52 protein-coding genes (1 of these 52 only partly in view) are annotated in these 57,198 nt (G+C 68.9%); 27 read left to right on the forward strand and 25 right to left on the reverse strand.

Annotated features, from left to right (window positions below; translation table 11 throughout):
- Positions 1-81: 81 nt before the first annotated feature.
- Positions 82-906 (reverse strand): IclR family transcriptional regulator, encoded by an 825-nt coding sequence (locus tag BAMB_RS27775; RefSeq protein ID WP_011660481.1) that lies wholly within the window; start codon positions 904-906, stop codon positions 82-84.
- 154 nt (positions 907-1,060) lie between these two features.
- Here BAMB_RS27775 and BAMB_RS27780 point away from each other — a divergent pair, with 154 nt between their 5' ends.
- From BAMB_RS27780 to BAMB_RS27810, 7 genes are all read left to right on the forward strand, one after another.
- Positions 1,061-1,825, forward strand: a complete 765-nt coding sequence (locus BAMB_RS27780; RefSeq protein WP_011660482.1) for an ABC transporter substrate-binding protein — start codon at positions 1,061-1,063, stop codon at positions 1,823-1,825.
- A gap of 29 nt (positions 1,826-1,854) precedes the next feature.
- Positions 1,855-2,511 carry an amino acid ABC transporter permease gene (locus BAMB_RS27785; RefSeq protein WP_011660483.1) on the forward strand — a complete coding sequence of 219 codons (657 nt, stop codon included), beginning with the start codon at positions 1,855-1,857 and terminating at the stop codon, positions 2,509-2,511.
- Positions 2,508-3,254: an amino acid ABC transporter ATP-binding protein gene (locus BAMB_RS27790; protein ID WP_011660484.1), complete on the forward strand. Its 747-nt coding sequence runs from the start codon at positions 2,508-2,510 to the stop codon at positions 3,252-3,254. Before BAMB_RS27785 ends, BAMB_RS27790 begins: the two co-directional genes overlap by 4 nt.
- Positions 3,255-3,262: 8 nt before the next feature.
- Positions 3,263-4,561 (forward strand): NAD(P)/FAD-dependent oxidoreductase, encoded by a 1,299-nt coding sequence (locus tag BAMB_RS27795; RefSeq protein ID WP_011660485.1) that lies wholly within the window; start codon positions 3,263-3,265, stop codon positions 4,559-4,561.
- 533 nt (positions 4,562-5,094) lie between these two features.
- Positions 5,095-6,573 carry a benzaldehyde dehydrogenase gene (locus tag BAMB_RS27800; RefSeq protein ID WP_011660486.1) on the forward strand — a complete coding sequence of 493 codons (1,479 nt, stop codon included), beginning with the start codon at positions 5,095-5,097 and terminating at the stop codon, positions 6,571-6,573.
- A gap of 14 nt (positions 6,574-6,587) precedes the next feature.
- Positions 6,588-7,715, forward strand: a complete 1,128-nt coding sequence (locus BAMB_RS27805) for an NAD(P)-dependent alcohol dehydrogenase (RefSeq protein ID WP_011660487.1) — start codon at positions 6,588-6,590, stop codon at positions 7,713-7,715.
- A gap of 168 nt (positions 7,716-7,883) precedes the next feature.
- Positions 7,884-9,053, forward strand: a complete 1,170-nt coding sequence (locus tag BAMB_RS27810; protein ID WP_011660488.1) for a helix-turn-helix domain-containing protein — start codon at positions 7,884-7,886, stop codon at positions 9,051-9,053.
- Between the two features lie 304 nt (positions 9,054-9,357).
- Here the strand turns inward: BAMB_RS27810 and BAMB_RS27815 are convergent, their stop codons facing one another.
- Positions 9,358-10,542 carry a sugar transporter gene (locus BAMB_RS27815; protein WP_041491741.1) on the reverse strand — a complete coding sequence of 395 codons (1,185 nt, stop codon included), beginning with the start codon at positions 10,540-10,542 and terminating at the stop codon, positions 9,358-9,360.
- 193 nt (positions 10,543-10,735) lie between these two features.
- On the opposite strand from BAMB_RS27815, the gene BAMB_RS27820 reads away from it, so the two are divergent.
- A complete protein-coding gene (locus BAMB_RS27820) occupies positions 10,736-11,410 on the forward strand; it encodes an HAD family hydrolase (protein WP_011660490.1) in 675 nt (224 codons plus the stop codon).
- A gap of 120 nt (positions 11,411-11,530) precedes the next feature.
- On the opposite strand, the gene BAMB_RS27825 is transcribed toward BAMB_RS27820, so the two are convergent.
- Positions 11,531-11,773, reverse strand: coding sequence for a DUF6566 family protein (locus BAMB_RS27825; protein WP_011660491.1), 243 nt, complete (start codon positions 11,771-11,773; stop codon positions 11,531-11,533).
- 200 nt (positions 11,774-11,973) lie between these two features.
- Here BAMB_RS27825 and BAMB_RS27830 point away from each other — a divergent pair, with 200 nt between their 5' ends.
- The 12 genes from BAMB_RS27830 to treY all read left to right on the forward strand — a co-directional run bounded on the left by BAMB_RS27830 (position 11,974) and on the right by treY (position 34,869).
- On the forward strand, positions 11,974-12,669 hold the full coding sequence (locus tag BAMB_RS27830; RefSeq protein WP_011660492.1) for an MgtC/SapB family protein: 696 nt from the start codon (positions 11,974-11,976) through the stop codon (positions 12,667-12,669).
- Positions 12,666-13,004 carry a hypothetical protein gene (locus BAMB_RS27835; RefSeq protein WP_006753757.1) on the forward strand — a complete coding sequence of 113 codons (339 nt, stop codon included), beginning with the start codon at positions 12,666-12,668 and terminating at the stop codon, positions 13,002-13,004. Before BAMB_RS27830 ends, BAMB_RS27835 begins: the two co-directional genes overlap by 4 nt.
- Positions 13,001-15,220 carry a VTT domain-containing protein gene (locus BAMB_RS27840; RefSeq protein ID WP_011660493.1) on the forward strand — a complete coding sequence of 740 codons (2,220 nt, stop codon included), beginning with the start codon at positions 13,001-13,003 and terminating at the stop codon, positions 15,218-15,220. The genes BAMB_RS27835 and BAMB_RS27840 overlap by 4 nt, the downstream gene beginning before the upstream one ends.
- Positions 15,211-16,020, forward strand: a complete 810-nt coding sequence (locus tag BAMB_RS27845) for an endonuclease/exonuclease/phosphatase family protein (protein ID WP_011660494.1) — start codon at positions 15,211-15,213, stop codon at positions 16,018-16,020. Before BAMB_RS27840 ends, BAMB_RS27845 begins: the two co-directional genes overlap by 10 nt.
- A gap of 12 nt (positions 16,021-16,032) precedes the next feature.
- The gene (locus BAMB_RS27850; protein ID WP_011660495.1) at positions 16,033-16,521 is read left to right on the forward strand and encodes a phage protein NinX family protein; all 489 of its coding nucleotides are present in this window, start codon (positions 16,033-16,035) and stop codon (positions 16,519-16,521) included.
- A 300-nt stretch (positions 16,522-16,821) separates the two neighbouring features.
- Positions 16,822-20,232, forward strand: a complete 3,411-nt coding sequence (locus tag BAMB_RS27855) for a maltotransferase domain-containing protein (protein WP_011660496.1) — start codon at positions 16,822-16,824, stop codon at positions 20,230-20,232.
- Positions 20,232-23,642, forward strand: coding sequence for a maltose alpha-D-glucosyltransferase (gene treS, locus BAMB_RS27860; protein WP_041491847.1), 3,411 nt, complete (start codon positions 20,232-20,234; stop codon positions 23,640-23,642). The genes BAMB_RS27855 and treS overlap by 1 nt, the downstream gene beginning before the upstream one ends.
- Positions 23,639-25,840, forward strand: coding sequence for a 1,4-alpha-glucan branching protein GlgB (glgB, locus tag BAMB_RS27865; RefSeq protein ID WP_011660498.1), 2,202 nt, complete (start codon positions 23,639-23,641; stop codon positions 25,838-25,840). Before treS ends, glgB begins: the two co-directional genes overlap by 4 nt.
- A gap of 34 nt (positions 25,841-25,874) precedes the next feature.
- Positions 25,875-27,989 carry a glycogen debranching protein GlgX gene (gene glgX / locus BAMB_RS27870; protein ID WP_011660499.1) on the forward strand — a complete coding sequence of 705 codons (2,115 nt, stop codon included), beginning with the start codon at positions 25,875-25,877 and terminating at the stop codon, positions 27,987-27,989.
- A 9-nt stretch (positions 27,990-27,998) separates the two neighbouring features.
- Positions 27,999-29,870, forward strand: a complete 1,872-nt coding sequence (gene treZ / locus BAMB_RS27875; protein WP_011660500.1) for a malto-oligosyltrehalose trehalohydrolase — start codon at positions 27,999-28,001, stop codon at positions 29,868-29,870.
- The gene (gene malQ / locus BAMB_RS27880) at positions 29,867-32,098 is read left to right on the forward strand and encodes a 4-alpha-glucanotransferase (RefSeq protein WP_011660501.1); all 2,232 of its coding nucleotides are present in this window, start codon (positions 29,867-29,869) and stop codon (positions 32,096-32,098) included. The genes treZ and malQ overlap by 4 nt, the downstream gene beginning before the upstream one ends.
- A complete protein-coding gene (gene treY / locus BAMB_RS27885; protein ID WP_011660502.1) occupies positions 32,095-34,869 on the forward strand; it encodes a malto-oligosyltrehalose synthase in 2,775 nt (924 codons plus the stop codon). Before malQ ends, treY begins: the two co-directional genes overlap by 4 nt.
- 68 nt (positions 34,870-34,937) lie before the next feature.
- On the opposite strand, the gene arsN2 is transcribed toward treY, so the two are convergent.
- The 6 genes from arsN2 to BAMB_RS27915 form a co-directional block, all read right to left on the reverse strand.
- Positions 34,938-35,366 carry an arsenic resistance N-acetyltransferase ArsN2 gene (arsN2, locus tag BAMB_RS27890; protein WP_011660503.1) on the reverse strand — a complete coding sequence of 143 codons (429 nt, stop codon included), beginning with the start codon at positions 35,364-35,366 and terminating at the stop codon, positions 34,938-34,940.
- Positions 35,367-35,404: 38 nt separating this feature from the next.
- On the reverse strand, positions 35,405-36,127 hold the full coding sequence (arsH, locus tag BAMB_RS27895; protein WP_011660504.1) for an arsenical resistance protein ArsH: 723 nt from the start codon (positions 36,125-36,127) through the stop codon (positions 35,405-35,407).
- A gap of 20 nt (positions 36,128-36,147) precedes the next feature.
- Positions 36,148-37,218 carry an ACR3 family arsenite efflux transporter gene (gene arsB, locus BAMB_RS27900; protein WP_041491742.1) on the reverse strand — a complete coding sequence of 357 codons (1,071 nt, stop codon included), beginning with the start codon at positions 37,216-37,218 and terminating at the stop codon, positions 36,148-36,150.
- Between the two features lie 66 nt (positions 37,219-37,284).
- Positions 37,285-37,779: an arsenate reductase ArsC gene (locus BAMB_RS27905; RefSeq protein ID WP_011660506.1), complete on the reverse strand. Its 495-nt coding sequence runs from the start codon at positions 37,777-37,779 to the stop codon at positions 37,285-37,287.
- 22 nt (positions 37,780-37,801) lie between these two features.
- On the reverse strand, positions 37,802-38,137 hold the full coding sequence (locus BAMB_RS27910) for an ArsR/SmtB family transcription factor (protein WP_011660507.1): 336 nt from the start codon (positions 38,135-38,137) through the stop codon (positions 37,802-37,804).
- Between the two features lie 113 nt (positions 38,138-38,250).
- On the reverse strand, positions 38,251-38,502 hold the full coding sequence (locus tag BAMB_RS27915; protein ID WP_041491743.1) for a hypothetical protein: 252 nt from the start codon (positions 38,500-38,502) through the stop codon (positions 38,251-38,253).
- Between the two features lie 128 nt (positions 38,503-38,630).
- On the opposite strand from BAMB_RS27915, the gene BAMB_RS27920 reads away from it, so the two are divergent.
- Positions 38,631-39,878, forward strand: coding sequence for a phosphatidylserine decarboxylase family protein (locus BAMB_RS27920; RefSeq protein ID WP_011660508.1), 1,248 nt, complete (start codon positions 38,631-38,633; stop codon positions 39,876-39,878).
- Positions 39,879-39,939: 61 nt separating this feature from the next.
- Here the strand turns inward: BAMB_RS27920 and BAMB_RS27925 are convergent, their stop codons facing one another.
- The 5 genes from BAMB_RS27925 to BAMB_RS27945 form a co-directional block, all read right to left on the reverse strand.
- Positions 39,940-40,149 (reverse strand): hypothetical protein, encoded by a 210-nt coding sequence (locus BAMB_RS27925; protein WP_011660509.1) that lies wholly within the window; start codon positions 40,147-40,149, stop codon positions 39,940-39,942.
- A gap of 270 nt (positions 40,150-40,419) precedes the next feature.
- Positions 40,420-40,761: a DUF1488 family protein gene (locus BAMB_RS27930; protein WP_011660510.1), complete on the reverse strand. Its 342-nt coding sequence runs from the start codon at positions 40,759-40,761 to the stop codon at positions 40,420-40,422.
- 3 nt (positions 40,762-40,764) lie between these two features.
- Entirely contained in the window at positions 40,765-41,313 is a 549-nt protein-coding gene (locus tag BAMB_RS27935) for a type 1 glutamine amidotransferase domain-containing protein (RefSeq protein ID WP_011660511.1), read from the reverse strand.
- A 241-nt stretch (positions 41,314-41,554) separates the two neighbouring features.
- Complete coding sequence (locus tag BAMB_RS27940; protein WP_011660512.1) at positions 41,555-41,920, reverse strand: DUF3022 domain-containing protein; 366 nt, start codon at positions 41,918-41,920, stop codon at positions 41,555-41,557.
- 91 nt (positions 41,921-42,011) lie between these two features.
- A complete protein-coding gene (locus tag BAMB_RS27945; protein ID WP_041491744.1) occupies positions 42,012-42,431 on the reverse strand; it encodes a hypothetical protein in 420 nt (139 codons plus the stop codon).
- Positions 42,432-42,575: 144 nt separating this feature from the next.
- Between BAMB_RS27945 and BAMB_RS27950 the strand changes: the two genes are divergently transcribed.
- A complete protein-coding gene (locus BAMB_RS27950) occupies positions 42,576-42,932 on the forward strand; it encodes a DUF3175 domain-containing protein (protein WP_011660514.1) in 357 nt (118 codons plus the stop codon).
- A gap of 42 nt (positions 42,933-42,974) precedes the next feature.
- Positions 42,975-44,300, forward strand: coding sequence for a cation:proton antiporter (locus BAMB_RS27955; RefSeq protein WP_011660515.1), 1,326 nt, complete (start codon positions 42,975-42,977; stop codon positions 44,298-44,300).
- 5 nt (positions 44,301-44,305) lie between these two features.
- Here the strand turns inward: BAMB_RS27955 and ligD are convergent, their stop codons facing one another.
- The 11 genes from ligD to BAMB_RS28010 form a co-directional block, all read right to left on the reverse strand.
- A complete protein-coding gene (gene ligD / locus BAMB_RS27960) occupies positions 44,306-47,104 on the reverse strand; it encodes a DNA ligase D (protein ID WP_011660516.1) in 2,799 nt (932 codons plus the stop codon).
- A 24-nt stretch (positions 47,105-47,128) separates the two neighbouring features.
- Positions 47,129-48,136 (reverse strand): non-homologous end joining protein Ku, encoded by a 1,008-nt coding sequence (gene ku, locus BAMB_RS27965; RefSeq protein ID WP_011660517.1) that lies wholly within the window; start codon positions 48,134-48,136, stop codon positions 47,129-47,131.
- 57 nt (positions 48,137-48,193) lie between these two features.
- A complete protein-coding gene (katE, locus tag BAMB_RS27970) occupies positions 48,194-50,320 on the reverse strand; it encodes a catalase HPII (RefSeq protein ID WP_265096058.1) in 2,127 nt (708 codons plus the stop codon).
- 142 nt (positions 50,321-50,462) lie between these two features.
- Positions 50,463-50,849, reverse strand: coding sequence for a DUF3022 domain-containing protein (locus tag BAMB_RS27975; protein WP_006753988.1), 387 nt, complete (start codon positions 50,847-50,849; stop codon positions 50,463-50,465).
- Positions 50,846-51,007 (reverse strand): DUF1328 family protein, encoded by a 162-nt coding sequence (locus tag BAMB_RS34580; RefSeq protein WP_006498332.1) that lies wholly within the window; start codon positions 51,005-51,007, stop codon positions 50,846-50,848. Before BAMB_RS34580 ends, BAMB_RS27975 begins: the two co-directional genes overlap by 4 nt.
- A gap of 54 nt (positions 51,008-51,061) precedes the next feature.
- The gene (locus BAMB_RS27985; protein ID WP_011660519.1) at positions 51,062-51,244 is read right to left on the reverse strand and encodes a DUF3008 family protein; all 183 of its coding nucleotides are present in this window, start codon (positions 51,242-51,244) and stop codon (positions 51,062-51,064) included.
- A 69-nt stretch (positions 51,245-51,313) separates the two neighbouring features.
- Positions 51,314-52,753, reverse strand: coding sequence for an RNA polymerase factor sigma-54 (locus tag BAMB_RS27990; RefSeq protein WP_011660520.1), 1,440 nt, complete (start codon positions 52,751-52,753; stop codon positions 51,314-51,316).
- Between the two features lie 421 nt (positions 52,754-53,174).
- Positions 53,175-53,483, reverse strand: coding sequence for a hypothetical protein (locus BAMB_RS27995; RefSeq protein WP_006753985.1), 309 nt, complete (start codon positions 53,481-53,483; stop codon positions 53,175-53,177).
- Between the two features lie 49 nt (positions 53,484-53,532).
- Positions 53,533-53,844, reverse strand: a complete 312-nt coding sequence (locus BAMB_RS28000) for a hypothetical protein (protein ID WP_011660521.1) — start codon at positions 53,842-53,844, stop codon at positions 53,533-53,535.
- On the reverse strand, positions 53,841-54,098 hold the full coding sequence (locus BAMB_RS28005; protein WP_041491745.1) for a hypothetical protein: 258 nt from the start codon (positions 54,096-54,098) through the stop codon (positions 53,841-53,843). The genes BAMB_RS28000 and BAMB_RS28005 overlap by 4 nt, the downstream gene beginning before the upstream one ends.
- A 468-nt stretch (positions 54,099-54,566) precedes the next feature.
- On the reverse strand, positions 54,567-54,872 hold the full coding sequence (locus BAMB_RS28010) for a hypothetical protein (protein ID WP_011660522.1): 306 nt from the start codon (positions 54,870-54,872) through the stop codon (positions 54,567-54,569).
- 145 nt (positions 54,873-55,017) lie between these two features.
- On the opposite strand from BAMB_RS28010, the gene BAMB_RS28015 reads away from it, so the two are divergent.
- The 4 genes from BAMB_RS28015 to tcuC form a co-directional block, all read left to right on the forward strand.
- A complete protein-coding gene (locus tag BAMB_RS28015) occupies positions 55,018-55,269 on the forward strand; it encodes a hypothetical protein (protein ID WP_006753981.1) in 252 nt (83 codons plus the stop codon).
- Between the two features lie 94 nt (positions 55,270-55,363).
- On the forward strand, positions 55,364-55,795 hold the full coding sequence (locus BAMB_RS28020; RefSeq protein ID WP_011660523.1) for a CBS domain-containing protein: 432 nt from the start codon (positions 55,364-55,366) through the stop codon (positions 55,793-55,795).
- A 90-nt stretch (positions 55,796-55,885) separates the two neighbouring features.
- Positions 55,886-56,368 carry a PRC-barrel domain-containing protein gene (locus BAMB_RS28025; RefSeq protein WP_011660524.1) on the forward strand — a complete coding sequence of 161 codons (483 nt, stop codon included), beginning with the start codon at positions 55,886-55,888 and terminating at the stop codon, positions 56,366-56,368.
- Positions 56,369-56,622: 254 nt separating this feature from the next.
- Positions 56,623-57,198 carry the beginning of an MFS transporter gene (gene tcuC / locus BAMB_RS28030; protein WP_011660525.1) on the forward strand. 720 nt of this gene lie beyond the right edge of the window, so the window shows 576 of its 1,296 coding nt (coding positions 1-576); its start codon is at positions 56,623-56,625; its stop codon lies off the right edge, out of view.

Genomic DNA, 57,198 nt, shown 5'->3' on the forward strand with positions numbered 1-57,198 from the left:
AAGCTTCCTCCGCGCTTCTCGCTCCGACGCGAAGACGGCTCCTTGCGGTGTGTTGGCGACGAACCGGACGTGGGCGCGCCCTCAGGCAAGCGTCCTGATGGAATTGCTGATACTGCGCGCGCAATCGATCACCGCAGGCGCCAGCCGCGCTTCCGCGTCCGCCAGCGTCCAGCGGCTCGTCGGCGCGACGACGTGAACCGCGCCGACCGGGCGGCGCTCGCCGTCGAGCACCGCCGCCGCGATGGTCATATCGCCGATAAACAACTCTTCGCGGTTCGACGCATAACCGTTGCGCCGCCCAAGCACAAGACGCCTCCCGATTTCCTCAAGATCCGTGACGGTGTACTGCGTGTGCGTCACGCGGTCGCTGGCCGCCAGCAGCGCGCGTGACTCGTCGTCCGGCAGCGCCGCGAGATAGGCCCGCCCCGACGCCGTGCAGTACATTGGAATACGGCTACCTATGGGCATGTGGATCGGCACGAATTTCATGCACACGAACCGCGCCACGTAGACCATGTCGAGGCCATCCGGCTCGGTCAGATTGGTCGTCTCGCCGATGACATTGGTGAGTTCGGATAGAAACGGGTTGGCGACGTCGATCAGCGTGTCGGCGGCAAGATAGTTGAAACCGATTTGCATCACACGCGGCGCGAGCTGATACCGCTTCGTACGCGGATGCTTTCTCACGTAGCCGAGCTTCTCCAGCGTGTAGATCATGCGCTGCGCAGAGCTTTTGGTAATCGACGTCGCCTCCGCGACTTCCGGCAGCGTCATCGAACGGCGTTGCGCGCTGAACGCGCGCAGCACCGCGATTCCTTTCTCCAGCGACTGATTGAACAGCGCATCCGGCGTCTCATCCGGATCCAAAAAGGCCTTCGGCCGCGCGCCGGACGTCTTGCGTGTCATGGAATTACCCAATTGTTTAGGTGTGACATCGAGACTAGCATATCGCATATCGATATTCAAGTTACGCTAATCGATATTTTTGATTCGAATATCATAGTGAAACCGATGGTTGCCGATATTCCTGTCGGCCCTCGCCAACCCCGTGGAGAGACTCATGTTCCAGTTCGCCAAACGCTTCGCTAGTGTCTTTGCAACAGGATTGCTGCTCGCCGGCGCGCCGGCCTGGGCGGTTGCCGCCACCACCTACGAGGTCGGTTCGACGGCCACCGGCGTGCCGTTCACCTTTCTCGACGTAAAGAGCAATTCGATCCAGGGGCTGCTAGTCGATGCGATCACGGCAACGGGCAAGGCGGCGAGCTTCGATGTGAAGATCGAGCAGACCACGTTCTCGTCGCTGATTCCGTCGCTGACCACCAAAAAGATCGACATCATTTCAGCAGCCATGCTGAAGACGCCGGCGCGCGAACAGGTCGTGGATTTCTCCGATACGGTCTATTCGTATGGCGAGGGCCTGATCGTTCGCGCGGACGACAAACGTCAGTACACGTCCATGGACGATCTCAAGGGCGAGATCGTCGGCGCGCAGGTCGGCACCGCGTTCGTCGACGCCTTGAACAAGAAGGGCATCTTCAAGGAAGTGCGCACTTACGATTCGGTCGCCGACATCATGCGCGACGTCGCATTGGGCCGTATCAAGGCGGGCTTCGGCGATCATCCGATCATTGCCTATCAGCTTCAGCACAATCCGAATCCGCAACTGCGCCTCGTCAGCGGATATCAGCCTTCGGTGAAAGGCCAGTTGTGCTTCGTCGTGCGCAAGGGCGACACGGCCACGCTGGAGCAGTTGAATGCCGGCATCAAGAAGATCAAGGCCGACGGAACGCTTACGCAGATCGTCAAGAAGTGGCAGGTGGAATGACGCCGTTTTCAGAATAAGGACTGCCCGCCATGTTCTTCCAGAACGCCGTTGAATTCCTGCCGATCCTGCTGAAAGGCGCGGTCGTCACGATCGAGATCACTTTCTGCTCGTTCGTCCTGAGCACCGTGCTCGGGTTGCTGCTCGCGCTGATGCGCGTGTCCGACAACCGCGTCCTGTCGAACACGGCCGCAACTTTCATCAACGTGATTCGCGGACTGCCGATCATCGTTCAGCTCTTCTATATCTACTTTGTGCTGCCCGATCTCGGTGTGCAGTTGTCCGCCTTCCAGGCCGGGTTTATCGGCCTCGGTATTGCGTACTCGGTGTATCAGGCGGAGAACTTTCGCGCGGGCATTCAGGCGATCGATCACGGGCAGATCGAAGCGGCGCAGTCCATTGGCATGCGCGGCACGATGATCATGCGGCGCGTGGTGCTGCCGCAAGCGTTCCGGATCGCGCTGCCACCGTACGGCAACACGCTCGTGATGATGCTCAAGGATTCGTCGCTCGCCTCGACGATCACGGTCGCCGAAATGACGCGTGCCGGGCAGCTCATCGCATCGTCCACGTTTCAGAACATGACGGTTTTCACGCTGGTCGCGCTGCTATATCTCGGACTCAGCCTGCCGCTCGTCTATGGATTGCGGCGGCTCGAACGCCGCCTTGGACTGAAGGGAAAACGATGATCAAGGTCGACTCGATTCACAAGCGATTTCACGATCAGCACGTGCTGAAGGGGGTCAGTCTGAATGTGGAACGCGGCCAGGTGGTATGTCTGATCGGTCCATCGGGCTCGGGCAAATCCACGCTATTACGCTGTATCAACGGGCTGGAACGGCATGACGCCGGAGAGATCACCGTCGAGGGTCGCACCGTCGACGCAAAATCGAAACAGATCCACGAACTGCGCGCGCAGGTCGGCATGGTGTTCCAGCGTTTCAATCTGTTTCCGCATCGCACGGCGCTGGAAAACGTGTTCGAGGGTCCCGTGTTCGTGAAGAAGCAAGCGCGCGCTCAGGCACGCGAGCACGCGCGGCATCTGCTCGACAAGGTCGGGCTTGCGCATCGTATGAACGCGCATCCGGCGGAACTGTCGGGCGGACAGCAGCAGCGCGTGGCGATCGCGCGAGCGCTGGCCATGGAGCCCAAAGCGATTCTCTTCGACGAACCCACCTCGGCGCTCGACCCGGAACTGGTCGGCGAAGTGCTCGGCGTGATGCGCCAACTGGCCGACGACGGCATGACGATGATCGTCGTCACGCATGAAATGGCGTTTGCGCGCGAAGTGGCCGACCGTGTGTGTTTTCTTCACGACGGCGCGATCCATGAAGAAGGCAGCGCGGCCGAGTTGTTCGACCGTCCCCGCCATGCCCGCACGCGCGAGTTTCTCGGCAAGATGCCCGCGCTTGCCGAAGCGCCCCGGATTTGAAGACCATCATGAACCTGGCTGAAGTTGAAGTCGCAAAGCCGTTGCCGCCCTCGCTGTGGGCAGCGACGGCGGAACCCGCAGTTGTAACGCCTCGGCTCGATAGCTCGACGGTCGTAGACGTGACGATCGTCGGCGCCGGCTATACCGGGTTGTCGACGGCGTTGCATCTGGCGGAGCAGGGCTTGCGCGTCTGCGTGATCGACGCCAACGAGCCCGGCTGGGGAGCGTCCGGCCGGAATGGCGGCCAGGTTATTCCCGGCCTGAAATACGATCCCGATGAACTCATCCGACGCTACGGTCCGCACGACGGCAACGCGCTCGTGCAAATGGCGGGCGGTGCTGCTGATACGGTTTTCGATCTGGTCGCGCGCCACGGCATTCGCTGCGATGCAACGCGTGCGGGCTGGATTCAGCCGACCCATTCGCACAAGCTGCTGAAGACGCTGTACGCTCGCGCAGGACAGTGGGAAGCGCGTGGCGCGCCGGTCGAGTTGCTCGACCGTGCGCAGGTATCGAAACGGCTCGGCACTGACGCGTTTGTCGGCGGCTGGGTCGATCGGCGCGCAGGCAGCGTGCAACCGCTGAGTTATGCACGCGGCCTTGCGCGCGCGGCGCAAGCGGCGGGCGCTGAGATTCATGGCGGGACTCGCGCCGCGGGCGTCGAGCGCGGCGCGAACGGATGGCGCATTCGCACGGCGCATGGTCCGGTCATCGAGTCGAAACAGGTGCTGCTCGCCACCAACGGCTATACCGACGGACTCTGGCCGCGACTGGCGCAATCGGTGATCGCGGCAAACAGCTTCATTGTCGCGACGAAGCCGCTGGCGGACGATGTCGGCGCAACGATTCTGGCGGGCGGCGAAGTGACTTCCGATTCGCGGCGTCTGCTGCTGTACTTTCGCAAGGATGCGGATGGACGTTTGCTGATGGGCGGGCGTGGACCTTTTCGCGACCCTCGCAGCGCCGGGGATTGGGTGCATCTCGAGCGTGCGGCCCAGTTGATGTTTCCACACATCAAGGACATCGAGTTTGAATTCCGATGGGCTGGTCGCATCGCCATCACACGCAATTTTTTGCCGCACGTGCACGTGCCGGCAGAAGGCATGACTATCGCTCTCGGTTACAACGGACGCGGCATTGCGATGGCGACAACGCTCGGGAAGCATCTGGCCGCTTTAATCGGCGGGACGACGCGCGGATTACCGCTTCCGCCGACGTCGATCGAGCCAGTTCCATTTCACGCGTTGCAGCGGCTCTATATCAGTGCGGGAGTGGCGTGGTATGGACTGCTCGACGCGCTGTCATGAGCGCTCCGATTGATAAACGGCGCGCTGACGCACGTCGTTTGGTGACAGTGCTGGAACTGGCGGCCAATGCCGACGCCTGCCGCGCTTCCCAAGCGACGACGGTGCTCGCTGGAGCCCATTGTCGATGGTTGCCGCGATGGCGATGATACGCACCGAGCTTGCCGGGTCGAGCGTGTTGCCGTCGATGCGCGGGAATGCCTGCAACGCCTGAAGTGCGGTGGGTCTCGTCAAACCAGTGCTACCGAGGCAGGCGATTTGCCCGTCGAGTCTTGTCAGACACGACGCAAGTACCGCTGCACCAGCAATCCCCCCAGCGTCATCAGCCGGCGTGCCGCAACAACCCACGCAACGACTGTTCAGTTTCCGCACACATAACCGCAACCGCACCACGACCGGCGCAGCCCCGCCGGGTGGGAACAAACCCGTATAGCCCCATTTCCCCGCCCCTGCCTACCCTCGCCCGCATGCCGGTCGACACCCAAGTCCCCAACCAACACCCGATCCGGCCGATCCGAATGTCCTCAGGAGCGTAAATGGATAGCAGCATCAGCACCAATACCGCACTATTCAACGCCGACGTCTGGTGCGGCAAGACTTTCAACGGACGCTGGCACGCGAGCCCGCTCTCGGCCGACGTGATCGAACCAGCGACCGGCAACACGCTCGGCCGCATCGGCCTCGCCGACAGCACAGCCATCGCCGACGCGTCGGCCGCCGCGCATCGCGCGCAGCCCGCATGGTTCGGCCTGCCGTACGACGAGCGTGCGGCGGTCCTGCGTCGCGCGGCGGCCGTCGCCGAAACGCACTTCGATGCGATCGTCGACTGGCTCGTCCGCGAAAGCGGCTCGACGCGCGCGAAGGCGTCGTTCGAAACGTCGGTCACGATCAAGGCACTGCACGAAGCGGCCGGGCTGCCGTCACGAGCGGCCGGCGAAGTGCTGCCGTCGGCGGCCGGCCGGCTGTCGCTCGCGCGTCGCCGCCCGCGCGGCGTGGTCGGCGTGATCTCGCCGTTCAATTTCCCGCTGTACCTCGCGATGCGCGCGGTCGCGCCGGCGCTCGCACTCGGCAACGCCGTCGTGCTGAAGCCCGATCCGCGTACCGCCGTGTGCGGCGGCGTCGCGATCGCACGCGTGTTCGAGCTCGCCGGCTTGCCGGCCGGCGTGCTGCACGTGCTGCCCGGCGACGGCGCGGCCGGTGCCGCGCTGGTCGCCGATCCGCATGTCGCGATGATTCAGTTCACCGGCTCCACCGCGGCCGGGCGCAAGGTCGGCGAAGCGGCCGGCCGCCATCTGAAGAAGGTGTCGCTGGAACTCGGCGGCAAGAATTCGCTGATCGTGCTCGACGATGCCGATCTCGACCGCGCGGTCGCGAACACCGCATGGGGCGCGTATCTGCATCAAGGCCAGATCTGCATGGCAACCGGCCGCGTGCTGGTGCAGCGCGCGATTCACGACCGCTTCGTCGCGAAGCTCGTCGAGAAGGCGCAAAGCCTACGTGTCGGCGATCCGGCCACCGGCGACGTCGGCCTCGGCCCGCTGATCAACGCCGCGCAACGCGACCATGCGGCGAGCGTGGTCGACGCGGCTCGTCGCGCCGGCGCACGCGTCGAGACGGGCGGCGGCCATCGCGACCTGTTCTTCGAGCCGACCGTGCTGAGCGGCGTCGCGCCTGGCAATCCGGCGTTCGACGAGGAAATCTTCGGGCCGGTCGCGATCGTCGTGCCGTTCGATACCGACGAAGACGCGATCGCGCTCGCAAACCGCACCGAGTACGGGCTGTCGATGGCGATCCTGTCCGCCGACGTCGGCCGTGCGCTGAGGATCGGCGAGCGGCTGAACACCGGGCTGCTGCACATCAACGACCAGACGGTCAACGACGAAGCGATCAACCCGTTCGGCGGCGTCGGCGCATCGGGCAATGGCTCGAGCATCGGCGGTGCGGCAAACTGGGAAGAATTCACGCAGTGGCAGTGGCTGACGATCAAGGGCGAAGCGCCGCTGTATCCGATTTGACGAGGAAACCGACCATGTATACCGAAAACGATACGCGCGCCGTCACCGCGGCCGTCGCCCGCGCCGCCGGCGCGCCCTTCTCGATCGAGCCGGCCCGGATCCGCGCGCCGCGCGGCGACGAGGTGCTGGTGCGCGTCGTCGCGACGGGCCTGTGCCACACCGACCTGATCGTGCGCGACCAGTACTATCCGGTGCCGCTGCCGGCGGTGCTCGGTCATGAAGGCGCCGGCGTGGTCGAGGCAGTCGGCCCGAACGTGAAGATGCTCGCCGCCGGCGATCACGTCGTGCTGACCTACGGCGCGTGCGGCCATTGCGCGTCGTGCGTCGGCGGTCACGGCGCGTATTGCCGGCAGTTCTTCGCGCTGAACTTCGGGGGTGCCGATGCCGACGGACAGACGGCCCTCCGCGACGCAGCGGGCGAACCGCTGCACGATCATTTCTTCGCGCAGTCGTCGTTCGCGAGCTACGCGCTCGCGCGCGAGAACAACGCGATCAAGGTGCCGAAGGAAGCGCCGCTCGAACTGCTCGGCCCGCTCGGCTGCGGGATCCAGACCGGCGCGGGCGCGGTGATCAATTCGCTCGCGGTACGCACGGGCAGCAGCTTCGCGAGCTTCGGCGCCGGCGCGGTCGGCATGAGCGCCGTGATGGCCGCGCGTATCGCCGGCGCGACGGCGATCATCGCCGTCGACATCGTGCCGTCGCGGCTCGCACTGGCGCTGGAGCTCGGCGCGACGCACGCGATCAACAGCAAGGAAGTCGACGTCGCCGACGCGATCCGCGAGATCACCGGCGGCGGCGTCGACTACGCGCTCGAATCGACGGGGCTGCCGGCCGTGCTGTCGCAAGGGATCGACGCGCTCGGCTCGCGCGGCACGATAGGCGTGGTCGGCGCGCCGAAGCTCGGCACGAAGGCCGAATTCGACGTGAACAGCCTGCTGCTCGGCGGCCACACGATCCGCGGGATCGTCGAAGGCGACAGCGTGCCGCAGACCTTCATTCCGCAACTCGTGCAGCTGCATCTGCAAGGCCGGTTCCCCTTCGACCGGCTGGTGAAGTTCTATCCGCTCGAGCAGATCAACCAGGCCGCCGCGGACAGCAGCAGCGGCATCACGCTCAAACCGATCCTACGGTTGCCGCATTGAGCGCGGGGCACCGCCGGCGGCATCCCGATGCAAATCGGGCAACCCGCTGCGTGCGCCCTTGCACGGCATGAAGATACCCCGCCTCGAGCACCGGGCTATATTACGCATTCGCGCGACACGCCGGCCGGCATGCCCGGCCCGGCCATTCGACCCACATGGAGCGCATGTGTGAATACAGCCCCTGAATCTCCTGCACGGCTGGTCGACCTCGACCGGCTCCGCGCCCGGTTCGCGGCGGGCGAGCCGCTGCCCGAAACTGCTCTGCCGGCCAGCGTCGCGCGCTCGTGGCTGCGTTCGCGCGACGCCGGGCTGCGGCCATGGCAACACGCCCGCTATGAAATGCAGCGCGAGCTCGACGAATCGCGCGCGGACCGGCGGCTCTACCGTTGCGTCGCGCAGGAAATCGAGCCGCTGTGGGCCGCGTTCGGCGGCCGCGAGTGGACGATCTTCTGCGTCAATCCGCGCGGCACGATCGTGCATGCGCGGCGCAGCCCGCAATGCGACGACGCGCTGCTGACGCCGATCGTGGCCGGTCGCCGGATCGTCGAACCGAACATCGGCACGACCGCGCCGAGTTGCGTGATTCACGACGGCGCCGAGGCCGTCGTCGCGGGCGCCCAGCACTATCTCGACGAGTTCTCGCGGGTATTCTGCCTCGCGGTGCCGCTGGTCGGCCTCGACGGTGAAGTGATCGGCGCGCTCGACATCACCGGCATCGGCCGGCGCAACGTCGCGCAGCTGCGCGAGCAGTTCCGGCACGCGGCGCTGTCCGCCGAGCAGCGGCTGTATGCGATGTTGCGCGACTGCCATCTGCTGCAGGTCCAGCACGATCCGCGCTGGCTCGGCACGCCGCTCGCCGGCGTCATCGCGCTCGACGGCGCGGGCCGTGTGCGCGCGGTGAGCCGGCTTGCACGGCAGATGCTCGATCTCGCGCCCGCAGGGCCGGTCGCGCCGTATGACCTCCGGCAACTGTTTCCCGGCGCGACGCCCGCGCAACAGCGTCGTTTGCTGACACCGGCGCGCACGCCGCAGCGAATCGCGCGCGACGATGGTAGCCACGTATGGGTGCGCACGCTGCGCGCGCCGCTCGATCGGGCGACGATGTCGCGCCACGCCGATGTGCTCGAAGACGCCGCCGATGTGTGCACCGCGGCGCCGGCCGCGAGCCCGCAGGCAAGCCTGCACGAACAGTCGCTCGAAGCCATCCGCCGCGCGCTCCGCGAACACGACGGCAATGTGTCGGCGGCCGCGCGGCAACTCGGCATTTCACGCACGACGCTGTACGCGAAGCTCAAGCGGCTCGAAGCTGCGGGGATCGGGACTGACGGGCTGCATTGACGCGGCGTGCAACGTGCGGTGTGCGGTGTGCGGTGTGCGGTGTGCGGTGTGCGGTGTGCGGTGTGCGGTGTGCGGTGTGCAACGTGCAACGTGCGGCGATGAGCATGAAACGATGGCGGCCACGCCATCGCCCTGCCCGATTCCTTGCGAACCCGATCGCCGCCGTCGCATCCCCCGTCGCGAATGGCTTGCTCGGATCGCCGCCGGGTCATCGCGAACCCGCCGCCGCAATCGTCGAGCACGACAGGTCGATGCCGCTATGGCGGCGTGATCGCGATCGCCGGCGCGACGGTGAATCAGCGCGCTACGCCACCGCCCGCCGCTCATGCAGCCGCAACGCGGCCCACGCGATCCCGGCCGAGAAGATCCCGACCACCCCGCCGAACGTGCCGATCCACGGCAGCCCGAACGCGCCGGCGATATGGTTGCCGAGCAGCGCGCCGGCGCCGATCCCGACGTTGTACAGCCCGGAAAAGATCGACACGGCGAGATCGGTCGCCTCGGGCGCCAGCTTCAGCACCCACGCCTGCATCGCGAGACCGAAGCAGACGATCGCGCCGCCCCACACCAGCGTGTGAACGGACAGCGTGACGATGTTCAGCGCGCTCGGGAACAGGATCAGCAGACAGGCCGACAACGCGATGATCGACGCGATCAGGAAATCGGCCGGCCGCTCCGGAAACACGCGGTTGAAGCAGAGCGCGGCCGGCACGCCGGCGACGCCGAACAGGATCAGCACGTAGGTAATCCGGCTGCTGCTCGCATGATTGACGCTCTGCACGAACGGCTCGATGTACGTATACGACGTGAAGTGCGCGGAAATCACCAGCACGGTGATCGCGTACAGCGACACCAGCGCCGGCTTGCGCAGGAACGTGCCGATGCTCGCGAGCGAGCCGGCGCCCTCGCTGTGGAGCGTCGGCAGCGTCATGCGCAGCGCCAGCAACGCGACGGCCGCCGCGCCGCCGATCACGAGGAACGTGACGCGCCAGCCGAGCGCCTCGCCGATCACGCGCCCGAGCGGAATGCCGGCGACCATCGCGGTCGCCGTGCCCATCGCGAGCAGGCCGAGCGCGCGGCTTTTGCGGTCGCTCGGCGCGAGCCGCACGGCCAGCGGAACGGAAATCGACCAGAACACCGCATGCGCGCACGCGATGCCGAGCCGGCCGAGCATCAGCACCGTGAAATTCCACGCGACGCCGGTGAGGACATGGCTACCGATGAACACCAGCAGCGCGCAGCTCAGCAGCTTGCGGCGCTCGACGTGACGCGTGACGAACGTCAGCGGCAGCGACACGACGGCGACGGCCCACGCGTAGATCGTCAGCATCAGGCCGACGGCGGTCGGCTGCATCTGCAGGCTGTCGCCGATCGCGCTCAGCAGCGCGACGGGCACGAATTCGGTGGTATTGAAGATGAAGGCAGTGAGTGCCAGGGCCAGAACGCCCCACCACGACTGTTCGGAACTGACGGCGTCCGGGGTTGCCATACGGGAATTCGACGAAGGTTGGTGGCGCGGGCAGCCGGCCCGGCGCATCGGCGCGATTGTACCAGCGGCGCTTGAAACGCCGCTCCCGGCCGCGATGCGCGAACACGGCGATGACACGGCCGTGCGCCGATAATGTGTCGAATCCGCTTTCCCCGAACGAATCGCCCGAATGCCATCGGGCCAGGAGATTTACATGCGCATTGAAACGTCATTTCTGTTCGATCTCGACGGCACGCTCGTCGACAGCGTCTATCAGCACGTGCTCGCGTGGAAGGAAGCGCTCGATGCCGAGGGCATCGAGCTGTCGGTGTGGCGCATCCACCGCAAGATCGGGATGAGCGGCGGCCTGTTCCTGAACCAGCTGCTGCGCGAGACGGCCGGCGACATCGACGCCGAGCGCGTCGAGCGGCTCGCGCGGCTGCATGCGGCCGCGTACCAGCGGTTGCGCGCGCAGGTCCGGCCGCTGCCGGGTGCGCGCGAGCTGCTGGGCGCGCTGACGAATGCCGGCATTAGCTGGGCGATCGCGACCAGCGGGCGGATGGAAACCGCCGCGATCAATCTGGAGGCGCTCGGCGTCGATCCGGAGAAGAACGTGGTCGTCACGCGCGACCAGGTGAAGTACGCGAAGCCGGATCCCGACCTGTTCCTGACCGCCGCCGCGAAACTGAACGTGCCGATCGAACATACGGTCGTGGTCGGCGACAGCATCTGGGACATGCTCGCCGCGAGCCGCTGCCGGGCGCTTGGCGTCGGGCTGCTGTCGGGCGGTTACGGCAGCGACGAGCTCGAACGCGCGGGCGCGCTGCGCGTGTATGACGATCCGGCGGATCTGCTGTGGCATCTGGATGAGATCGCGGCGCGGCCGTAACGCCTGAATCGTCCGGCCGACCCGCATCGGCCGGGTCTCCGCGATCGCCTTCCCCAGCTTCGTTCCCGTCGGGCACGCGCCTCCATGCCGGACGCGCGTGCGAACACCGTGCCGGTGGAATCAGTCGTCGTCGACGCGCTTGTCGACCAGATAGCGCCCGCGCTCGACGCCCGCCCGCAGCGCCTCGTCCTCGGTCAGCCACTCCGTGCCGGCCGGCTCCGGTACGTACAACTCGATGCGCGCGCCGTCGACATACACCTGCACCTCGTCGTCCCACGCCCCCCGCGCGTTGCGGCGCGCCCATACGCGAATCTCGTGGCCGCGATACGGGTCGCGAACCTGTGCGTCCTGTTGATGCTGCATCCTGGCCCCCTGTACTTATCTGCGATGAAGATGCAAAAAATGCGCGCCGCATGATCGCCGTGCGCGCCGTCGGCCCCGCGCGCACGCGGCGTGCCCGGTATCGGCCGATCCGGCACGGGGCTTGCGTCCCTATTGAGCATCGAACAGGGTATCGAACCGGTATCGACCCGCTCCAGTACGCCAAACAAAAGGAGGCCACGATGATCGGCCATCTCGAACTCCTCGGACGCCTGCTGCTCGCCGCGCTGCTCGGCAGCGTGATCGGACTCGAACGCGAGCGCCTCAACTGGGCCGCCGGCTTGCGCACCCACATGCTGGTATGCGTCGGCTCGGCACTCGTGATGCTCGTCTCCACGTTCGGCTTCGAAGACGTACACGGCCAGAGCGGCGTCGTGCTCGACCCGTCACGGGTCGCCGCGCAGGTGGTATCGGGCATCGGCTTTCTCGGCGCCGGCTCGATCCTGCTGCGCGGCGAAGTCGTGCGCGGGCTGACGACCGCCGCGAGCCTGTGGGCGGTGGCCGGTGTCGGTCTCGCGGTCGGTGGCGGCATGTACGTTGCGTCGCTCGGTGCGACCGTGATCGTCCTCGTGATCCTGGCGGGCGTAAAACCGCTCGAGCGCCGCTTCATCACCCAGCGGCAGCAGCGCACACTGCGGCTCGTCGTCCAGCGCGGCGGCCTGACGCTCGGCAAGCTGCACGACACGCTCGGCACCGACCGCGTGCGCGTGAAGCGATTCATCGTCCAGCAGTCGGACGACGATCCGGACACGGACGACATCTCGGTGTCGTTCTCGCGCACGAGCGGCGCGGAATTTGCGGCGATCTGCGCGGCGCTGCAAAACCTCGCCGGCGTGCGGACCTGTCGCCCCGATACTTCTTCAAGGAGTTTTGCGTGACTCAGACCGACCTGCTCTCCTACCTCGTAACGAGCCAGCTGACGGCGCGCATGCGCGGCGGCGCGTGGATGACGGCCAGCCAGACGGTCGGCGCGCTGCGCGCGTGGCTCGCGTGCCATCACGCCGAATGCGGCTGGCTCGACCGGATCAGGATCGCGGACGCGTCCGCCACGATTGCGCAAGGCATCTACGAGATCGCCTGCGCGTACGGCGATCCGGACAGCGGCGAACGCATCCGGCTCGACGCCGATTCGCCGGAACTGCAGGCGCTACGCGCGCGTTGCGACGTGCTGCTGCAACGCATCGACGGCGACCGGGACGTCGACGCCCGATGATCGTGCCGGCACGCATGACGCGCGCCAGCGTCGCGACGGCGCGCTCCGATGGCGCGACAGCCGACCCGTCGCGCACGGACGAGCCGCTGCGCCACGGGCTGCTCGAGCGCGGGCGCAACTGCGACACGATCCGCCACGCGGACCGCTTCGCGATGCTGGTGGACGGCGACGCGTATTTCGCGACGCTGCGTGCCGCGTTGCTGCGGGCGCGCCATACGGTGTTCATCGTCGGCTGGGACGTCGACAGCCGCATGCACCTGCCGCCTGCCGACCCCGGCGACCGCCTGCCCGACACGCTCGCCGCCTTTCTGCACGCCTTGGCATCATCGCGGCACAACCTGCGCATCTACGTGCTCGCGTGGGACTTCGCGATGATCTACGCACTCGAGCGCGACTGGCCGCCCGTCTATCGCGCCGCGTGGCGCGCGCATCGCGGCATCCGGTTCCGGCTCGACGACACGCATCCGCGCGGCGCATCGCATCACCAGAAGCTCGTCGTGATCGACGACCGGCTCGCGTTCGTCGGCGGGCTTGACCTGACGCGCGCACGCTGGGATACGCCCGCGCACGCGGCGGACGATCCGCGCCGCCGCGACGCGCACGGGATGCCGTACGGGCCGTTTCACGACGTGCAGGCGATGTTCGACGGCGACGCGGCCGCCGCGATCGGTAAGCAGGCGCGCGCGCGCTGGTTCAATGCATGCGGGCGTCCGATCGCGATCCGCGCGCAGCGGCATCTCGATCGTGAGGAAGACGTCGATCCGTGGCCGCCCGATGCGCGCGTCGACCTGCGCGACGTGCGGCTCGGCATTGCCTACACGGCGCCGCGCCACCGCGATCGCGAGCCGGTGCGGCAGGTGTCCGCGCTCGTCGAGGACACGATTCGCGCCGCACGCCGCCACCTGTATATCGAGAACCAGTATTTCACCGCGGCGGTGGTGCGCGAAACGCTGTCCGAGCGGCTCGCCGATCCGGAGGGGCCCGACGTGACGGTCGTCGCACCGCGCGTGCAGAGCGGCTGGCTGCAGGAAGCGACGATGGGCGTGCTGCGCGCGCGGCTGCATGGCACGCTGAAGGCCGCCGACCGCTTCGACCGCTACCGGCTGCTGTATCCGCATGTCGACGGGCTCGGCGACGCATGTGTGAACGTGCACAGCAAGATCGCGATCGCCGACGACGAATGGATCGTGATCGGCAGCGCGAACCTCAATAACCGTTCGATGGTGCTCGACACCGAATGCTGCATCGCGCTCGTCGCGGCCGGCGAGCCGCGCATCCGCACCGCGATTGCCGGCCTGCGCGACCGGCTGCTGGCCGAACATCTCGACACGACACCGGCCGAGATTGCCGCCGCGCTCGCGCATGACGAACGCCCGAATACCGTGCTCGACCGGTTGCGCGACAAGCCCGGCCGCACGCTGCGCACGCTCGAGCCGGTCGTGACGCCGCAACTCGACGCGCTGGTGCCGGTCAGCGCGCGGCTCGACCCCGAGCAGCCGATCGAGCCGGACCGCTTCGTTCGCGAGTTCGTGCCGCGCGAGCAGCACCGCGTGCTGACCGCACGCTTCTTCGTGCTCGGCGCGGCCGTGCTGTTGGTCGCGGCGCTCGCGCTCGCGTGGCGCTTCTCGCCGCTCGGCAAGGAGCTGAACATCGCGTCGCTCGCACGAATGGCCGCTCACGCCGCGCAGCTGCCCGGTGCGCCCGCGCTGCTGCTGGCCGGCTACGTGATCGCGGCGACGCTGTCGGTGCCGATCACGCTGCTGATCACGGTGACAGGCCTGGTGTTCGGCGCATGGCCGGGCTTCGCGTATGCGGCGCTCGGCACGATGGCGGCAGCCGCCACGACGTACGGGATCGGACACTGGCTCGGGCGCGACGCGGTGCGCCGGCTCGCCGGCGCGCGCGCGAACCGGCTCAGCGAACACCTCGGCCGCCGCGGCGTGGTCGCGATGGCCGTGCTGCGGCTGCTGCCGATCGCACCGTTCACGATCGTGAACCTGGTGGCCGGCGCATCGCATATCGGCCTGCGCGACTATCTGGTCGGCACCGCGATCGGGATGCTGCCCGGTATCGTGCTGACCGTCACGTTCGCGCACCAGCTGACCGCCGCGTTCAGCCATCCGGGCCCCGGCGCGTTCGCGTGGCTCGCGGCGATCGGCGCGGTGCTGGTCGGCGTGTCGGTGCTGCTCGTCAGGGTGCTGCGACGATGGCGCTGAGCGTGCAACCGGCCCCGCCGCCGAACATCGTCACGTCCGACGGCCCGCCCCCCGCCGCGCCGGGCGGGCGCGACCTGCGGATCGCGACGTACAACATCCGCGGCGGCTACGGCAAGTGGCACACGCGCGCGGCCCACCGGATCGCGCAGGTGATCCACGAACTCGACGCGGACGTGATCGCGCTGCAGGAAGTGCCGCTCGGCGGCACGCACGCGCCCGACGTGCTCGCGCACCTGCGCGACGCCACCGGCATGCACGCGGTGGCCGGACCGACCATCGACACGCCCGAGCGCCGCTACGGCAACGCCGTGCTGTCGCGCTGCCCGATTCGCGCGGCGCGCACGCTGGACCTGTCGTTTCACCAGCGCGAGCCGCGCGGCGCGCTCGATGCGGACATCGACAGCAGCGCGGGCATGATCCGCGTGGTCGCGACCCATCTGGGGTTGTCGGCGAGCGAGCGCAGCGCGCAGGTGCAGCGGCTGCTCGCCGCGTTCGACACCGGCGCGATGCCGGTGATCCTGATGGGCGACATCAACGAATGGTTCGTGCGCGGCCGCGCGCTGCGGGCGCTCGTCACGCGGTTCCGGCGCGCGCCGGCGCCGCGTACATTCCCGACGCTGTATCCGGTGTTCTCGCTCGACCGGATCTGGATCCATCCCGGCGAGTGGCTCGTCGATGTGAACGTGCATCGCAGCATGCGCGCGCGGCGTGCGTCCGATCACTACCCGCTCGTCGCCCGCATGCGGGCGACGCCGGGCACGCCGCTTGCGCGACGAGCGCCCCACCCTGATGAAACCTGACGGAGCTTGCCGATGCGAACCGACGAACTCGCCGGAACCGCCCTCGATTACTGGTGCGCACGCGCGTTGTGCGCGGATGATGAAGACACGCTGTGCTTCACCGCCGTCGACCCGAAGGTGATCCTGACCGGCGCGTGCGACGCGTTGCGACGCCTCGACGCGCATTTCGCGCCGTCGGCGTCGTGGGCCGATGCGGGCGCGGTGCTCGAGCGCGTGGCCGACCTGCGGATCACGCGGCGCGGCGATGGCGTCGAATGCGACGCCAGCTTCATCGACGGCCCGTCGACCTGCGCGGCACGCGCGCCGGACGTGCGCACGGCGGTGCTGCGCGCGTTCGTGCGGGCGCGCTTCGGCGACGAAGTCGATGCTCCGCCGTCGTTCGCGCACCGGATCGAGAACGGGGCGGCGGTGCGCTATGACCCTGGGGTGCCGATTCCGGAAGCGGACGATGATGCGGCGACGGGAGACAGTTCGGATATTCGGTCGATTCCGCGCATGTGAGGGGGTGTTGCGGGGGGTATCGGCTGCTTGCGGGTTGTCGCGATGATGCCACCGCGTGCGCCGAGTTTTTCATCGGTATCTCGACGCCATTGGCAAAAGTTTCACTCTGCCGCCCTCCCTCCTCGATCACGCGCCTCCGCATAAAAGCGCCGCCACCGCACGCCAGGCTGCAAAAAACGACCATCCAAACCGCCGCGAATCGCGCGTGCGCATTTGCAACCCCGCCCGCATCCCAGCAGGAACACGCATTGCGACAAGCACACCTGTTGCCGATCCGGCCGCCGCCCGCACACGCTACCCATGAACCCCACACCGCCCTTCGCTCCTCACATCTACTTCTGCGACGCCCGCCTCGTCGGCCCGCTCGATGCATGGCCCGACACGTTCCAGCACATCGCCGGCATGGGCTTCGACCACGTGCTGATCGGCGGCTTCTGGGCCGCCAGCGTCGCGGGCTTCCCGCGCCACGTCGCCGATTTTCATCGGCCGGCCGCGACGTTCGCGACGCGCGCCGGCGCGCTCGAGACGTTCTCGCGCCTCGCGCAGCTCGCGCACGGCCACGGGCTGCGCGTGCTGCTCGAAGTGGTGCCGGACCGCATCGCGCGCGACAACCCGCTGCGCACCGAGCATCCGGACTGGTATGTCGAGCGCGCGCACGACGACGCATTGATCGATCCGCGCAGCGCCGCGCATGAAATGGATGTCGCGCATGCCCAGGTCGGCGAAGACGCCGCGCACGACGCGCTGTCCGCGTGGTGGTGCACGCACCTCGCCACGTTCGCGGATGCCGGTGCGTCGGGTTTCCTGATCGACGCGCCGCATCACCTGCCGGCCGCGTGGTGGCCCGGCTGGCGCGCGGCGCTGCGGCGCGCGCGCCCGGACGTCGCGGTGCTGGCTGGCGTGCCCGGCCATGCGCGCGACGCGCTCGCCCAGCTCGAGGCGGCCGGCTTCGATGCAGTGTTCTCGTCGGTACGCTGGTGGGACCTGCATGCGCCGTGGTTCGTCGACGAACACCGGCTGCTGCGGCGCATCGGCTCGCCGATCGCGTTTCCGGACGCGATCGACGGCCCGCGCCTCGCCGACAACTGGAATACCGCGCCGGACGAGACGGTCGCCCGCGCGTACCACCGCGCGTTGTGGACCGCCGCCGCGGTCGGCACCGGCTGGCTCGTGCCGATGGGCTTCGAGCGCGGCGTCACGCTGCCGCTGATGGCGCGCGACGCGGACGCCGCACGCTTCCGCGCCGCGCTGGACGACGCGCGCTTCGACCTGTCCGGCGCGATCGCCGACGCGAATGCATGGCGCCGCGCGACACCGCTCGCGGCCGAGCGCGGCGAAATCGCGCAACTGAGCGCGCCGGGCGCGCGCGCGACGGCGCTGCTGCGCGGCAGCGGCCCGTCGCTCGAACACGACGACACGGCGCTGCTGATCGCGTTGAATCCCGATCTCGATGCGCCGACGCACGTCGATCCCGCGACGATCCTGCCCGGCGTGCCGGGCGGCTTCACGCACGTCTCGCCGCCGAACGGCGCGCGCAAATCCGCGCCCGCCGCGCCCGCCGCGCCGGTCGCGCTGCAAGCCTTCACGCTCGAGCCCGGCGGCTATGCGTTGCTCGACGCGCGGCGCGCGCCGCCCGCGCTCGCTCGCACCGATGCGGCGGGCGAGCGCACCGCGCTGTCGGCCGCGCTCGCGGCCGACCGGATCGCGATCGAGCGCGTCGAGCCGGCGGTCGACGGCGGCCGCTTCGCGATCAAGCGCGTGATCGGCGAAACATTGGTTGTGCACGCATCGATCTTCACGGACGGCCACGCGCATCTCGCGGCCGCGCTGCAGTGGCGAGCGGACGACGAGGACGCATGGCGCGAAGTCCCGTTCGTCGCGGAGCCGAACGATCGCTGGCACGCGTGCATCTCGCTCGACCGGCTCGGCCGCCACGCGTTCCGCGTGATCGCATGGCGCGACGACTGGGCATCGCTCGTCACCGACATCACGAAGAAACGCGCGGCCGGCCAGGACGTGACGCTGGAGCTACGCGAGGCGCAACTGCTGCTCGCGACCGCGTTGAAGCACGCCGATGCGGTCGACCGGCGCGCGCGCACGCGGATGGAACAGCTCACGGCCGAGTTCAACGACGCAGCGCCCGACAAGCGGCTCGAACTGCTCGGCGCGCCCGCGCTCGCCGATGCGTACGCGGCGCTGCGCTACCGGCCGTTCGTCACGCACGACGACGCCGTCTACCCGGTCGACGTCGAACGTCGAGCCGCGCGCTTCTCGAGCTGGTACGAGATGTTCCCGCGCTCGGCGAGCAACGACCCGCACCGGCACGGCACGTTCGACGACGTGATCGCGCAATTGCCGCGGATCCGCGACATGGGTTTCGACGTGCTGTATTTCCCGCCGATCCATCCGATCGGCACGACCGCGCGCAAGGGCCGCAACAACACGCTGACGGCCGGGCCCGACGACGTCGGCAGCCCGTACGCGATCGGCTCGCCCGAAGGCGGCCACACGGCCGTGCATCCGCAGCTCGGCACGCTCGCGTCGTTCCGCACGCTGGTCGACGCCGCGCATGCGCAGGGGCTCGAGATCGCGCTCGATTTCGCGATCCAGTGCTCGCCCGATCATCCGTGGCTCGCCGCGCATCCGGGCTGGTTCGCGTGGCGGCCCGACGGCTCGCTGCGCTATGCGGAGAATCCGCCGAAGCGCTACCAGGACATCGTGAACCCCGATTTCTACGCGCCGGATGCGCTGCCTGACCTGTGGGTCGCGCTGCGCGACGCGGTGCTGTTCTGGGTCGACGCCGGCGTGCGGATCTTCCGCGTCGACAATCCGCACACGAAGCCGCTGCCGTTCTGGGCGTGGATGATCGCGGACGTGCGCGGCAAGCATCCGGACGTGGTGTTCCTGTCGGAGGCGTTCACGCGGCCGGGGATGATGTACCGGCTCGCGAAGGTCGGCTTCTCGCAGTCCTACACGTATTTCACGTGGCGCGAGACGAAGCGCGAATTCATCGACTACCTGACCGAGTTGACGGCCGGCCCTGCACGCGAGTTCTTCCGGCCGAACTTCTTCGTGAACACGCCCGACATCAATCCGCGCCATCTGCAGAACGCGCCGCGCTCGCAGTTCGTGATCCGCGCGGCGCTGGCCGCGACGCTCGCCGGGTCGTGGGGCCTGTACTCGGGCTTCGAGATCGGTGAATCGGCGCCGCTGCCCGACAGCGAGGAATACGCGGACGCGGAGAAATACGAGCTGCGCGTGCGCGACTGGCGCAAGGCCGCGCACATCGGCGGCGAAATCGCGCGGCTCAATCGCGCGCGGCGCGACCATCCGGCGCTACAGACCCATCTCGGCCTCACCTTCGTCGATGCGGACAACGACCAGGTGCTGGTGTTCGTGAAGGCGACGCCCGCGCACGACAGCGTCGTCGCGGTCGCGATCAGCCTCGACCCGTGGCATCCGCAGGCCGCGAATTTCACGCTCGATGCGGCGCTGTGGCGCGGCTTCGGGCTCGTCGACGGCGAACCGCTCGACGCGCTCGAACAGGACGCCGCGCATGCCGAAACCTGGCGCGGGCATCGCCAGTACGTATCGCTCGACCCGCACGTTCGGCCGTATGCGATCTGGCGGCTCGCGCCGTCTCCCGGCGCCGCGCGAGCGGCGGCGCCCGACCCGGCCGATGCCCGGGGCCATTCCGGAGCACACGGATGATGAAACGCGAAGATCCCCTCGACGACGTGCGTCGCGCGCAATTCCCGTCCCTCGCACCGGCCGGCACGCCGCGCCGGCGCCGTTCACGGCGCCGCGCGCCCGCGCTCTGCGCGGACGATCCGCTGTGGTACAAGGACGCGATCATCTACCAGGTACACGTGAAGTCGTTCTACGACTCGAACAACGACGGGATCGGCGACTTCCCGGGCCTGATCATGAAGCTCGACTACATCGCCGAGCTCGGCGTCGACACGATCTGGCTGCTGCCGTTCTATCCGTCGCCGCGCCGCGACGACGGCTACGACATCGCCGACTACCGCGACGTGCATCCCGACTACGGCACGCTCGCCGACGTGCGGCGCTTCATTCGCGAAGCGCACGCGCGCGGCATCCGCGTGATCACCGAGCTGGTGATCAACCACACGTCGGACCAGCATCCGTGGTTCCAGCGCGCGCGGCGCGCGAAGCCCGGCTCGATGCATCGCGACTACTACGTGTGGTCCGACACCGACACGAAATACGCGGGCACGCGGATCATCTTTCTGGATACCGAAACATCGAACTGGACGCACGACCCGATCGCCGGCCAGTACTACTGGCACCGCTTCTACTCGCACCAGCCGGACCTGAACTTCGACAACCCGGCCGTCGTGCGCGAGGTGATCCAGGTGATGCGCTTCTGGCTCGATCTCGGCATCGACGGGCTGCGGCTCGACGCGGTGCCGTACCTGGTCGAGCGCGAAGGCACCAACAACGAGAACCTGCCGGAAACGCATGCGATCCTGAAGCGGATCCGCGCGACGATCGACGCCGAGTATCCGAACCGGATGCTGCTCGCGGAAGCGAACCAGTGGCCGGAGGACGTGCAGGAATACTTCGGCGAGGAGAACGAATGCCACATGGCGTTCCACTTTCCGCTGATGCCGCGCATCTACATGTCGATCGCGAGCGAGGACCGCTTCCCGATCATCGACATCATGCGGCAGACGCCGGCGCTCGCGCCAAGCAATCAGTGGGCCGTGTTCCTGCGCAATCACGACGAGCTGACGCTCGAGATGGTGACCGACTCGGAGCGCGACCTGCTGTGGCAGACCTACGCGAGCGATCGCCGCGCGCGGATCAACCTCGGGATCCGGCGCCGCCTCGCGCCGCTGATGGAACGCGACCGGCGCCGCATCGAGCTGATCAACTCGCTTCTGCTGTCGATGCCCGGCACGCCGGTGATCTACTACGGCGACGAACTCGGCATGGGCGACAACATCCACCTCGGCGACCGCGACGGCGTGCGCACGCCGATGCAATGGTCGTCCGACCGCAACGGCGGTTTCTCGCGCGCGGACCCGGAACTGCTGGTGCTGCCGCCCGTGATGGGCGCGCTGTACGGCTATGACGCGGTCAACGTCGAGGCGCAGACGCGCGACCCGCATTCGCTGCTGAACTGGACCCGCCGGATCCTGTCGACGCGCCGCGCGACGCAGTCGTTCGGCCGCGGCACGATCCGCTTCCTGCGTCCGGACAACCGCAAGGTGCTCGCGTATCTGCGCGAACTCGAAGGCCACGAGACAGTGCTGTGCGTCGCGAACCTGTCGCGCGCGTCGCAGGCGGTCGAGCTCGACCTGTCCGAATTCGCGGGCCGCGTGCCGATCGAGATGACGTCGGACTCGGCGTTTCCGCCGATCGGGCAGCTCACGTACCTGCTGACCTTTCCGCCGTACGGGTTCCTGTGGTTCGTGCTATCCGAGCACGGCCGCGAGCCGTCGTGGCGACAGCCGCACGCGGAGCCGCTGCCCGAATACGTGACGATCGTGATGCGGCGCGGCGACGCGCGACCCGACGTCGGGCAACTGCACACGCTCGCGCACGATGCGCTCGCGTCGTGGCTCACGCGGCGGCGCTGGTTTGCATCGAAGGACCGCAAGATCGGCGACGCATGGCTGAACGTCGTCACGCCGATGCCGGACGAACCGTTCCAGTACGCGGAGGCTTGGGTGTCCGCGAGCGACGGCGGCGTCGAGCGCTATGTCGTGCCGCTTGCCACCGCGTGGGGCGGCGAGACCTCGCATCCGCTGTTCACGCAGCTCGCGCTCGCCCGCGTGCGGCGCGGCCATACGGTCGGCTACCTGACCGACGCGTTCGCGCTGCCGGCATTCGCGCGCGGGATGCTGCGCAAGCTGCGCGACGGCGCGACGGTGCCGACGTCCGACGGCGGCCGGCTCGACTTCCTGCCCGAGCACGCGCTGGCCGGCCTCGATCCCGGCGATGAGGCCGAAGTGCGCTGGCTCGCGGCCGAGCAGAGCAACAGCTCGCTCGTGATCGGCGACGCGATCGTGCTGAAGCTGGTGCGCAAGGTCGCGCACGGCGTTCATCCGGAAGCGGAGATGAGCCGGCACCTGACGCGAATCGGCTATGCGAACACCGCGACGCTCGCGGGCGAAGTCGTGCACGTCGATCCGGACGGCACGCCGCATACGGTCGCGATCCTGCAGCGCTACGTCGACAACCAGGGCGACGCGTGGACGCGTTCGTTCGACTTCCTGCGGCGCGCGATCGACGAGCTCGCGCTGCCGGCCGCGGGCGACGGCGACGCGGCCGAAGTCGACGACGAACCCGATGCGCTGCTCGGCTACGCGGCGTTCGCAGGCATCATCGGCACGCGGCTCGGCCAGTTGCACGTCGCGCTCGCGCAACCGTCCGACGATCCCGCGTTCGCGCCCGAAGCCGCGACGCCCGAGCACGTCGACGGCTGGTGCGTGGATGCGATCGCGTCGTTCGAGCGCGCGCTCGACGTGCTGCGCACGCAGCTCGACAAGCTCGATCCGGTCAACCGCGCGGCGGCGGACACGCTGCTCGCGTCGCGCGACGCGGCCGTGCAGGCCATCGGCGAACTCGTGCCGCGCACGCTCGATGCGCAATGCACGCGCGTTCACGGCGATTTCCATCTCGGCCAGGTGCTCGACGTGCAAGGCGACGCGCTGCTGATCGACTTCGAAGGCGAGCCGGCGCGCGCGCTCGACCGGCGCCGCGCGAAATCGCATCCGCTGCGCGACGTGGCCGGCCTGCTGCGTTCGCTGTCGTACGTGAGCGCCACCGCGCAGTTCGCGATCGAGAAGGCGCCGCCGCAGACGGCCGGCCGCAAGCGCGCGCTGTTCGACCGCTTCGGACAGGCCGCCGCCGACCGCTTCGTCGAATGCTATCGCGCGGCCGCCGATCAGGCGCCCGAGCGCTTCGTCGACCCGCGTTACGCGGACCGCCTGCTCGCGCTGTTCCTGATCGACAAGGCGTCGTACGAGCTGTGCTACGAAGCCGCGAACCGCCCGGACTGGCTCGGCGTGCCGGTCGGCGGACTCGCCGCGCTGATCGAACGCCTGCTCGCGACCGACCGCGCGCCCGACCACGGAGGCAACCGATGACCGACATGCTGTTCGACCGCACCGACATCGACGCGCTGCTCGCCGGCCGCCATCCGGACCCGTTCGCGTGTCTCGGCCCGCACACGGACGCCGGCCGGGTCGTCGTGCGCGCGCTGCTTCCCGGTGCGCAGCGCGTGCGCGCGGTGACGCCCGACGGCGACGAACTCGGCGCGCTCGCATGCGTCGACGACGCCGGCTGCTTCGCGGGCACGCTCGCGCACGACGGCCGCTACCGGCTGGCCATCGACTGGCCGGACACACGCCAGATCACCGACGACGCGTATGCGTTCGGCACGCTGCTCGACGAGGCCGCGCTCGCGCGTTTCGCGGCCGGCGACCCGGCCGCCGTGCTCGACTGCCTGGGCGCGACGCCCACGCGCGTCGACGGCGTCGACGGCGTGCGCTTCGCGGTGTGGGCGCCGAACGCGCAGCGCGTATCGGTCGTCGGCGACTTCAACATGTGGGACGGCCGCCGGCATCCGATGCGGTTGCGCCGGCCGTGGGGCGTGTGGGAGCTGTTCGTGCCGGGCATCGGCGCCGGCGAACACTACAAGTACGAGCTGCGCGCGGCCGACGGACACGTGCTGCCGCACAAGGCCGACCCGTGCGCGCGCGCGACCGAAGCACCGCCGCGCACCGCGTCCGTGGTCGCCGACACCGCGGCGCTCGACGCGTTCGCGTGGCACGACGACGGCTGGCTGCACGCGCGGCCGCCCGCGGACCAGCGCTTTCGCATGCCATGGTCGATCTACGAGGTACATGCGGAATCGTGGCAGCGCGTGCCCGAGGATATGGATCGCAGCGCGAACTGGGACGAACTCGCCGAGCGGCTGATCCCGTACGTGCGCGGCATGGGCTTCACGCACGTCGAATTCATGCCGATTTCCGAATACCCGTTCGGCGGTTCGTGGGGCTATCAACCACTTGCGCAGTTCGCGCCGTCGGCGCGCTTCGGGCCCGTGGACGGCTTCGCGCGCTTCGTCGACCGCGCGCACGCGGCCGGCATCGGCGTGATCGTCGACTGGGTGCCCGCGCACTTCCCGAACGACGCGCACGGCCTCGCGCAATTCGACGGCAGCGCGCTGTACGAACACGCCGATCCGCGCGAAGGCATGCACCCGGACTGGAACACCTGCGTGTTCAACCTCGGACGCAACGAGGTCAGCGCATTCCTCATCGCGTCGGCGCTCGCGTGGGCGCGCCGCTATCACGTCGACGGGATCCGCGTCGACGCGGTCGCGTCGATGCTGTACCGCGACTATTCGCGCAACGAAGGCGAATGGGTGCCGAACATCCACGGCGGGCGCGAGAATCTCGAATCCGTCGCGTTCCTGCGCGCGCTCAACGACACGCTGCACGGTACGCTCGCGCCGCCGGGCGTCGTCACCTTCGCGGAGGAATCGACCGCGTGGCCGGGCGTCACGGCGTCGACCGGCGACGGCGGGCTCGGCTTCGACTTCAAATGGAACATGGGGTGGATGCACGACACGCTGTCGTATGTGCGCGAGGATCCGATCCATCGCCGCTATCACCACGACCGGATGACGTTCGGGCTCGTCTATGCGTTCTCCGAACGATTCGTGCTGCCGCTGTCGCACGACGAGGTCGTGCACGGCAAGGGCTCGCTCGCCGTGAAGATGCCGGGCGACGCGTGGCAGCGGCTCGCGACGCTGCGCGCGTACTTCGGCTTCATGTGGGCGCATCCGGGCAAGAAGCTGCTGTTCATGGGCAGCGAATTCGCGCAATGGGCAGAGTTCGCGCACGATGCGACGCCGCACTGGGATCTGCTCGACGCACCCGCGCATCGCGGCGTGCAGCGGCTCGTGCGCGACCTGAACCGCACCTACGCGGCCGAGCCGGCGCTGCACGCGCTCGACTGTCACGCGTCCGGCTTTTTCTGGCTGATCGGCGACGATCGCGACAACAGCGTATTCGCGTTCGCGCGCCGCGACGATAGCGGGCGCCTCGTCGTCGCGATCTGCAACTTCACGCCGGTGCCGCGCCCCGGCTATCGCATCGGGCTGCCCGCGCCCGGGCACTGGCGCGAACTGATGAACACCGATGCCGCCGTGTACGGCGGCACGAATGCCGGCAACGACGGCGCCGTGTGGACGGAAGACGTGCCCTCGCACGGCCAGTCGTGGTCGGCGACCTTGCGCCTGCCCCCGCTCGCGACCCTATGGCTGAGCCCGGCCTGACGCCCGGCGCCCTCGACACGGAGACCATCCCCCCATGCCGACCGCCCTGCCTTCCCGTCTCGAACCCGGCCGCTGCTATCCGCTCGGCGCCACGTGGGACGGCCTTGGCACCAACTTCGCGGTATTTTCCGCGCACGCGCACCGTATCCAGCTGTGCGTGTTCGACCCGACCGGCCGCAAGGAGCTCGCGCGCCTCGACCTGCCCGAATGCACCGACGAGGTGTGGCACGGCTACCTGCCGAACGCGCATCCGGGCACCGTATACGGCTTTCGCGCGGATGGTCCGTACCAGCCGCAGCACGGCCATCGCTTCAACCCGACCAAGCTGTTGCTCGACCCGTACGCGCGCAAGCTGGTCGGCCAGTTCCGCTGGTCCGACGCGCTGTTCGGCTATCGCGTGCATTCGAATCGCGCGGACCTGTCGATGGACCGCCGCGACTCGGCGCCCGCGATGCCGAAGGCCGTGGTCGTCGACGAGGCGTTCGACTGGCGCAACGACCGGCGCCCGGACGTGCCGTGGCGCAGCACCGTGATCTACGAGACGCACGTGCGCGGCGCGTCGATGCGCCGCGCCGGGCTGCGCGTGCCGGAGCGTGGCACGTTCGCGTCGCTGTCGCATCCGGCGTTCATCGATCATCTGCTGTCGATCGGCGTGACGACGATCGAATTGCTGCCGGTGCACGCGTTCCTGCAGCAGCGGGCGCTGGTGAACCGCGGGCTGCGCAATTACTGGGGCTACGACACGGCCGCGTTCTTCGCGCCGGAGCCGTCGTACCTGACGACGCGGCGGCTTGACGAAATGCGCATCGCGATCCGCCAGCTGCACGCGGCCGGCATCGAGGTCGTGCTCGACGTCGTCTACAACCACACGTGTGAAGGCAACGAGCTCGGCCCGACGCTGTCGTGGCGCGGCCTCGACAACGCGAGCTACTACCGGCTGCGGCAGGACGACCGGCGTTACCACGTCGACGAGACCGGCTGCGGCAACACGCTGAACCTGTCGCATCCGCGCGTCGTGCAGATGGTGATGGATTCGCTGCGCTACTGGGCCACCGCGTTCAACATCGACGGCTTTCGGTTCGATCTCGGCGTGACGCTCGGCCGCGAGGATCACGGCTTCGAGCCGGGCGCGGGGTTTTTCGACGCGTTGCGGCAGGATCCGGTGCTCGCGCAGCGCAAGCTGATCACCGAACCGTGGGATCTCGGCCTCGGCGGCTATCAGCTGGGCCGTCATCCGCCCGGCTTCGCCGAATGGAACGACCGCTTTCGCGACACGGTGCGGCGGTTCTGGCGCGGCGATGCGGGCCAGCGTCCGGAGCTCGCCGCGCGGCTCGCGGGCTCGGCCGACCTGTTCAACCATCAAAGGCGCCGAACCTGGGCGTCGGTCAATTTCGTGACCGCGCACGACGGCTTCACGCTCGCCGATCTGGTGTCGTATGCGCACAAGCACAACGAGGCCAACGGCGAGGACGACCGCGACGGCCGCGACGACAACTGCAGCGCGAACTGGGGCGTCGAAGGCGCCACCGACGATGCGTCGATTCTCGACCTGCGCGCGCGCGTCGCGCGCTCGATGCTCGCGACGCTGTTTACCGCGCTCGGCACGCCGATGATCGTCGCCGGCGACGAATTCGGCCGGACGCAGCACGGCAACAACAACGCGTATTGCCAGGATAACGAAATATCGTGGCTCGACTGGGACCTCGCGCACAGCGAGGAAGGCGTCCAGATGATCCGTTTCGTGTCGCGGCTCGCCGCGCTGCGGCGCATGTACCCGGTGATGTCGGCGCCGCGCTATCCGTCCGGCGACCGCGACGGCGCGCCGGGCATGCGCGAGATCGGCTGGTTCGACGAACACGGGCTCGAACTGAGCGTGCCCGCGTGGGAGGACGGCGAAGGCCGCGCGCTGACGATGCGGCGCGTCGGCACCGGCCGCACCGGGCGCACCGAGGCGTTGCTCGTGATCCTGAACGCATCGGCCGGCACCATCAAGTTCAAGCCGCCCGCACCGGTGCTCGACTATCGCGTGCTGCTCGACACCGCGACGCCCGACTCCGGCCCGCGCTCGTGGCCGGAGGCCGGCCTCGAGGTCGCCGCGCACACGGCCGTGATCGCGGTCGCGGCCGTGCCACCCGACCTGCCCTCGTGAGGAACCGCCATGTCGTCACGTACCGCCCATCCATCCGGCACGCACGCGTTCGCGTCGTCGTTCGGCGCGACCTGCGTCGACGCGCAGCACACCCGCTTCCGGCTGTGGGCGCCCGCGAGCCGCACGGCCGCGGTCGAACTGCACGGCGACGAGCGCATCGCGATGCAGGCCGCCGGCGACGGCTGGTTCGAGGTCGTCGCGCGCTGCGGCGCCGGCACGCTGTATCGCTTTCTGCTCGATGATGGCCTCGCGGTGCCCGATCCCGCGTCGCGCTTCCAGCCGTCCGACGTGCACGGCCCGAGCCAGGTCGTCGATCCAGCCGCGTACCGCTGGCGCAACGACACGTGGCGTGGCCGGCCCTGGCACGAGACGGTGCTGTACGAGCTGCACGTCGGTGCCTGCGGCGGCTATGCGAGCGTCGAGCGGCGCCTGTCCGACATCGCCGCGCTCGGCGTGACCGCGCTCGAGCTGATGCCCGTCAACGCGTTCCCCGGTGCACGCAACTGGGGCTACGACGGCGTGCTGCCGTTCGCGCCCGCTGCGTCATACGGCCGGCCCGAGGAGCTGAAGGCGCTCGTCGATGCCGCGCACGGGCTCGGACTGCAGGTGTTTCTCGACGTCGTGTACAACCACTTCGGCCCCGACGGCAACCTGCTGCCGCGCTATGCGCCTGAATTTTTCCGGGCCGACCGGCAGACCGCTTGGGGCCCGGCGATCGATTTCTCGCGCGCGCAGACGAGCGCGTTCTTCATCGACAACGCGCTGTACTGGCTCGACGAATTCCGTTTCGACGGCCTGCGCATCGACGCCGCCCATGCGATCGACGACGATGCATGGCTGCGCGAGCTGGCCCGGCGCGTGCGCACGCATTTCGGCGATGCGCGCCACGTGCATCTGGTGCTCGAGAACGAACGCAATACCGCGAGCCTGCTCGGGCCCAACGGCTTCGATGCGCAGTGGAACGACGACTTCCACAACAGCGCGCACGTGCTGCTGACCGGCGAGCACGAAGGCTACTACCGCGCGTACGCCGACGCGCCGCTGCGCCGTCTCGCGCGCACGCTCGGCGAAGGCTTCGCGTATCAGGGCGAGCCGTCGCCGCTGCATGGCGGTGCGCCGCGCGGCGAGCCGAGCGCGCACCTGCCGCCGACCGCGTTCGTCACGTTCCTGCAGAACCACGACCAGATCGGCAACCGCGCGTTCGGCGAACGGCTGCGCGCGCTCGCGAACGACGACGCGGTGCGCGCCGCGACCGCGTTGATGCTGCTCGCGCCGCAGATTCCGCTGCTGTTCATGGGCGAGGAAGACGGCAGCACGCAGCCGTTCCAGTTCTTCACCGACTATCGCGGCGAGCTCGCCGATGCGGTGCGCGAAGGCCGTCGCCGCGAGTTCGCCGCGTTTTCCGCGTTCGCCGATCCCGCGCATCGCGATGCGATTCCCGATCCGAACGATGTCGCCACGTTCGTGCGCTCGTCGCCGGCCCACGCGGACGACGATGCGTGGCCCGATGCCGACGCATGGCGGCACTTCTATCGCAGCGCGCTGACGGTGCGCGCGGCGCTGGTGACGCCGCACCTGCCCGGCGCGCGCGCGCTCGGCGTCGAGCTGCTGGCGGGTCACGTTAGCCCCGACGCGGAGGCGCTCGTCGCGCGCTGGCGGCTCGGCGACGGCAGCACGCTGACGATCGCGTTCAATCCCGGCTCGCACGACGCGGTGCTGCCCGCGCTGCCGGTCGGCAAGATCGTGTTCGAGACGCCGCCCCGCGCGCGCGACCGGCTCGCCGACCAGCGGCTGCCGCCTCGTACCTGCATCGCGTGGCGCGACGGCGCGGTCAACCACGATGCGCTGAAACACCGCGCGAACGGGCACACGCGACCATGACGACCGACGTACCGATCGCCGAACTCGCGCGCGCGGCCGGGCTCGAACCCGACTGGATCGACGCGGGCGGCGTCGCGCGGCGCGTGACCGACGATTCGCTCGTCGCGCTCGTCGATGCGCTCGGCTGGCCCTGCGGCACGCCGATCGAGCGGGTCGACAGCGCGGCGGCCCTCGTCGATGCGCACGACGCCGCGCCGCCGGTCGTGACGGGCGACGCGGGCGTGCCGCTGACGCTGCCGCGCAGCGTCGCGCCGCGCGGCGCGCGCTGGCGGATCACGCTGGAATCGGGCGAGCACGTCGACGGGCGCGTGGCCGGCGCGGGCGAATACGGCAGGCTGCCGCCGCTCGCGCAGCCCGGCTATCACACGCTCGACATCGGCGAGCACCGCATCGGGCTCGCGATCGCGCCGCCGCGCGCGCGGCCGTTCGCCGCTGGCGACGGCCTGCCGGATGCGCAGCGCCGCTGGGGCATCTCGGCCCAGCTCTACAGCCTGCGGCGCGCGGGCGACGACGGTGCGGGCGACTACACCGCACTCGCGCGCCTCGCCGCGCAGGCCGCGCGGCACGGGGCCGATGCGGTCGCGATCAGCCCGACGCATGCCGGCTATCCGGCGCTGCCCGAGCACAACAGCCCGTATTCGCCGTCGTCGCGGCGCTGGCACAACGTCGCGTATCTCGACTGCGATGCCGTACCAGGCGCCGATGTCGTGCGGCGCACGAACGGCGCGGCGGCGGACGTCGCATCCGCACCGGATACGCCGCTGATCGACTGGCCGCAGGTGCTGCCACAGAAACTGCGACGCCTGCGCGCGTGCTTCGATGCGTGGCGTGCGAACGGCGAACCTGCGCGCGACGCGTTCGAGCAGTTTCGCGCGGCGGGCGGTGCGGCACTCGACGCGCATGCGCGCTTCGACGCGCTGCAGGCGTTCTGCATCGAACACGGGATTGGCGCGGACTGGCGGCACTGGCCCGCGCAATGGCGGATGCCGGCCACCGCCGAGGTCGACGCATTCGCGCACGCGCATGCCGACGCGATTGCGTTCCATACGTTCCTGCAATGGTGCGCGTCGCGCGCGCTCGGCGACGCGCAGCAGGCGGCGCGCGATGCCGGGATGGCGGTCGGGCTGATCGCCGACCTCGCGGTCGGATCCGATCGCGCGGGCAGCGACGCGTGGGCGCACGGCACGACGCTGTTGCGCGGCGTGTCGGTCGGCGCACCACCCGACCTGTTCAATGCGGACGGCCAGGCGTGGGGCGTGACGACGTGGACACCGGCCGCGCTGCGCGCGAACGGCTTCACGCCGTTCCTCGACCTGTTGCGCGCGGCCTTCGCCCATGCCGGCGGGATTCGCATCGATCATGTGCTCGGCTTCGCGCGGATGTGGATCGTGCCGGAAGGCGGATCGGCGCGCGACGGCGCGTACCTGCGTTATCCGCTCGACGATCTGGTGCGGCTCGTCGCGCTGGAGGCCGCGCGGCACCGGGCGGTGGCGATCGGCGAGGATCTGGGCACGGTGCCGGCGGGTTTTCGCGAGCGGCTCGGCGCGCAGGGCATCGCCGGAATGCGCGTGCTGTGGTTCGAACGTGACGCGGATCGCGCATTTCGACCGCCGTCGGCGTGGGATCGCGACACGATCGCGATGACGTCGACGCATGACCTGCCGACCGTGGCCGGCTGGTGGCGGGGTATCGATCTCGAATGGCGGCGGGTGGCGGCCGAGGCCGCTGCGGCGCCGACCAAGCCGCACCCTGCCGGTGACGACGTCGGCCGCGCCGCGGCCGCGCACGACACCGGCCACGACGCACGGATCGATCCGGTCCTGCGTGGCGATGCGCCCGCCGCGGATGACGGCCACGACGCGCCGCCCCCCGCTTCTTTCGACCTCCGCGCCGCCCAGGACGAGCGCACCACCGACCGCGCGGCGTTGTGGCGCGCGTTGCAGCACGCGGGCTGCGCACCGGCCGGCGATCCGATTCCGTCCGCCGACACGCCGCCCGTCGGCGCAGTGCTCGCATACGTCGCGCGCAGCCCGTCGCCGCTCGCGATCGTGCCGCTCGAGGATCTGCTCGCGCTCGACGAGCAACCGAATCTCCCCGGCCCGCCGTGCGGTCATCCGAACTGGCTGCGCCGGCTGCCGCGCGCGGTCGACGCGCTGTTAGACGCCGACGCGCGCACCCGCATTACGGCGATCGAGCACGCGCGCCGAGCGCCGGAGGACGACGCATGACGCCGCGCGCGACCTTGCGATTGCAGTTGCACGCGGGCTTCACGTTCGACGACGCAGCCGCCCACGCCGACTATTTCGCGCGCCTCGGCGTGAGCCATCTGTACCTGTCGCCGATCACGACGGCCGAGCCCGGTTCGCTGCACGGCTACGATACCGTCGACCATCGCGCGATCAGCACGGAGCTCGGCGGCGAGGCCGGCTTCCGGCGCCTGGTCGACGCGCTGCGTGCGCGCGGCCTCGGCGTGATCGTCGACATCGTGCCGAATCACATGGGCGTGGGCGGCGTGTCGAACGGCTGGTGGAACGACGTGCTCGAATGGGGACGGGCGAGCCCGTACGCACGCTACTTCGACATCGACTGGCACCCGCCCGATGCGGCGCTCGACGGCAAGGTGCTGCTGCCCTGCCTCGGCGTGCCCTACGGCGACGCGCTCGCGTCCGGCGACATCACGCTCGGCGCCGATCCATCGGCCGGGCGCTTCTTCATTGCGTGCCCGGGCAGGCGGCTGCCGGTCGCCATCGCGACCTACGCGGAAATCCTGCGCATCGCGAACCGCGCGGACCTGAACGCGCTCGCCGAACGTTTCGCCACCGCGTCGGCGCGCGGCGGCCCGCGTGTCGCGGCCGCGCACGCGGCGCTGCGCGACTACGCCGCCGCTCAGGGCCCGCATGCGTTCGACGCGATATTGCGCGGCGCCGACCCGCGCCGCGCACGCTCGCGCGCGTGCCTGCACCGATTGCTCGAACGCCAGCACTACCGGCTCGCGTGGTGGCGCACGGCCGCCGACGAGCTGAACTGGCGGCGCTTCTTCGACATCGCGACGCTCGCGGCCGTGCGCGTCGAGGACGACGCGGTGTTCGACGCGGTGCACGCGCTGCCGTTGGGCCTCCATGCGGCCGGCTACATCGACGGCCTGCGCGTCGATCACGTCGACGGCCTCGCCGATCCGCGCGCGTATTGCCGGCGCTTGCATGCGCGGCTCGCCGCGCAGCGCGACGAGCGCCCGTATGTCGTCGTCGAGAAGATCCTCGCGCCGGGCGAGACGCTGCGCGACGACTGGCGCGTCGACGGCACGACCGGCTACGACTTCATGAACGACGTCGCCGCGCTGCTGCACGATCCGGCCGGCGCCGCGCCGCTCGCCGCGCACTGGGCGGCCGTGTCGGGGTCCGCGCGCTCGTTCGCGCAGGAAGCGGTGGCCGGCAAGCGGCGCGTGCTGAAGCGCCAGCTCGCCGGCGAACACGCGCGCGTCGCGCGAGCCCTGCATCGCATCGCGCGTGCGGCGCCCGCGACGCGCGACGTCAGCCAGATCGCGATCCACCGCGTGCTCGGCGAACTAGCTGTGCACCTGCCCGTGTACCGGATGTACCCCACGCCCGGCGACGAGCCCACCGGCGCCGATGGCCGCGTGCTGGCGCTCGCGTACGACGCGGCATGCGCCGCAGTCGACCCGTCCGATCGTTACGCGCTCGATCGCGTCGCCGGCTGGCTCGGGCTGCCGGGCATGCGCGTGCCGCGCGCGGATGCCGCGCTGCTGCACGCGGCGCGCGTCGCGTTCGCGCAGCTCACCGCGCCGCTCGCCGCGAAGGGCGTCGAGGACACGGCCAACTACCGGTACGGACGGTTGCTGTCGCGCAACGAGGTCGGCGCCGATGCGGGCGACTTCAGCCTGTCGCGCGGCGCGTTCCATGCGCGCAACCGGCGTCGCGCGCGCACCGTTCCTCATACGCTCGTCGCGACCGCGACGCATGATCACAAGCGCGGCGAGGATGCGCGTATGCGGCTCGCGGTGCTCAGCGAAATGCCGGACGCGTGGCGCGCGGTGTCGCTCGACTGGTCCGCGCTGAACCAGCCGCACCGCGGCGGCGCGCATCGCGATCTCGCGTGGGCGCCGGGACCGGCCGCGGAAGCGATGCTGTACCAGACGCTGGTCGGCTGCTGGCCACCGGGGCTTGCGCCCGACGATGCGACCGCGCTTGCCGCGCTGGCGGAGCGCGTGGTGCGCTGGCAGACGAAGGCTTTGCGCGAAGGAAAGCAGCAGACGGACTGGCTCGCGCCGGACGCCGACTACGAGCGCGCGTGCGAGCAGTTCGTGCGCGCGATCCTGACGCCGCGCGGCGCGGGCGATTTCGTGCACCGGCTGCATGCGTTCGTCGCGCGGATCGCGCCGGCCGGTGTGGTCAATAGTCTCGCGCAGGCGGCGCTGAGAATGGCGTCGCCGGGCGTGCCCGATCTGTACCAGGGGACCGAGTCATGGGATCACTCGCTCGTCGATCCGGACAACCGGCGCGACGTGCCGTTTGCCGCGCTCGCAGCCGAACGGGTCGATGAGCCGGTCGCCGCGTATCTGCGGCACTGGCCCGATGCGCGCGTGAAGCGCGCGCTCGTCGAGCGGATGCTCGCGCTGCGCGCACGCTGGCCCGCGACGTTCGCGGATGGCGCCTATGTGCCGCTGCGCGTGCGCGGCCGGCTCGGCCGGCATGCGGTGGCGTTCGCCCGGCGCGACGAAAGCGCAACGATCGTGGTGATCGTCACGCGGCTCGCGTGCGGCTGGCTGGGCGAAGCGCCGGAATTGCCGCGCGTCGAGCCTCGTGAATGGGGGGATACGGTCGTGGTGCTGCCGCGGGGCGCCGGCGAGCGGTGGATCGACTGGTTGAATGACGGCAGCGAAGTCGAGACGCCGGACGGCACGATGCGGCTCGCTCGCTGTCTGGCGGCGTTGCCGGTTGCGGTGCTGGTGGCAGTCGATTCAAAGCGTCGCGAGCTGTAGTCGGTTTCGTGCAAAGGCGGGTGGCGCCCGGAGGTCAACCTACACACACGGCGGTCCCACCTACCCGCTCAACACGCCAATAACATCGCGGTGGCCGTCTGCGGGCACACACCACGAAACTGGCTGGATGCCAGCAACGGCCCCGGTACATCCCCACGGGCAACCGGCACGAAACCAAAGCCGGTGAAATAGTCCTCCGCGGTCGTCGTCAGCAGTCCGATAGACCGGACCGAGCGTGCTCGACACGTCGCGATCAGCCGTTCCACGATCGCGCTACCGAAGCCTTTTCCGTGCGCGTGCGATACGACGGCAACCGACCGGATCAACGCAAAGTCTTCGTGGTATTCGATACCGCCGCATCCGATCACGTCGAGCAGATCGGCAAGCACGATGAAGTTTCCCAGATGCTCCGCGACGCCGGCCGTCGGCAGGTTCGACGCGCGCAGCAATGCCTCGATCGAGGCAAGGTCGGATAACGCTGCCGAGCGAAATTGCATGACATCGACTCCCGATTGGATTGACAGCACGTTGCGCGTCAGATCCCGCGCTGATTCACCCGCTTCGACAATTCCTCCGCGCTTTCCTTGCGCTCGCTGTACCGGTCGACCAGATACGGGCCGATATCACGCGTCAGCAGCGTGAACTTGACCAGTTCCTCCAGCACGTCGACGACCCGATCGTAATAGGCCGACGGCTTCATCCGCCCCGCTTCGTCGAATTCCATGAACGCCTTGGCCACCGACGACTGGTTCGGGATCGTCAGCATGCGCATCCAGCGCCCCAGCACGCGCATCTGGTTCACCGCGTTGAACGACTGCGAGCCGCCGCTCACCTGCATCACCGCGAGCGTCTTGCCTTGCGTCGGCCGCACGGCGCCGACCGACAGCGGAATCCAGTCGATCTGCGACTTCATGATGCCCGTCATCGCGCCGTGTCGTTCCGGCGAGCACCACACCATCCCTTCCGACCACATCACGAGTTCGCGAAGTTCGACGACTTTCGGATGGCTCTCCGGCGCATCGTCGGGCAGCGGCAGGCCGCTCGGATTGAACACGCGCACCTCCGCGCCCATCGCGGTGAGCAGGCGCTCGGCTTCCTCGACCAGCAGGCGGCTGAACGAACGTTCGCGCAGTGAACCGTACAGCAGCAGGAAACGCGGCGGATGGGTGGACGGCGACGCCGGCCGCAAGCGGCTCGCGTCCGGCACCTGGAACAAAGCGGGATCGAGTTGCGGCAGGTCGGTCAGTCGGTCGGTCATGGAGGGATTCCTGGGTTGGCTCACACGCGCTCGTACCAGCCCTTCGACCGGTTCACGATGCGCACCACCAGCAGCATGACCGGCACCTCGATCAACACGCCGACGACGGTCGCGAGCGCCGCCCCGGAGTGAAAACCGAACAGGCTGATCGCGGCCGCGACGGCGAGCTCGAAGAAATTGGATGCGCCGATCAGTGCGGACGGACACGCGACGTTGTGCTTCTCGCCCACCGCGCGGTTGAGCCAGTACGCGAGCGCCGCGTTGAAGAACACCTGGATCAGGATCGGCACCGCGAGCAACGCGATCACCAGCGGCTGCTTGAGGATCGCTTCGCCCTGGAACGCGAACAGCAGCACGAGGGTGGCCAGCAGCGCGGCGATCGACCACGGGCCGATCCGCGCCATCGCGGCGTCGAACGCGGCCTGCCCGTTTCTCAGCAGCCGCTTGCGCCAAAGCTGCGCGAGGATCACCGGAATCACGATGTAGAGCACCACCGACGTGAGCAGCGTCGCCCACGGCACGGTAATCGCAGACATCCCGAGCAGCAGCCCGACCAGCGGCGCGAACGCGATCACCATGATGCTGTCGTTGAGCGCGACCTGCGACAACGTAAACAACGGATCGCCGCCCGTGAGCCGGCTCCACACGAACACCATCGCCGTGCACGGCGCGGCGGCCAGCAGGATCAGGCCGGCGATGTAGCTGTCGAGCTGGTCCGCCGGCAGCATCGGCGCGAACAACTGCCGGATGAACAGCCAGCCGAGGAACGCCATCGAGAACGGCTTGACGAGCCAGTTCACCGCGAGCGTGACGCCGATTCCCTTCACATGCCGGCGCACTTCATGCAGCGCGCCGAAGTCAACCTTCACGAGCATCGGCACGATCATCACCCAGATCAGCAGCCCGACCGGCAGGTTGACCTGCGCATACTCGATGCGGCCGATCCGCTGGAACAGGCCGGGCAGCAGCTGGCCGAGCGCGATGCCGGCGACGATGCACAGCGCGACCCAGAGCGTCAGGTAGCGTTCGAAGAAGTTGATCGCGGGCTTGACAGCGGCGTTGCGAGGCGGGACGACGTTGGACGTGTTCATCGGACGTGGCTCGGGATGGAGGAAGGCACGCGGCATGCAGGTTCGTGCATGCCGCCGCGCGAGCGCTCAGTTTTGCGCGATGGCGGTCAATGCCGCCTGGAGTTCGGCGTTGCTCATGCGTTCGAGCGGCAGCGCCAGCAGTTGCAGCATCCGGTAGCCGAGCGCCTCGCGCGTCAGTTCGAACGCGAGCTGCTTGCCCGCATCGCCGCCCGTCGCGTTCGACGGATCGGCGTAGCCCCAATGCACTTTCACCGGGCTGCCGGGCCAGTACGGGCAAGCCTCCGCTGCCGCGCTGTCGCATACGGTGATGACGATGCGCATTTCCGGCGCGCCGTCGCCGACGAATTCGTCCCAGCTCTTGCTGCGGTATCCGCTGACGTCGACGCCGGCGCGCGTCAGCGCGTCCAGCGCGAACGGATTGAGCCGGCCGCTCGGCGCACTCCCGGCGCTGTACGCGCGCACGTCGCGGCCGAGCTTCGCGGCCCAGTGATTGAGCATGCCCTCGGCGAGCACGCTGCGCGCGGAGTTGTGAGTACAAAGGATCAGGACGTTGGTGGTCATCGGCGTCGCCGTGAAGGTGGGCTTACGTTGGGTCGGGGCAGGCGGCCGAACAGGCGGAGACGGGCGAGCACGGATTACCGCCGCAGCAGTTCTCGGTGAGGTAGCCGACGAGGCCGTTCATCGTCGCGAAGTTCGCGCAATAGAACACGAAGCGGCCTTCCTGGCGGCTCGTGACGAGCTGCGCGTGGGCCAGTTCCTTCAGATGAAACGACAGCGACGACGGCGGCACGTCGAGCAGCGTCGCGATTTGTCCGGCCGCCAGGCCCGACGGGCCGGCCTGCACGAGCGCGCGGAAGACGGCGAGGCGGGATTCGTGCGCGAGCGCGGAGAGCGCGGCGATGGTCTGGTTCGTTTCCATGTTTCGATAATACTCGAAATGTGGAAACGAGGGAACTTCTGCATCGCAAAAAAGCCTGCCGTGCCAGAACCGGGCGGTTGAGCCACCGGCACCGCCCGGCCCCCGTTACATCATCACGACCATTCTTCCGGCGGCATCTCCCCGCTGTCGTCCTCCCAAAGCGGCTTGCCCGTCGCGTCATTCCCGCCCGTCGTCACCGGCCCGTTGTCGCTCCTGCGCTCGCTGCGCCGAGTGGACTCACGCGACGTCGCCGCGCGCACTCGCGCCCGCGTGCGGGTCGGTGCCACGGTCCGCTGCTCGCCGCCGCGGCGCTCGCCGGTCGAAGCCGCGTCGTTGCTCTGTCGTCTATTCGAATCCGAATTCATATTTGCCCTCCTGAGTCATCGAAGAAAAGAAGAAACCATCGTCCGGGCGCCGCAATTTCGGTGCCGCGCGTCGGGCAAGCGCCTTGCTCTTCCTTGCTATCCGTTTCGTACCCCATCCGGAGGTGACCATGCCGACCGATCGCAGCACGCCCGCCACCCGCCATCGCCTCGGCGGATGGATGGCCAGCGAGGAAGCGCACATGGCCGCGTATCGTGAAAAAATTGCGGGCGAAGCGCGCGCGCATGCCGGCGAACGGCTGCGCACGCCGGCCGTGCAGGAACTCGCGCGGCTGTTCGACGACAATGCCGTGCTGCGCATGAGCCTCACGCGCGCGATCGACGAGGCGCTCGAATCGGGCCGTAAGCTCGGCTACGCGTCGATCGGCGAGTTGATGACCGTGATCGACCACCTGATGACCTACACGCCGCCGTTCAGCGAATCCAGTCTGATCGTGTGCCCGCTGAACGCATTCCTCGACTGGCCGATGTGCATGCCGTCGGGCCACGCGGTGTTTCGCGACGCGGCGGTCAATGCGCACCTGAAGCAGGTGCTGAACGTCTGGTGCGACTTCCTCGGCGGCCCGCATTCGTGCACGCATCTCGACACGTCGGCGCCCGACGGCTGGTTCTGCGACGAAGCGCGCGAGCGGCTGGGCCTGTCGCAGTTCCAGTATCAGGAAGATCAGCCGCACTGGGGCTTCGCTTCGTGGAACGACTTCTTCACGCGCCGGTTTCGCGCGGATGCGCGGCCTGTCACGGCGCCGGGCGATCCGCACGTGATCGTCAGCGCGTGCGAGGCCCAGCCGTATCACGCCGAGTCCAACCTGAAAATCCGCGACAAGTTCTGGATCAAGGGGCAGCCGTATTCGCTGCGCGACATCTTCACGCCGGCGCGGCTGCCGCTCGCCGAACGCTTCGTCGGCGGCGACCTCTATCAGGCGTATCTGAGCGCGTACAACTATCACCGCTGGCACGCGCCGGTGCGTGGCACCGTCACGCATGCGTACCGCGTCGACGGCACCTACTATTCGGTCGCGGAAGCCGAAGGTCCCGATCCGGCCGGACTCAACGACTCGCAGGGCTACATGACGGCGGTGGCCGCGCGCGCGGTGATCGCGATCGATTGCGACGATCCGGGGATCGGCACCGTGGTGGGCGTGTTCGTCGGGATGGGCGACGTGTCGTCGTGCGTGATCGAGGTCATGCCGGGGCAGCGCATCGACAAGGGCGAGGAGATCGGCTATTTCCAGTACGGCGGCTCGACCTACTGCCTGCTGTTCGAACCCGGCGTGATCGACCACTTCGTGCACGCGCCGCCGTTCGACGACGATACGCCCGTCGTGCAGGTCAACGCGCCGGTCGCGATCGCGCGCTGAACGGCGTGCCGGCCCGCGTCGGTGTTGGCGCGCGATGGCGCGATCGCGTTACGCGATTGCCTCACGCATCGGTGCCGCCGTGCCGTTGCATGCACTGCACGATCGACAGGCCGTCAGCGGTCAACGCGGGACGGCTCGCGCCCGACGCGTCGCGACGTATCTCGATCAGTTGTTGTTCGACCAGCGCGACGACGTCGTCGCGGTCGCTCTGAATCTGTTCCGGCGCGCGGTGCACCAGGAACAGCGCGGCAAATTCATGGGCTGTCAGCATGTTCGTCTCCCCCGTGTCCAGCTTCGTGCGAGGCGGCAGGGCACCGCGTCGGCGCGGGCGCGCATCGGGCGCCTACATCGAAAGCTACATGCAGGGAGCGTGCCAGTATGTGAGACGCAGTCGCGCCGCGCGCGGCCTGCGCGCGGCGCGATGTGTCCCTGCGAACCGCGTGACGGCCGCTGCAAAGTTTTCAACCGCGTGTAACGGAGCGGCAACGCCGGCGCGACGGCGAGCCCGATACGGCGTGCGCGCGACCTGGCCCCCGGTGACTTACGATTTCCGCGAGCGGGCCATGCCGGCGCGGGCCGTATTGCCCGCCGCCTTGTCCTGCACGCGGAAGTAGCCGCTGTGCAGCTCGGTGCCGCCCTTGCCGTCGGCGAGCACTTCCGCGCACGCGGCTTCGATGCGTGCACGGCCGCGTTCGAACGCTTCGCGCAGGTCGGCTTCGAGCGCGGAGCGCGCGCCGAAATGATCCTCGAGCGCCTCGACCGTGATCGCGCAGATCTGCGGCTTCCCGTCGAACTCGACGACGAAGCGCATCTGCATCACCGCGCCGTCGAACTCCGGCGGCGCGTCGGTCAGTCTCGCGCGGTGAACGGATTCGGTCGGCATCGCTCACGCTCCTCGCGACGCGAGGGACTGCACCAGCGCGCCGTTGAATGCAGGCAGGTCGTCGGGCTTGCGGCTCGTGATCAGGTTGCCGTCACGCACCACCTCCTCGTCGACCCACTTGCCGCCCGCGTTGCGGATGTCGTCCTGCAGGCTCGGCCAGCTCGTCATCGTGCGGCCTTCCACCAGCCCCGACGACACGAGCAGCCAGCCGCCATGGCAGATCGCCGCGATCGGCTTGCCCGCGCCGACGGCCGCGGTCACGAACTCGCGCGCGGCCGGCAGCATCCGGATCGCGTCGCCGTTGACGACGCCGCCCGGCAGCACCACCGCGTCGTAATCGCCGATGCGCGCATCGTCGAACGTATGGTCGACCTTCACGCGATCGCCCTTGTCGACGTGCCTGAACCCCTGGATCTCGCCGGGCTTCTGCGAGATCACGTCGACCTGCGCGCCTTCCGCCTTCAGCGCGCGCTGCGGCTCGACGAGCTCGGCTTCCTCGAAGCCGTCGACCGCGAGTATCGCTACCTTGCAATGGTCCAGCTTGCCTGTCATGGAATGCTCCCTGTTGTGTTGCGGAACCGGTCGTGCCATGCCCGTCGCGAAGCAAGCGGCGTGCCGCGGCCTCGTCGAGGCAAATCGTACGAGCCGATTTCGACAGGGCACGACCCCGGTAGCGGCCAACGATGGCTCGTAGGTATGCCGCCGCGTGGTGCGCGTGGTGCGCCGCACGTCGGGCGGCGCGGCGCCTGCAAAGATTTCAACGGAATATGTAACGCGACTGCGCGCGCCGCGCTCATTGCAGGTGACGCGCGGCGTCGAGCATCGCGTCGGTCAGCTCGACCGTCACCGTCAGGTCCTCGGTGGCGTCCGACAGTGATTCGAGCGTGGCCTGCACGCTGTCGTGCAGCATCGCGTGCACGCGCATCCGCGCGCCGTCGTCGAGGTCCGCGTAGCGGGCCATCGTGTCGCAGTCGAGCGCAAGCACGACCGCGTGCCGCGCGATGCCCTGCGGTGCATGGGGCGCGAGCGCCCACGCCGCGTGGAACGTGATCCTGCCGGTCTCGACGTCGAGATTCACCGCCGTATCGAGTTCGTCGCTATCGACGTCGTCGGTATCGAGGTCGCTTGCGTCGAACGTAGTTCGGTAATTCGATTGCATGATGTTCTCCTGCGTGGTGGCGGCGTGACGGCCGCGAGGCCGCCGGCCGCCATCGCGCCGCGCCGGCTGTGCCGGCACGACACGGGAAACGTCAATAACCGCTGGAACCCGCGCCGCCGGTGCCGCCCGCGCCACCACCGCCTGCGCCTGCGCCACCGCCGCCTGCGCTGCCGCCGGCCGCGCCGCCGCCGCCCGTGCTGCCGCTACCGCCGGTTCCGGCCCCGCTCGGGCCGCCCGGCTTGGGCCGTACCTGCGGGCGCACGTGCGAGCGGGTGCCGCGCGGCTCCTGCATGCGGGTCGCCGGCGGCGGCGCAGCGGTATTGCCGTTGGTCATGCTGCCCGTTCCCTGCGCCGACGTGTCGTCCGGCGGCGACAGGATGGGCGCGCCGGTGCCCTCACCGGGGCGTTGCGAATTCTGTGCCCACGCGGCCGGCGCCGCGGCGATGAGCGCGACGGCCGCGCATGCGGCGATCCGGCGCGCGGCAGCGTTCGATTCGGATGCTGGTTTCATGGAGCGTTCTCCGTCAATGGAATCGCTGGTCGTGGAATGTCTGTCCTGCCCCTGCGATTCAGCAAGGCCCGTGCCGGTCAGCGGGCGCGGCACGCGGCTTGCGGCCCCGTCACCCGTCATCCCGAACCCGTACGGAGCCCCGCCATGCCTTCAGCTTCCGCTTCCCATCCGCACGGTAAACGCGCGACCCGCCGTCCGGGACGCACCCGCGGCCACGCTTCGCATCCGCGCAAGCGCTGGTCCGCGGACGTCATGCAAAAGAGCGACGCGCTCGACATCGAGCCCGACATCTTCAAGTCGGACGATCCGGGCGAGATCGCCGCTTCGCTCAAGCGCTCGGCCGAACATAGCCGCCGTCGCAAGGCCACACCGTTCCAGTCGGCGATGTCGATGCTGAACTTCTACGTGAATCGCGCCGGCCGCACGCTGCCGAAAACGCGCCGCACGACGCTCGAACGCGCAAAGCGCAAATTGCGCGAGGCGTTCGGGCGCAAGCCGTGACGGCCCCCGCCTGCCTCGTATCGAAACATTCAGCTTCCTCGCATGCATGAAACGCTGTGGTATCTGATCATCGGCGCGGTGCTGATGGGCATGGGTGTCGCGACGTCGGCGCTGCGCCGTCTGCCGTGCAGCACCGCGATGATCTATCTCGTGCTCGGCGTCGCGCTCGGTCCGTCCGGCGTCGGGCTTCTGCACCTCGATATCGAACGCGACGCGCGGCTGCTGCGCGAGATCGTCGAGGTCGCGCTGCTGGTGTCGCTGTTCGCGATCGGGCTGCGGCTGCGCGTGCCGCTGTCCGACAAGCTGTGGCTCGTGCCATGCCGGCTCGGCCTGCTCGCGATGATCGTCACCGTGCCGCTGCTCGCCGGCTGCGCGGTGCTGACGCTCGGCCTCGGCTGGGGCCCCGCGCTGCTGCTCGCGGCGATCCTCGCGCCGACCGACCCGGTGCTCGCGCACGACGTGCAGGTGCACGATCCCGGCGACCGCGATCTGGTGCGCTTCGCGCTGTCCGGCGAAGGCGGGATGAACGACGGGATCGCGCTGCCGTTCGCGCTCGCGGGCCTCGCGCTGTGCGGCGTGCCCGATACGCCGCACGGGCCGCCGCCGTTGTCCGGCACGTTCGCGCTGGCCGTGCTGTGGGGCATCGGCGGCGCTGCCGCGATCGGCGGCCTGCTCGGCGCGGCCACGACCAAGGCGATCGGCCGGCTGCGCACCCGCTATGCGCAGGCGCTCGGCTTCGAAGGCTTCTTCGCGCTCGCGCTGATCGTGCTGTCGTTCGGCGCCGCGCAGTTCGCGCATACGTTCGGCTTCATCGCGACGTTCGCCGCGGGCGTCGCGATGCGCCGCGTCGAGCATCGAGCCAGCGGCGATCGCCCGCCGCGCGAGGTGATCGGCCAGGTCGATTCGGAAGACGTGAGCGCGACCGAGAAACATCCGGAGAAAGTCCACGCGTTCATGGCCGAATCGGTGCTCGATTTCACGATCGAGCTCGAGCGGATCGCCGAGGCGCTCGTGATGACGATGATCGGCAGCGTACTCGGCACGCTGTCGGCTCCGCTCGTCACGTGGGGCGCGGTTGCGCTGGCGCTGGTGCTGTTCGTCGCCGTGCGGCCGTTCGCGGTGCTGCTGACGCTCACCGGCTCACACGCGACGCTTGCGCAGCGGCGGCTGATGGCCTGGTTCGGGATACGCGGAATCGGTTCGTTCTACTACCTTCTGTTCGCGCTCGAGCACGGGCCATCCAGCACGGTGCGGCCGCTCGCGGCGCCGGTGCTTGCCGTCGTGGTGGCGTCGGTGATCGCGCACGGGATCTCCGCGACGCCGCTGATGGATTGGTATTACCGTCTGCAGCACCGGCGCGGACCCTGATTGCGTCACGACGTGCCGAGCCGCGCGCGCATTTGTGCGGTGATTCGCTGGCGCGTGTCGTCATAGCCGTCCCACGGATCGCGCTTCAGTCGATCGAGGCGCTCGTGCAGCGTGTCGATCGTCCATTGCGCGCCGCCCGTCGTGTCGGGCACCTCGTCCCAGCGCAGCGGCACCGACACGCCGAGCCCGGGCCGCGCGCGCACCGAATACGCGGCGATCGTGCTCGCGCCGCGGCCGTTGCGCAGGTAGTCGATGAAGATCTTGCCGCGCCGGTGCTTCGGGCCCATCGTCGCGGTGAAGCGATCGGGCAACGCACCCGCGACATGCTGCGCGACCGCGCGCGAGAAATCCTTCACTTCGTCCCATCCCATGTGCCGCGTGATCGGCACGACGACGTGCAGCCCCTTGCCGCCGCTCGTCTTGCAGAACGAGATGAGGCCGAGTTCGTCGAGCAGCCCGCGCACGAGCTGCGCGGCGTCGATCATCGCGCTCCACGGCAGCGCCGGATCGGGATCGAGGTCGAACACGATCCGGTCGGGCCGCTCGATGTTCGACGCGTGCGCATTCCACGTATGCAGCTCGATCGTGCCCATTTGCGCGGCACCGAGCAGCGCATCGACGCTGTCGAGCGACAGCAGCGGGCCATGGCCCGGATCGAGCCCTTCGTGTTGCGTGACGAACGGGATCTCGCGGCGCTCCGCGTGCTTCTGGAAGAACAGCTCGCCCGAGATGTCGCCCGGTGCGCGCACGAGCGACACAGGGCGACCCTTCAGGTCCCGCAGCAGCCACGGCGCGACCCATTGCCAGTAGCGCGCGAGATCGATCTTGCGCGTGCCGCTGTGCGAGTCGATCACGCGCTCCGGATGGCTGATGCGCACGCGGCCGAGCTGGTCGGGGCCGGTATCGTCGGCCTCGGCGCGACGGGAGCCGCGGGAACGTGCGGGGTGTTTGCCATCGCTTGCGTCGCTCGTGTCGCGCTCCGCGCGCGCCGCGCCCTTGGGTTTGTGCCTTTCGTGCCGCGTGGTTTGACGCTGTTCCATCTGCACCTCCGTTTCCGTATGCTTCGGCACCTCGCGGACGATCCGTGCCGCCGGCTTGTCCTCGCGCAGCGCGATGAACGCGGCCTGCCGCACGATGCCGTCGCCGGTCCATTCCGCGAATTCGCATTCGGCGACGAGCACCGGCTCGATCCAGTGCACGGGCGTGCGCGAGCGTTCGCGCGGCGGCGGATCGAACGGCATCGTGTCGCGTTCGTGCTTGCGCAGGATGGGGGTAAGCCGGTCGAGCATCCGCGTGTCGAAGCCGGTGCCGACGCGGCCGACGTAGCGCAACGGCCCCGGCCCGCGCCGCCGCTTGCCGTCCGCGGCCGGTTCGTGCACGCCGAGCAGCAGCGCGCCGAAGCCGTGCCGGCTGCCCGACGGCTCGGTATAGCCGCCGATCACGAACTCCTGCCGGCGCCGGCACTTGAGCTTGATCCACGCGGGCGAGCGTCCGGCGCGATAGCGCGACTCGGCGCGCTTGCCGATCAGCCCTTCGAGGCCGGTGTCGCATGCGCTCGCGATCAGCGATGCGACGTCGTTGCCGAGATCGGGCGAAAAGCGCAGCCGCGTGGGGTCGCTGTCGGCGAACAAGGGTTCGAGCAACGCGCGGCGCGCGGTGAGCGGCGCGTCGCGCAGGTCGTAACCGTCGAGATAAGGCAGGTCGAACACGAACAGCGTGATCTCGTCCGAATGCCCGCCGCCGAATGCGTTCTGCAACGCCTGGAAATCGGGCAGGCCGTTCTTGCCGAGCACGACGGCCTCGCCGTCGAGCCACGCGGCGTCGACGTCGAGCGCCGCGAGCGCATCGCGTTGCGCGCGCAGCTTCGCGGTCCAGTCGCGGCCTTCGCGCGTCATCAGCTTCACATGCCGGCGCGCGCCCTTGCCGGAAATGCGCGCAAGGATCCGGTAGCCGTCGAACTTCAGTTCATAGCACCAGTCGCCCTGCGTCGGCGGACCGTCGACCAGCGTCGCGAGTTGCGGCGCGACGTGCTCGGGCAGCGGCGCGCGCACCGCGCCTTCGATCCGGGAAGGGTCGATGGGCGTGCCGGCGTGGCCGTCGTGCCGGTGGTCGTCATGCCGCGCCGCGGATGTGCCGGACTTCTCGCGCTGCCCGCTTCGCGACCCGCGCGCCGAGCCGTTCTTCGCGTCCGCCCGCGCCGACGCCGCGCCGTCGTGCACACTGCCCGGCCGCTCGCCGACGACGTCGAATTCGTCCATGCTGCGCGCGTCGTCGTCGCGCTCCTTGATCAGCAGCCACTGCTCCTGCCGCCCCTCCTGCCGCCCGCTGCGCACGAGCGCCCAGCCGCCGTGCAGCTTTTCGCCATCGAGCCGGAACGTCAGCTTGCCCGCGCGATAGCCTTCGCGTGCCTGCGCAACCCCGCCATCGGGCGTCCACGTGCCTTCGTCCCATACGACGACCGAGCCCGCGCCGTAATGGCCCTCCGGAATCTGGCCTTCGAACGACGCGTATTCGAGCGGATGGTCCTCGACGTGCACCGCGAGGCGCTTCACCGACGGATCGAAGCTCGGCCCCTTCGGCACGGCCCACGACTTCAGCGTGCCATCGAGTTCGAGCCGAAAGTCGTAGTGCAGTCGCCGCGCGTGGTGCTCCTGGATCACGAAGCGCAGCGGGTGAGTGCCCCGTGCGCTCGCGCGCGCGGCGGGCTTCGCACCGGCCTTCGCATGATGCCCGTGCGCGCCTTCGGGTTCCGGCGTCGCGCCGAAGTGGCGCTTGCGCCGATACGGATCGAGCTTGCCGGCCATCGCATCACCTCGCGTCGTGCGGCATCATGCGGCGTGCTTGCCGCGCACGGCGGTTTTCTTCGCCGCATGTGCGCCCGTCGCCGCGCGTTTCGCGGCCGGCCGCTTCGCCGGACTCTTCACGGCCGCGCCTTTCGACGCGGATTTCGCAGCCGCCTTGCGACGCGCGCCGGCAGGCGACGACGTCTCGGCCTCCTCTTCCGCGCGTTCGTCGCGCAGGTCCGATGCGCGCGCGCCACCGCCGCCCTTCAGGCTGCGCTTGAGCAGCTCGGTGAGGTCGACCACGTTGGTCGCGGCACGGCCCGTCTGCGCCGGCCGGTCCTCGATTTCCTCGATCTTGCCCGAGCGCACCTTGCGCTCGACCAGTTCGAGGATGTCGTCGCGGAACGTGTCGTGATACTCGTCGGGCGTCCACTTGCCCGCCATGTCGTCGATCAGCTTCTTCGCCATCGTCAGCTCGCGCGCGGTCACGCCCGCGTGCTTTGCGTCGTCCGTCGGCACCGACAGTTCGTCGAGCGGGCGCAGTTCCTCCTGCCAGCGCAACGTGTCGAGCGCGAGCAGCGGCCCGACCGGAATCAGCGCGCCGAGATGCTGGCGGTCGCGCATCACGACGAGCGCGATGCCGATCTTGCCGCTGTCCTTCAGTGCCTCGCGCAGCAGCGCATAGACCTTCTCGCCCTTGCGGTCCGGCACGAGGTAGTACGGCGTGTCGAGATACAGGAACGACACCGCGTCCGCGTCGACGAACGTGAGAATGTCGACCGTCTGCGTCGATTCGGGGTTCGCCGCGCGAATCTCTTCATCGGTCAGTACAACGTAGCGCTCCTTCTCGTACTCGTAGCCGCGCACGATGTCCTCGCGCGTGACCTCCTTGCCGGTGCGCTTGTTGATCTGCCGATAGCCGACCGGATCCATCGAGCGCTTGTCGAGCAGCCGGAACGACGGCTTCACGGTGCGTGTCGCCGGGAACAGCTGCACGGGCACGTGAACGAGCCCGAAACTGATCGCGCCTTTCCATATCATCCGCGGTGCCATGCCTGTCCTCCTTGCCGCACCCGCGCCCGCCCCCGAAGGGGCAGGCGCCGTGCGACGCTATGCCGGCAGCTCGGCCGCCTGCTGCTCGCGCGACCAGACCCGATGCCGGCCGATCTCGTCCGAAAACGTGCGCAGCAACGCGTCGAGATCGGCCGCTTGCGCGACGCACACGCCTTCGGCCGGATCCGGCAGATGCGCGGCGCTCAGCAACTGACGCCCGGAGCCGACCGCCGCGATCGGCTTCAGGTGCTTGAACGCCTCGCGCACGAAGTGCCGCGCGTCGGCACTGTGCGCGAGATTTCGGCCATCGCCGTCGCCGCCGCACACGAACACCGCGTCGAACATCACCGACGGCATCCCGGCGAGCGTCGCCTGCGGCACGATGCTGCCGATCGGCGCGAGGGTCGGCGCGACGATCGTCGGCACCGCGCCCGCGGCCGTCAGCGCGCCGCGCACCTGCTCGACGAGCGTCTGGCTCACGCCGGGCGTCGCGATCAGCGCGATCTTGCGCGAGCGCATACCGGGCTTCGAGCGGCCTATCAGGCTCAACGACGGCGCGCGCTGCTTGACTGCCGGCGTCGTGGCCGTTTGCGGCGCCGGCAGCCCGAGCCGTTCGGCGACCTGCGCGGCCAGCCCCGCGTCGAATCGCGCGATGATCTCGTTGACCACGCGCTCGCGAATCTCCGGCTTCGTCACCTTGCCGAGCTCGAAGCAGTACGCGTCGCGGATATGCCGCTGCTCGATCTCGGTCATGCTCTGGTAGAACAGCGCCGGCTGCGAGAAATGATCGGCGAACGTTTCGCTGCGCACGCGCACCTTGTCGCCTTCGAGCGGTTCGTGCACCGTCTCGAAGCCGCCGCCGGACGGCGCGGGCGGCGTCTCGCGCGGCCAGCCGCCGTTCAGCGAATTCGGTTCGTACGACGCCTGCCCGACCGCGATCGTCTGCCGGTGCATCGCATCGCGCTGGTTGTTCGCGAACGGGCACACCGGCCGGTTGATCGGAATCTCGTGAAAGTTCGGGCCGCCGAGCCGGCTCAGCTGCGTGTCGGTGTACGAGAACAGGCGCCCCTGCAACAGCGGATCGTTCGTGAAGTCGATGCCGGGCACCACGTGCCCCGGGTGAAACGCGACCTGCTCGGTCTCCGCGAAGAAGTTGTCCGGGTTGCGGTTCAGCGTCATGCGGCCGATCGGGCGCACCGGCACGAGTTCCTCCGGCACCAGCTTGGTCGGGTCGAGCAGATCGAAATCGAACTTGTTCGCGTCGGCGGGATCGATCAGCTGCACGCCGAGCTCGAACTCCGGATAGTCGCCGCGCTCGATCGCCATCCACAGGTCGCGCCGGTTGAAATCGGGGTCGTGGCCGGCGATGCGCTGCGCTTCGTCCCACAGCAGCGAATACGCGCCGCTCACGGGCCGCCAGTGGAACTTCACGAAATGCTCGGCGCCGGCCGCGTTCACGAAGCGGAACGTGTGCACGCCGAAGCCGTCCATCGCGCGGAAGCTCGCAGGCAGCGCGCGGTCGGACATCAGCCACAGCACCGTATGCGTGGTTTCGGGCACGAGGGATACGAAATCCCAGAACGTGTCGTGCGCGGACGCACCGGTCGGCATCTCGTTCGGCGCCTCGGGCTTCACCGCGTGCACGAAGTCGGGAAACTTGATCGCGTCCTGGATGAAGAACACCGGCATGTTGTTGCCGACCAGGTCGTAGTTGCCCTCTTCGGTATAGAACTTCACCGCGAAGCCGCGCACGTCGCGCACCGTGTCGGCCGAGCCGCGCGGGCCCTGCACGGTGGAAAAGCGCACGTACACCGGCGTTTCGGCGGCCGGGTCCTGCAGGAACGCGGCCTTCGTGTAGTCGGCCATCGGCTCGTAGACGCGAAACACGCCGTGCGCGGCCGAGCCGCGCGCGTGCACGACCCGTTCGGGAATCCGTTCGTGATCGAAGTGCGTGATCTTCTCGCGCATGATGAAGTCTTCGAGCAGCGACGGGCCGCGCGCACCGCCGCGCAGCGTGTTCTGGTTGTCGGCGATGCGCACGCCCTGGTTGGTGCGCAGCGCCTCGCCGTCGGGCCGCAGCCGATTCTCGTCGAGCTGGCGCGACTTCGCGCTGTCGGGTTGCGGCGGATTGGGCGTCGGATTGCCGGATTGCGGGGGATTGGTCATGCGCGCGTCCTCTCGTATCGGTTCGGTTGCGGTTCTGTGAAGAGCGGCGTGTACGGGCGCGTAGCGGCGCACACGGCTGCCGGCACGTAAAACGGGCGAGCCGCGCGGCGTATGCCGCGGCGGCCCGCCTGCGGTGTCGCTGCAGGCTGCGGCGCCTGCGTCAGGGCGCGCGCAACGCGCTGTCGAGCTCGTCGCGCGTCACGTCGAGCGCGACGTTGCATTCGATCTCGGCGTCCTCGACACGCGGCTTTTGTTCGTCCACCGCGCGCCGCGCGAGGTCGCACAGCCGGGTGCGCACGCGCAGCCGGTCGTCCGCGCCGAGCGACGCATAGCGCGTGAGCACGTCGGGATCGAAGCGCAGGTCGACCACGCAGCGCCATTGACGCGCGTTTTCATCGGCCGGCACCCGCACCCATGACACCTGAATCGTGAGCCGGCCCGATGCGTCGTCGGTATGCACGACGAGGGTCGACTCCGATGGAAAGCCGTTCGCGAGCGCAGTCTCGAGTTCCGCGATGCGCTGCGAACGGTCGGGGGTGGCCGTCATCGGCGTACGACACCCAGCAGCAACGTGACCAGGAAGATCACGACGAAGATGTAGAACAGGATCTTCGCGATCTCGGCCGCACCGGCCGCGATGCCGCCGAAGCCGAACACGGCCGCGATGATCGCGATGACGAAGAAGATGATGGCATATCTCAGCATGAATTCCTCCTGGAGTCCTGAAGAACGACGATCGTCGGCGCGGGTCGCCGTCGATCAATGCTTGTGCTTGGGTTTGCCGTGCGCCGGCGTCGAAGCCATTTTCTCGAGCTCCTTCTCGCTCATCGACTTGGCCATCGACTTCGACGGCGCCTTCAGATCCTTCATTTTCGTGTCACCGCGCTTGGCCGACAGGGCGGCCCCCGCCGCGCGCTGCTGGGCCTGGGATTTGGCTGGCATGATTTCCTCCTTTCGGTGGCGCGCGCGACGGTCGCAATTCGCGGGCCGCGCGCGGTTTGGACGGTATCGTCAGGCGGCGTCGCGCCGACGCAATTCGGCCGGCGGGATCTTCATGGCCTGGCGATACTTGGTCACCGTACGACGAGCAAGAAGGATGCCGCGCCCCGCGAGGTTCTGCGCGAGCGCGACATCGGACAGCGGGTCGGTATGGCGCTCGGCCGCGATCATGTCGCGGATCAGCACCTTCGCGGCCGACGCCGAGCACACGCCCTTGCCGGCCGCTTCCAGTTTGCGCGGGAAGAAGTGCTTGAACTCGAACGTGCCGTGCGGCGTGGCCATGTACTTGTTGCCCGTCGCACGCGACACCGTCGATTCGTGCAGATCGAGCTCTTCCGCTATGTCGCGCAGCACGAGCGGCTTCATCGCGATCTCGCCGTAGCGGAAGAAGTCACGCTGCCGCGCGACGATGCATTCGCCGACGCGCTGGATCGTGTCGAAGCGCTTCTGCACGTTGCGGATCAGCCAGCGCGCTTCCTGCAATTGCTGGCCGAGCGGCGAATCGCGCTCGCCGCTCGACTGCGCGAACAGCGTCGCATAGCGTTCATGCAGCCGCGCGCGCGGCAGCACGGCCGGGTTGATCGTCACGATCCATTCGTCGCGCACCTGGCGCACGATCACGTCGGGCACCACATAGTCGCCGCGCGTGCTGCCGTAGTGATTGCCGGGGCGCGGATCGAGCCCGCGCACCAGTAAGCACGCGGCCTGCATCGTCGCCTGGCTGCAGCCGACGCGCCGCTGAATCTCGGCGGTCTCGCGCCGCGCGAGCCGTTCGAGATGTTCGCGCGCGATCACCTTCGCTTCCGCGAGCGCCGGCGTGCCGGCGGGAATCGCGTCGAGCTGCAGCAGCAGGCATTCGGACAGCGAGCGTGCTGCGATCCCCGGGCGGTCGAGCATCTGCACGAGCCGCAACGCAACCCCGAGATCCTGTTCCGACAGCAGCAGCGCGGGATCGGCCGCGACCAGCAGCTCGGACAGCTCCTGACGCAGGTAGCCGTCCTCGTCGAGCGCGTCGATCACGATGCGCGCGGCCTCGCGATCGCGCCGGTTCAGCGGATAGAGACGCAGCGCGTCGTGCAGTTGCTGGTGCAGCGACGGCTCGGCGGCCATCCATTCGCCGGGCGACAGGTCGCTGACGTCGTCGCCCTGCCGGCCCGTGGTGCGCGGCGCCGGCGCGGCCGTGTACGACACGTCGCCGTCCGGCGGCCGCACGTCATCGCCATCGGGCACGGGCTCGGGCGCTGCGGCTTCTGCCGGATGGTCTGGCGCGTCGGTCTCGGCGACGGCTTCGTCGTCACCCTGGCCATCTTCGAGAAACGGATTCGAGTCGAGCGCCTGCCGCAATTCCTGCTGGAATTCGAGCGAAGACAGCTGCAGCAGACGCAGCGATTGCTGCAGCCTCGGTGTGAGTGCCAGATGCTGTCGCATCTGGAGCGCAAGCGTGACGGACATCGATGCCCCTCCTGACTGTGTGCGAAATTCACGTGCAGGGATTCATGCACCTTTCATGCCAGGGCGGCGAACCGCCGTCTGGCAAGGCTTTCGCCGCTTCGCACCACATGATCCGGGCGCTTCGGAGCCGCTTTTTTACAAGCGCCGGGAAGTTAGGGGGCACGAAATTCGCGCAGGGCGCGCGCGGGGCGGAATGTGTATGGATGGACCTCGCGCCCTTCGGCGTTTCGTTGCTTCGTTGCTTCGTTGCTTCGTTGCTTCGTTGCTTCGTTGCTTCGTTGCTTCGTTGCTTCGTTGCTTCGTCGCTTCGTTGCTTCGTCGCTTCGTCGCTTCGTCGCTTCGTCGCTTCGTCGCTTCGTTGCTGCGTTGCTTCGGTGCTTCGTCGCTTCGGCGGCGGCCCGGCGATGCGTACCGCGTCAGGTCAGTACTGCATCAGCGGCGGTGTGCCCGGCAGCGGCCGGTCGCCCTCCACGCCGTTCGGCCCCGGCTGCGGCACGTCGACCGCCGCGCCGCCGGTCGCGCCCGGGGGCATCGTGTTGTGCGGCGACGGACGCGTGTCGTAGCGGGTATTCGCGTCCGGCATGGTCGTGGTCGGCGACGCGCCATGCGCGCCCGGCGGCGCCGGCGGTGCGCCGCGCGGGCCATAGGTTTGCGGTTGCGTGCATGCGCCCAGCGCGCACGCGGCGGCGAACGCACATGCGCCTACGCGTATCGTCTGGATCGGCTTCATCGGAATCCTCCGTGGAATCGGCGGCCCTGGCCGGCCATCGCGGCACGGCTCAGAGCCGGTTGAAATGGAAATCGCCCGCATACGCGGTCGGCGCGCGACGCGCCATCATCGTGTCGAATTCGGCCGCGACGCGCGTCAGTGCGCCGCGTTGGCGGTCGGTGCCGGCCCGTTCGAGCGCCGCGAACGCGTCGGCGTCGAAGGTGACGGTCAGCGACGCCGGATGGCCGTCGACGCGAAAGCCGAAATGCAGTGCGCCGGACGGCTGCTCCTCGACATGGAACGGCATCGCGCGCGCCTCGAAATGGCGGCCGAGGGTCTCGGCCATGTCGCGCAGCATGCCGGGTTTCACGCTGATGCTCATCGTGGGCCCTCCATGGATGGGGTGAACGCGGCCGGCGGCACGCGCGTCGGCAGCGCGTGAACCGGCGGCTCCCGGGTCGGCGGCTCGCGTTCCGGCGGCGGGTGCACCGGCGGGTCGCCCTCGGGATCGTGAAACGGTTCCGGCGTGCCGGGCGGCACGATATCCGGCTCGGGCGGCTCGGGCTCCGGCGTGATGCCGGGCGGCGGCGGCTCGGGCCGGTGCAACGACTGGGCGGGGTGTCGATTCATGGGCATTCGATCGTGTCGCTCCTCAACGGCCCGGACCGGTGATGCGCGGGCGCACGCCGCTCGAGGGTCTACGCACTCGTGATCCGCAAGCCGCATGCCGGGCGGGGCGTTCGCGTGGTGTCCGCGAGCCTGCATGCCGTCCACGTGCCGTCCGCGTGCCGGGCGGCTGCCACCGCGTGCCCGCTGCGCGCCGTCCACGTGCCGTCCGCGTGCCGGCCGTGTGCCATCTGCGCGCCGTCCACGTGTCCTCTGCCTGCCCTCTGCATACCCTCTGCATACCCTCTGCGTCCCGGCCGCGTGCCCGCTGCGTACCCTCTGCGTCCCGGCCGCGTGCCCGCTGCGTGCCATCTGCGTCCCGGCCGCGTACCCCCCGCGTGCCGTCCAGTCCGGCACCGTCCGCCCGGGCGCGCATGCCGCCCCAGACCGCGCCGTGCATTCGCTACACCGCGCGCTGCAATTCTTTCAAGAGAGTCGCTACGCTTCGTATGCGGCCATCACGAGCCACAGCTCGCGGCCGTCGTCGCGCACCCGCGCGGCGAGCGCATACGGATCGTGCGGGTCGCACGCGCGCTGCAGGGCCAACCGCGCCGGCTCAGTCGAGCCGAACGTCTCGTCGCCGAGCGGCCGCACGTCGGCCTTGCCTTCGAACATCCTGCGATCGGGCCGGTAGATCAGCGGCTCGTGTTTCCACGTGCTGAAATGGCTCTTCACCGAATCGAACCCGCCGCCGCATACGTTGACTTCATAGCGCACCCCTGGTCGCTGTTTGGGATTGGTCATCGTGCCTCCTGTGCGTGTGTGCATGTGCGGCATATCGGGCCGCGCGCGCGTCGTCGCCGCCCAAGCGGCAAATCGCGTGCCGCATCCCGCCGCGGGCACGGCCGTTGCGCTGAATGGTTCATCGTCACCGACACGGAGGCTTGCCATGAAGGATTCGACCCGGTCCGGCCGCGACGCGCCGGCGCACGAGCAACCCGACACGTCGCCGCCGCTGAAGCATCAGGATCAGACGAAAACGCGCCACTCCGAGCGGCACATCGACAAGCAGCTCGAGGACACGTTTCCCGCCAGCGATCCGCCCGCGACCGGCGGCGTCACGCGCATCGAACCCGACACGCCGCCGGGCACGCATGACGACGGCCCATGGCAAGACCCGGCCAAACGTCGCGACAAATGACGGATGACGGCCGGGAAGGTGCGGTGGCCGCGCGCGTCGCGGCACGCCGCTTGCTGAATCGAATGGCCCCGCTTCAACCTGGAAGGAGGACCTGATGCATCGCGTCAACGAAATCATGTCGCAGGACGTCGTGCATATCGCGCCGACCGACTCGATCCGCCACGCCGCGCAACTGATGGAGCGCTACGACATCGGCGCGCTGCCCGTGTGCGACAACAACCGGCTGGTCGGGATGGTCACGGACCGCGACCTCACGGTGCGCGCGATCTCGGTCGGCAAGCCACCGGAAACGCGGATTCATGAAGTCGCGTCGGGCCCGATCGAATGGTGTTTCGAGGACGATCCGCTGGACGAAATCCAGCATTACATGGCGGACGCGCAGTTGCGCCGCCTGCCGGTCGTGGATCACGACCAGCGTCTGGTCGGCATGCTGTCGCTCGCGGACATCGCGACGCGCACGGCCGGCCCGATACGTGACGAAGTCGCGAACACGCTCGAAGGCGTGTCGCAACCGAAGCGGACGTGACGGGGCGATCCTCGCCTCGCCCGATAACCCGCGCGACCCGGAGGGCCCATCCCGGGCACGGTCGCGCCCCATGCAGCCAGGAGGACAACCATGCAGACTCCCGATCAAGGACGGACCCGCATCATCGGCAAGGGCGCCGCGACGGCGGAGGGCCCCGGCCCGGACGTGATGGCGGCCGACACGCTGGAAGGCGACAAGGTCTATACGACCGATGGCGACGACGTCGGCAAGATCAAGGACATCATGCTCGACGTGCGCTCGGGCCGCATCGCGTATGCGGTGCTCTCGAGCGGCGGCCTGCTCGGCATCGGCGACAAGCTGCTCGCGATTCCATGGAGCGCGCTGACGCTCGATACCGAACGCAAATGCTTCCTGCTGTCGGTGTCGTCAGAGCGGATCAAGAACGCACCGGGCTTCGACAAGGATCACTGGCCGGCGATGGCCGACCCGCAATGGGCCGGGCCGCTGCACGAGTACTACGGCAGCACGCCGTACTGGAGCGCCGGCGATGAGCTCGGGCTGACCGATCCGACCGAAGACCTCAACGATCCGCGTACGCGCGGCACGCATTAAAACGGCTTACGATTTGCCGGTGAGTTAGCCGACGGAGCCCCGCTCGATGCGGGGCTTTTTTTGTGCGTTTCTCGAGCTTTTTCGCTGAATTGCGCTGACGGCCGGAGCCAACCAACTCCGCCATTCATTGATAACCAAACAACATCAATCCTTCCAAAAATCGCACTTATCGTTTCCCCGTCTCCGGGCGAACATGGCGAAAACGACAATCAACCGCTCCCCGCGCATTTTCCCGATTCACTGGAGACACCCAGATGCACCCCTCGCCCAGCCTTCCGACCGGACGTTCGAAGGCCGCCGCGGTATTCCGCGTAACGGCCGGCAACTTCCTCGAGCAGTTCGACTTCTTCCTGTTCGGCTTCTACGCCACCCAGATCGCGGCCGTGTTCTTTCCCGCCGCGAGCGAGTTCGCGTCCCTGATGATGACGTTCGCCGTGTTCGGCGCCGGCTTCCTGATGCGGCCGCTGGGTGCGATCGTGCTGGGCGCGTACATCGACGATGTCGGCCGCCGCAAGGGCCTCATCGTCACGCTGGCGATCATGGCGAGCGGCACCATCCTGATCGCGTTCGTGCCGGGCTACGCGACGATCGGCCTGCTCGCGCCGGCACTCGTGCTGCTCGGGCGCCTGTTGCAGGGCTTTTCGGCGGGAGCCGAGCTGGGCGGCGTGTCGGTCTATCTGGCCGAGATGGCCACGCCCGGCCGCAAGGGCTTCTTCACGAGCTGGCAGTCCGCCAGCCAGCAGGTCGCGATCGTCGTCGCGGCGGCTCTCGGCTTCGCGCTCAATCACTGGCTCAGCGCGTCAGCCATCGCCGCCTGGGGCTGGCGCGTG

The organism is Burkholderia ambifaria AMMD (assembly GCF_000203915.1).
Taxonomy (GTDB): domain Bacteria; phylum Pseudomonadota; class Gammaproteobacteria; order Burkholderiales; family Burkholderiaceae; genus Burkholderia; species Burkholderia ambifaria.

Excerpts from the sequence above, each read along its gene's own strand:
- BAMB_RS27775 (WP_011660481.1), bottom strand. The coding sequence starts at position 906 with ATGACACGCAAGACGTCCGGCGCGCGGCCGAAGGCCTTTTTGGATCCG.
- BAMB_RS27780 (WP_011660482.1), top strand. The coding sequence starts at position 1,061 with ATGTTCCAGTTCGCCAAACGCTTCGCTAGTGTCTTTGCAACAGGATTG.
- BAMB_RS27785 (WP_011660483.1), top strand. The coding sequence starts at position 1,855 with ATGTTCTTCCAGAACGCCGTTGAATTCCTGCCGATCCTGCTGAAAGGC.
- BAMB_RS27790 (WP_011660484.1), top strand. The coding sequence starts at position 2,508 with ATGATCAAGGTCGACTCGATTCACAAGCGATTTCACGATCAGCACGTG.
- BAMB_RS27795 (WP_011660485.1), top strand. The coding sequence starts at position 3,263 with ATGAACCTGGCTGAAGTTGAAGTCGCAAAGCCGTTGCCGCCCTCGCTG.
- BAMB_RS27800 (WP_011660486.1), top strand. The coding sequence starts at position 5,095 with ATGGATAGCAGCATCAGCACCAATACCGCACTATTCAACGCCGACGTC.
- BAMB_RS27805 (WP_011660487.1), top strand. The coding sequence starts at position 6,588 with ATGTATACCGAAAACGATACGCGCGCCGTCACCGCGGCCGTCGCCCGC.
- BAMB_RS27815 (WP_041491741.1), bottom strand. The coding sequence starts at position 10,542 with ATGGCAACCCCGGACGCCGTCAGTTCCGAACAGTCGTGGTGGGGCGTT.
- BAMB_RS27820 (WP_011660490.1), top strand. The coding sequence starts at position 10,736 with ATGCGCATTGAAACGTCATTTCTGTTCGATCTCGACGGCACGCTCGTC.
- BAMB_RS27825 (WP_011660491.1), bottom strand. The coding sequence starts at position 11,773 with ATGCAGCATCAACAGGACGCACAGGTTCGCGACCCGTATCGCGGCCAC.
- BAMB_RS27830 (WP_011660492.1), top strand. The coding sequence starts at position 11,974 with ATGATCGGCCATCTCGAACTCCTCGGACGCCTGCTGCTCGCCGCGCTG.
- BAMB_RS27840 (WP_011660493.1), top strand. The coding sequence starts at position 13,001 with ATGATCGTGCCGGCACGCATGACGCGCGCCAGCGTCGCGACGGCGCGC.
- BAMB_RS27845 (WP_011660494.1), top strand. The coding sequence starts at position 15,211 with ATGGCGCTGAGCGTGCAACCGGCCCCGCCGCCGAACATCGTCACGTCC.
- BAMB_RS27850 (WP_011660495.1), top strand. The coding sequence starts at position 16,033 with ATGCGAACCGACGAACTCGCCGGAACCGCCCTCGATTACTGGTGCGCA.
- BAMB_RS27855 (WP_011660496.1), top strand. The coding sequence starts at position 16,822 with ATGAACCCCACACCGCCCTTCGCTCCTCACATCTACTTCTGCGACGCC.
- treS (WP_041491847.1), top strand. The coding sequence starts at position 20,232 with ATGAAACGCGAAGATCCCCTCGACGACGTGCGTCGCGCGCAATTCCCG.
- glgB (WP_011660498.1), top strand. The coding sequence starts at position 23,639 with ATGACCGACATGCTGTTCGACCGCACCGACATCGACGCGCTGCTCGCC.
- glgX (WP_011660499.1), top strand. The coding sequence starts at position 25,875 with ATGCCGACCGCCCTGCCTTCCCGTCTCGAACCCGGCCGCTGCTATCCG.
- treZ (WP_011660500.1), top strand. The coding sequence starts at position 27,999 with ATGTCGTCACGTACCGCCCATCCATCCGGCACGCACGCGTTCGCGTCG.
- malQ (WP_011660501.1), top strand. The coding sequence starts at position 29,867 with ATGACGACCGACGTACCGATCGCCGAACTCGCGCGCGCGGCCGGGCTC.
- treY (WP_011660502.1), top strand. The coding sequence starts at position 32,095 with ATGACGCCGCGCGCGACCTTGCGATTGCAGTTGCACGCGGGCTTCACG.
- arsN2 (WP_011660503.1), bottom strand. The coding sequence starts at position 35,366 with ATGCAATTTCGCTCGGCAGCGTTATCCGACCTTGCCTCGATCGAGGCA.
- arsH (WP_011660504.1), bottom strand. The coding sequence starts at position 36,127 with ATGACCGACCGACTGACCGACCTGCCGCAACTCGATCCCGCTTTGTTC.
- arsB (WP_041491742.1), bottom strand. The coding sequence starts at position 37,218 with ATGAACACGTCCAACGTCGTCCCGCCTCGCAACGCCGCTGTCAAGCCC.
- BAMB_RS27905 (WP_011660506.1), bottom strand. The coding sequence starts at position 37,779 with ATGACCACCAACGTCCTGATCCTTTGTACTCACAACTCCGCGCGCAGC.
- BAMB_RS27910 (WP_011660507.1), bottom strand. The coding sequence starts at position 38,137 with ATGGAAACGAACCAGACCATCGCCGCGCTCTCCGCGCTCGCGCACGAA.
- BAMB_RS27915 (WP_041491743.1), bottom strand. The coding sequence starts at position 38,502 with ATGAATTCGGATTCGAATAGACGACAGAGCAACGACGCGGCTTCGACC.
- BAMB_RS27920 (WP_011660508.1), top strand. The coding sequence starts at position 38,631 with ATGCCGACCGATCGCAGCACGCCCGCCACCCGCCATCGCCTCGGCGGA.
- BAMB_RS27925 (WP_011660509.1), bottom strand. The coding sequence starts at position 40,149 with ATGCTGACAGCCCATGAATTTGCCGCGCTGTTCCTGGTGCACCGCGCG.
- BAMB_RS27930 (WP_011660510.1), bottom strand. The coding sequence starts at position 40,761 with ATGCCGACCGAATCCGTTCACCGCGCGAGACTGACCGACGCGCCGCCG.
- BAMB_RS27935 (WP_011660511.1), bottom strand. The coding sequence starts at position 41,313 with ATGACAGGCAAGCTGGACCATTGCAAGGTAGCGATACTCGCGGTCGAC.
- BAMB_RS27940 (WP_011660512.1), bottom strand. The coding sequence starts at position 41,920 with ATGCAATCGAATTACCGAACTACGTTCGACGCAAGCGACCTCGATACC.
- BAMB_RS27945 (WP_041491744.1), bottom strand. The coding sequence starts at position 42,431 with ATGAAACCAGCATCCGAATCGAACGCTGCCGCGCGCCGGATCGCCGCA.
- BAMB_RS27950 (WP_011660514.1), top strand. The coding sequence starts at position 42,576 with ATGCCTTCAGCTTCCGCTTCCCATCCGCACGGTAAACGCGCGACCCGC.
- BAMB_RS27955 (WP_011660515.1), top strand. The coding sequence starts at position 42,975 with ATGCATGAAACGCTGTGGTATCTGATCATCGGCGCGGTGCTGATGGGC.
- ligD (WP_011660516.1), bottom strand. The coding sequence starts at position 47,104 with ATGGCCGGCAAGCTCGATCCGTATCGGCGCAAGCGCCACTTCGGCGCG.
- ku (WP_011660517.1), bottom strand. The coding sequence starts at position 48,136 with ATGGCACCGCGGATGATATGGAAAGGCGCGATCAGTTTCGGGCTCGTT.
- BAMB_RS27975 (WP_006753988.1), bottom strand. The coding sequence starts at position 50,849 with ATGACGGCCACCCCCGACCGTTCGCAGCGCATCGCGGAACTCGAGACT.
- BAMB_RS34580 (WP_006498332.1), bottom strand. The coding sequence starts at position 51,007 with ATGCTGAGATATGCCATCATCTTCTTCGTCATCGCGATCATCGCGGCC.
- BAMB_RS27985 (WP_011660519.1), bottom strand. The coding sequence starts at position 51,244 with ATGCCAGCCAAATCCCAGGCCCAGCAGCGCGCGGCGGGGGCCGCCCTG.
- BAMB_RS27990 (WP_011660520.1), bottom strand. The coding sequence starts at position 52,753 with ATGTCCGTCACGCTTGCGCTCCAGATGCGACAGCATCTGGCACTCACA.
- BAMB_RS27995 (WP_006753985.1), bottom strand. The coding sequence starts at position 53,483 with ATGAAGCCGATCCAGACGATACGCGTAGGCGCATGTGCGTTCGCCGCC.
- BAMB_RS28000 (WP_011660521.1), bottom strand. The coding sequence starts at position 53,844 with ATGAGCATCAGCGTGAAACCCGGCATGCTGCGCGACATGGCCGAGACC.
- BAMB_RS28005 (WP_041491745.1), bottom strand. The coding sequence starts at position 54,098 with ATGCCCATGAATCGACACCCCGCCCAGTCGTTGCACCGGCCCGAGCCG.
- BAMB_RS28010 (WP_011660522.1), bottom strand. The coding sequence starts at position 54,872 with ATGACCAATCCCAAACAGCGACCAGGGGTGCGCTATGAAGTCAACGTA.
- BAMB_RS28015 (WP_006753981.1), top strand. The coding sequence starts at position 55,018 with ATGAAGGATTCGACCCGGTCCGGCCGCGACGCGCCGGCGCACGAGCAA.
- BAMB_RS28020 (WP_011660523.1), top strand. The coding sequence starts at position 55,364 with ATGCATCGCGTCAACGAAATCATGTCGCAGGACGTCGTGCATATCGCG.
- BAMB_RS28025 (WP_011660524.1), top strand. The coding sequence starts at position 55,886 with ATGCAGACTCCCGATCAAGGACGGACCCGCATCATCGGCAAGGGCGCC.